Genomic DNA, 55,735 nt, shown 5'->3' on the forward strand with positions numbered 1-55,735 from the left:
AACCTGCAGAGGATCTCGCAAACCACCTGATTGACGCGGCTCCCGGAAGCCTCGACCGGGTATATTTCGTCTCTGGCGGATCTGAAGCGATGGAAGCCGCCTTGAAGTTAGCGCGGCAGTACTTTCTGGAAAAAGGCGAAACCTCCAGGCACCGCGTCATCGCACGTCGTCAAAGCTATCACGGCAACACTCTGGGCGCGCTCGCAACAGGAGGCAATCAGTGGCGGAGAGAGCCGTTTGCACTGCTGATGATCGAAACATCTCATATTTCGGCCTGTTACGAATACCGGGGGCGCCGCGACGACGAGACAGCATTTGACTATGGACAGCGCGTTGCCAATGAGCTGGAAACGGAGATCGAACGCCTTGGTCCAGAAAATGTCATGGCATTCGTTGCAGAACCGGTTGTTGGAGCGACTGCCGGTGCCGTGCCGCCCGTCGACGGATATTTCAAACGCATCCGCGAGATCTGTGACCAACACGGCGTTCTTCTGATCCTGGACGAAGTCATGTGCGGTATGGGCCGAACCGGAACGCTTTTCGCCTGCGAACAAGATGACGTGGCCCCTGACATTTTGTGCATAGCCAAGGGCCTTGGAGCCGGTTACCAGCCAATTGGAGCCATGCTCTGCACGCGTGCAATCTACGAAGCCATCCAGGACGGCACTGGGTTCTTTCAGCACGGACACACCTATATCGGTCATCCAACAGCTTGCGCGGCGGCACTAGCCGTATTCAAGAAACTGCAAGGAGGTGTCGCCGATCGTGTCATGCCAATGGGCAGGAAGCTGGATGCCGCGCTCAAAGACGCCTTCGGCCAGCATCCCAACGTGGGTGATATTCGCGGCCGAGGTCTTTTCCGCGGATTGGAAATCGTCGAGGATCGCGGCACCAAGGCCCCCTTTGCCCCGGCGCGAGGCATTAACAAGGCACTGAAAAAGGCCGCTTTCGAAGCCGGTCTCATTTGCTATCCAATGGGTGGAACCATTGACGGGGTTCAGGGCGATCACGTGCTTCTGGCGCCTCCTTTCATCATGGATGATGCTCAGGTGGACGAAGTCACCGGCAAACTGAATCAGGCGTTCAAAGCGGTCTTCTGAAAAATGGTCATGGAAGGTTCTCACACTGCGCTGCCGATGATCATGGCGGCGCCAAATGGTGCTCGCCGTACAAAAAGGGATCATCCGGCTTTGCCGGTAACAATTGCGGAAACCGTTGCAGCAGCCAAAAGCTGCTTTGAGGAAGGTGCCGGTGCAATTCACGCCCATGTCCGCGGACCGGACGGGACCCATGTTCTGGATGCCGGGCTCTACCGCGAGCTCTTCGCTGAAATGCGCATCGCTGTCCCAAAGATGCAGGTGCAAGTCACGACAGAGGCGGCAGGGATCTATGACAACAAGGCCCAGCGCCAACTTGTTGATGACCTCAGGCCAAACTGGGTTTCGATCGCAGTGACGGAAATGGTCCCGCAAGAAGCCGATGCAGAGGTGCGTGCCTTCTATGAGCGAGCGCGTGGTAACGGCATAACCATCCAGCACATCCTTTACCGCACCGAAGACATGGTGCGGTTTTTCGAACTCGTAACTGACGGCGTCATTCCGGGTGAACAGCACCAGTTGCTGTTTGTTCTTGGCCGATATGCCGGCAATCAGGAAAGTGACCCATCAGATTTGGAACCTTACCTGAAAACGTTTGAAACGCACCCGGAGGGTCTGGAACTCGATTGGGCCGTATGTGCCTTTGGCCATAAGGAAACCGATTGTCTGGTCTCGGCAATCAGGAATGGTGGTAAGGCACGTATCGGACTTGAGAACGGACTTTGGAACCGCGACGGCCGCCTAGCTGCTGACAATGCGGATCGGGTTCGCGATCTCTTAAACGCTCTTGAGAATGAGCGCTGGTTCGAGCCGGAAAAACTCCGGCCCGAACTGACGAGACCTGAAGCTATCAGGTGACGTTGAACGCGGCGATCGCAGCCATGTTGACGATGTCGCTGTCTTTTGCGCCAATCGGCAAGATCTGGATTGGCTTGTCGAAACCAACCAGAAGAGGACCGATAACCGTGGCGCCGCCAAGCTCCTGAAGCATCTTTGTTGAAATCGAAGCGGAGTGGAACGCCGGCATGACCAGCACATTGGCCGGACCCGACAAGCGGCAGAATGGATAGGCCGCCATGCGTTCCATGTTGAGTGCGACATCCGCTGCCATGTCGCCGTCATATTCAAAATCGACACGGCGGCGGTCGAGGATCTTCACAGCCTCGATCACCTTTTCAGAGCGTTCGCCCCGCGGGTGACCGAAAGTCGAATAAGCGAGCATTGCCACTTTTGGCTCATATCCGAGCTTGCGGGCGACATGTGCCGCTTCTTCAGCGATATCGGCCAGTTCTTCGGAGTTTGGCATGTCGATCACCGCCGTATCGGCGATCAAAACCGTACGGCCGCGGACAAGCGCAAGCGACACACCGATCACCCGGTGACCCGGCTTCGGGTCAATTGTTGCCTTTACCGTATCGAGAGCAACGGAGTAATTCCGGGTGAGGCCGGTCACCATGGCATCCGCGTCGCCACGTGCCACCATAATTGCTCCCCAGTAGTTGCGGTCGTTATTGACCATGCGTTGGCAGTCGCGCAGCAAATAGCCTTTGCGCTGCAAGCGCCCGTAAAGATACTGGGCATAATCCGCATTCCGGTCGGAAAGACGGGCGTTCTGGATCGAAACGCCGGACTTGTTAAGGTCAATTCCGGCTTGTTCCGCGACGCTTTTGATCTCATCTTCGCGGCCGATAAGGATCGCTTCTCCAAGGCCCTGTGACACGAAACTGGCGGCCGCACGGATCACCGGCTCCTCTTCGCCTTCCGCAAATACAACACGTTTGGGCTGCTGGCGAACCTTCGTAAAGATGCGTTGCAACGTCCCGGCAACAGGATCGCGACGGGCGGAAAGCTGATGCTTGTAGGCCTCCATGTCGACGATCGGGCGTCTGGCGACACCCGAATCCATCGCTGCCTGCGCCACAGCGGGCGGAATCGCATGAATGAGACGTGGATCGAAGGGGACGGGAATGATGTATTCGGGACCGAATTTCGGTCGGTTGCCGCGGTAGGCTGCTGCCACCTCGTCCGGCACTTCCTCGCGGGCAAGATCCGCCAACGCATTGGCGCAGGCTACCTTCATCTGATCGTTGATGGTCGTAGCGTGAACATCGAGCGCACCCCTGAAGATGTAGGGAAATCCGAGCACATTGTTGACCTGGTTCGGATAGTCGGAGCGGCCGGTCGCAACGATGGCATCGTCCCTGACAGCAGCAGCTTCTTCAGGCGTGATTTCCGGGTCCGGGTTGGCCATGGCGAAGATCACCGGATTGGGTGCCATGACCCTGAGCATGTCCGGGGTCAGCGCGCCCTTGACGGAAACACCGAAGAACACGTCGGCACCTTTCAGGGCATCGTAGAGCGAGCGTGCGTCCGTCTCGATGGCATGCGCCGATTTCCATTGGTTCATGCCTTCAGGGCGTCCCTTGTAGATGACACCTTTGGTGTCGCACAGGGTTACATTTTCATGTGGAATGCCCATTGCCTTGACGAGTTCTATGCAGGCGATGCCTGCGGCACCGGCGCCATTACAGACCACCTTGGTGTCCTTCATGTCGCGGCCCGTCAGATGCAGCGCATTGATGAGGCCCGCGGCGGCAATGATGGCCGTTCCATGCTGGTCATCATGGAATACCGGGATGTCCATCAATTCTCGCAGCCGCTGCTCGATGATGAAGCAGTCCGGCGCTTTGATGTCCTCAAGGTTGATGCCGCCAAAAGACGGACCGAGATAGCGGACTGAGTTGATGAACTCCTCGACTTCACCCGTATCCACTTCGAGATCGATGGAATCGACATCAGCGAAGCGCTTGAAGAGCACAGATTTGCCCTCCATCACGGGCTTTGAGGCCAGCGCGCCCAAATTGCCAAGCCCCAGAATGGCTGAACCATTTGAGATGACTGCGACCAGATTGCCCTTGGTGGTGTAGTCATAGGCCCGGCTCGGATCATCCGCGATAGCGAGCACCGGTACGGCCACGCCGGGGGAATAGGCCAGGGAAAGGTCACGTTGGGTTGCCATGGGCTTGGTCGGCGTGATTTCCAGTTTTCCAGGCCGGCCTTCCTGATGGAATTGCAGCGCTTCCTGATCGGTGAAGCTGATGTTTGTTTTGGGCGACTTTTTTTCAGCTGACATGACGCGGGCGGTTCCTCTCCGTGATGCGCGGGCACGCGTTTGCGGGTCGAAACTGACCCTTGGGCGGGTCTTGGACCTTATCCCCTGGAAAATGAAGCCTCAAGCCAAGATGCCTTACGCCCTTGGTGGAATGGGAGGCGAGGTTTGCTAGGTATCGGACATGAGTGGGATGAGCGTACAAAAACCGGTTCAGGCTGACGGCAAAGTCACGCCAATGATGGCCCAGTTCCTGGAAATCAAGGCAGCCAATCCAGACAGCCTGCTGTTCTACCGGATGGGTGATTTCTACGAGCTTTTTTTCGAAGACGCCGAGATTGCTTCGGCCGCATTGGGCATCACGCTGACCAAACGCGGCAAGCACCAGGGCGACGACATTCCAATGTGCGGTGTCCCCGTACACGCCGCCGACGACTACCTGCAGAAGCTTATCGCCAAGGGATTCCGCGTCTCCGTATGCGAACAGACCGAGGACCCGGCCGAGGCCAAGAAACGAGGATCCAAATCCGTTGTCCGGCGCGACGTGGTTCGGCTGGTTACCCCGGGTACGCTGACCGAAGAACGGCTTCTTGATGCAGGTTCGAACAATTTCCTGATGGCCCTGACCCGGCTGAAGGGAGGATCACTGGAAGGGACCGCGGTCTATGGCCTTGCCTGGATCGATATGTCGACCGGTTCGTTCCAGGTATCGGAGACAGATCAGCTGCGTCTTGCCGCCGACTTGGCTCAAGTTTCGCCTCGCGAACTGATCCTGGCAGACAATCTGCTGCAGGAAACCGAGTTGCGTCTTCTGGCTGAACAGGCTGGTGGTGCGCTGTCACCCGTGCCACGCGCCTTTTTCGACAGCTCGACCGCTGTGGATCGCCTCGCACACTATTTCGGGGTCAAGACGCTCGACGGATTTGGGACATTCACCCGCGCCGAGCTGTCGGCTGCTGCCGGGATCCTGTCCTATATTGAAAAGACCCAGTTGGGTGAACGGCCTCCGCTGGACCCTCCAATGCGCGAAGCAGGCGCTGGCCGCATGCTGATCGATCCGGCAACACGCGCCAATCTCGAATTGTCTCGCACGCTTTCAGGCGAAAAACAGGGCTCTCTGCTTGCGACTATCGACCGGACGGTTACGGGTAGCGGTTCCCGACTGCTTGCCAGCCGCCTGGCAGGTCCGCTGGTCAATGTCGATGCGATCCACCAACGCCACGACGCGGTCGAGCACTTTCTCGAAAACGAAATCATGCGAGAGGGACTGCGCCAGACGTTGAAAGGCGCCCCGGATATGGCAAGGGCGCTCTCACGCATTGCGCTCAACCGGGGCGGTCCCCGCGATATTCTTTCGGTGGCGCAAGGCTTGGCATCCGCACGTGCCGTTCTGGACCAAACCGCGCATTCGACGGACGACATTCCGGCCGAAATAGCTGCCGCCCGTACAAGTCTTGAAAATGCGCCGCATGAACTAGGTGCCGAGTTGGTTCGGGCGATCAAGGAAGATCCGCCCTTGTTGAAGCGGGACGGCGGCTTCATCGCGGCCGGTTACAATGCCGATCTTGACGAATTAAGGTCGCTGCGCGACGAAAGCCGCAAGGTGATCGCAAAGCTGCAGGCCGATTATTCAGAAGAACTCGGCCTTCGATCCCTCAAGATCAAACATAACAACGTGCTTGGCTGGTTCATCGAAGCACCTACGGCGCAAACCGAAAAGCTGACGGCAGACCCGGGCCGTTTCATTCACCGCCAAACCATGGCAGGTGCAATGCGCTTCACGACCACCGAGCTGGCGGACCTGGAATCCAAGATTGCCAGCGCTGGCGAACGTTCACTTGCCATTGAGTTCGACATCTTCGAACGGCTGGCGGCTGCAATTATCAATGCAGGTGAGGCGATCAAGGCGGCTGCGCACGGCCTTGGCATACTGGATGTCACGGCAGCGCTCGCAAAACTGGCCCAGGAAGAAAACTACGTTCGCCCATCGGTCGACGAGAGTCGGGCTTTCGATATCAGGGGCGGCCGACATCCGGTCGTTGAATTGGCCCTGAAAAAGTCCTCAGGTGACAGCTTTGTCGCCAACGATTCCAATCTTGGACCGGATCAGGACGAAGATATCGGCCATATCTGGCTGATCACTGGTCCGAACATGGCTGGTAAGTCAACCTACCTGCGCCAGAATGCGCTGATCGCCGTTCTTGCCCAAATGGGCGCCTTTGTGCCGGCAACCGCCGCGCATATCGGTGTCGTCGACCGCCTGTTTTCGCGGGTTGGAGCCGCCGATGATCTTGCCAGAGGCAGATCGACCTTCATGGTGGAAATGGTTGAAACCGCAGCCATTCTCAATCAGGCCGGTGATCGCTCGCTGGTAATCCTGGACGAAATCGGGCGCGGCACAGCAACATTCGACGGATTGTCGATCGCGTGGGCGACAATTGAACACCTTCACGAGGTCAACAGGTCCCGTGCCCTATTTGCTACCCATTATCATGAGTTGACGGCGCTGTCGGCCAAACTCGAACGCCTGTCCAACTCAACGGTTTCGGTGAAGGAATGGAAGGGCGACGTCATATTCCTGCACGAAATCGTGCCTGGCGCAGCTGACAGGTCTTACGGGATTCAGGTCGCCAAACTTGCAGGACTGCCGGGGAAGGTGGTTGAAAGATCCAGGCAGGTGCTCAGCCAGCTGGAAGAGCAGGACAGGCGCTCACCTGCCGAAAGCCTGATCGATGAATTGCCGCTCTTTGCCAGTATCACCACGCCCGCGCCGACCTTAGCCGGGGGCTTTGCAGAAGAAGACCCGCTTGACGATGCCTTAAAGGAAATCGATCCGGACGACATGACACCGCGTGAAGCTCTTGAAGCTCTTTATCGCCTGAAGGCCTTGCGGGCGAACAAAGCGGCCGATTGAAGGCCGGTGCGGAAACAGGTGACGGGTCAAGCGAACTGAACTAATCTGTACAACCTTCGCAAGAACACCGTTCGTCCGGCCCTATTTCATGATTTCATTTCCACAGCTGCCCCGTCAGGTGGTGCTGATTCTACTGCTGCAGTTCACCAACAGCCTTGGTGTCTCATCCCTCATTCCCTTGATGAGCTTCTTTATTGTCGAGGGGCTCGGGTCGGAGCCTTGGCAAGTAGGGCTTTATACCGGCCTGCTCATGCCCATGACGCTTGCCGCCAACCGATGGGCTGGAGAACGACTCGACCAGGGCTATCGGGTTAAACAGCTGTTGCTGATTTCCGTATGCGCCTTTGTTCTAGTAACGGCTCTCTTAACGCAAGTCACCAGCCTCATGATGCTGATCCTTCTCATCGCACCGCTCATGAGCCTGACCAATATGGGTGGCGGCACCATCTTCACATTTTGCCGCGTCTATTCGGAACGCGAAGGCCTCGACATCACGCGCATCAATTCGTGGCTTCGCATGACAGTTTCGCTCGCATGGATGATTGGCCCTGCTGTTTCATTCACGCTTGTCTCCCTGTTCGGGTTTTCGTCCGCGTTCATGGCCGCGTTTGTCGTATCACTTTTCTACCTGCTGCTTTGGGCAACCGTCGTGCCAAAGTCCTTCAGGTCGAAGCGAAAACCGAAATCCGAAGATCAGAATGATCCGATCAACTGGAAATTACTGGTCGCAGGGCTGATCTGTCTTGGATTTGTCATCACCAATTCGCTTTTCGTCTCTGCCATGCCATTGTTTTTTGTGCAGGAGACCGGCCTTCCGGGTGCGACCCCTGGCCTTTCCTTGTCGATCAAGTGCGTGGTCGAGATCTTTGTCATTTTCGGCTCCGTGCGCTTGGCCGAGCGGATTGGCACCAGACAGGTCCTGCTCCTGGCAGCCTGCCTGGCGGCAACCAGCATGGTCCTGTTCGCACAGGTCACAGAGATCTGGCACGTCATCATAGTTTCAGTGCTTGAAGGCACGTACTATGGCTTGTTTGCCGGTATTTCGATCACCTTCGTCCAGAGCTTCGCACCGGATCGACCAGGCCGCGCGACAGCTGTCTACATGAACAGCCTGTTCCTGGGCGGCATGATTGGCAGCGTTTCCATGGGGTTCATCGCGAGCGCAGGAGATTTCAGGACCGTGCTCTATGTTGCTGCCGGAAGCGCTATGCTCGCGCTATTGGTGCTGATCGCAACGCTCAAGGTTCAGCCCGCTCCTGTCGAAGAACACAACTGAAAAAGTCGTCAGACACCACCTGATCTGGCGACGCTCAATGCATTGGCCATCGCACCGGCAAAACTGGTTCGGTCATCCGGATTGAGAAAATTTCCGAGGTCGACTGTCTCTCCGCGGCTGTTCAACTGGATTTTGACCACACCCTCGTCTTCAATCCTGTCAACACTCAGCCGCACCCAAAACGGATTGAAACGATATTCCTGGTAGCGGCTGCCCGGACCAACTTTACGGATCGCAATTTCGTTGCGCGAAACAACAACCTCTTCAAAAGCGCGTGCCGAGCGGTAGTTCATGCGGAACGCAAACCAGAGAATGGCAATATCAAGACCGAAAAATCCGAATACAGGCCAGGCACCTATCCGCCAGAACAAAACACCCGCCACGAAGCAGACAAGGCCAAAGACGATCATCAAGATCATGAAGCCTTTGGGGCCCAGTGACCGATGAGGGGTAAGCACGGCGGTGAAAAACGGCCGATCCATCTCCTCAAAATCCGCGTCGCCGTCGGTTTTCGGATTGTTCTCGCTCATAGTGCGAGATTATAGAGAGGTTATGACGCAAGCAAAGAGTTCAAGCGCCCGAAAAAGTGGCAGCAAGGCAGCCAAGACGGCGAAGCAAAGCAAAAAGTCGCCTTCGGTTGACAACCCAGGCAAGGTCTTGAAGCGTTCCCGCTATACCAAAGCGGAGACCTTCGCGATCTTCAAGCGGTTCCACACCGACAATCCTGAACCCCAGGGAGAACTGGATTACGTCAATGCCTATACGCTGCTTGTCGCCGTCGTGCTGTCTGCACAGGCGACGGATGTCGGCGTCAATCGGGCAACGAAGAACCTGTTTCAGATCGCCGATACGCCTGAAAAGATGGTCGCGCTTGGAGAGGACAAAGTTCGCGAAGAGATCCGAACAATCGGTCTTTACAAAAACAAGGCGAAAAACGTCATACTTCTGTCGCAGCAATTGATCCGTGACCATAGCGGCAACGTTCCTGAAGATCGCGAAGCTCTGGAAATGCTTCCAGGTGTTGGACGTAAAACCGCGAATGTCGTTTTGAACATCTTCTTTGGGCATCCTACCATTGCGGTCGATACGCATCTGTTTCGCTTAGGCAACCGGATCGGGCTGGCACCCGGCAAGACCCCTCTTGATGTTGAAAAGGCCATGGAAAAGGCGGTGCCGGAGGAGTTCGCGCTGCACGCACATCATTGGCTGATCCTGCATGGTCGATACATCTGCAAGGCACGCAAACCCGAATGCCGACGATGCGTCATCTACGATCTGTGCAAGAGCCCGGAGAAGGAAGAATTCGATTCCATACCGGAAATTGCCGTACGCACCCGTGCCTTGGCCGAAAAGGATGGTCGCTCTTGAAATTTCCCGTTGGTTCCCTGCCAAAATGTGACCGGCTGAATTTCAGATTGCCGTCGCTGGACGATGCCGTCTTTTATCTGCAGCTAATGAAAGATCCTGATTACATCCGCTTCATTGCTGACAACGGTATCACTTCTGAAGAAAAAGCCAGGGAGTACATCAAAGACAAACCTCTGGCACGATTTGCGCAATTCAATGTGGGGCTCTGGGTTGTCGAACTGAAAGAAACCGGTCAAGCGGCCGGCGTCTGCGGGTTGGTAGTGCGCGACGAATTGGAATACCCGGATCTCGGGTACGCCTTTCTGGAAGAATTCAGAGGAAGAGGGATTGCACGGGAAGCGGCAAGGGCCGTTCTTGAACACTCGTACCTGGACCTGAAGCTCGAGAAGCTCTGTGCGATCACGGCACCAGACAACAAGAGGTCCGCCGATCTCTTGAAAAAGATCGGCTTCAAGGCTCAAGGCCAACGCTTGTTGAATGAAATTGGCGAGACGTCCGACTATTTTATCTGTGAGCTTGGAAGCGTCCCGACGAACGTTTCCTAATCAGCGCTTTTCGCGCACGCGCACCACGACTTCGACGCGCACAACTTCCATGCCTTCCGGGGCAATCGGCAGCTTGTCGATACCGACGCCTTCTCCTGGAATATCGATCACCCGATTTTCGCCTTCAATAAAGAAGTGATGATGGTCGGAGGTGTTGGTGTCGAAGTAAGTCTTGTTGCCGTCAATCGCGACTTCTCGCAGGAGCCCGGCTTCAGTGAACTGGTGCAGCGTGTTGTAAACCGTCGCCAACGACACCGGAACATCCGCGGCAACAGCTTCTTCATGAAGCAACTCCGCAGAAATGTGCCTGTCTCCTCGGGAGTAGAGAAGTTCCGCGAGGGAGACACGTTGACGCGTTGGCCGCAATCCGGCACTTCGCAGCATGTCGGTGACATTTTTACCGGCAGTTACGCTTGCGATATGTGTCGTCATTCCCATCCGGTCCAAGTCTAAATCTTTGTTTTCAAACGACTATCAGGTATTCTTTCGACGAGATACCAACAGCCGTTTCCCTCAGTATTGGCCTATATCTGCCATTTCTTGTACCTAATATGCAAGTTTTAAACGCCAAGGCACCTTATCCCGAGATCGATTTATCTGTTTGTGACAGCACGAAATCATGCCAACCCGCTAGAAAAAACAAAGTCATTTGGCTCAACTGACATCTTTCAGTCATGGTTCCCCTGTGTTAGGAAGGCGCCTCAAATAAACGAAAAATGACTCAATCCCGCCTCAGGGAGCCCGGGGCAGGAAACAAAAAGACGGATCTTGAATGACCGAGCGCCGCTCCAGCTACGACTATGAAGCTCTTCTCGCCTGCGGCCGCGGCGAGCTGTTTGGCCCGGGCAATGCCCAACTACCTCTTCCGCCAATGCTGATGTTCGACCGGATCACGGAAATTTCCGAAACCGGCGGCGAGTTCGACAAGGGTTTTGCCCGCGCCGAATTCGATATCAAGCCTGATCTGTGGTTCTTTCCCTGTCACTTCCAGGGCAACCCGGTAATGCCGGGCTGCCTCGGGCTTGATGCCCTTTGGCAGCTGACCGGTTTCTGCCTCGGCTGGCTCGGCCTGGAAGGCAAGGGCATGGCGCTTTCTACCGGCGAAATCAAATTCAAAGGCATGGTCACTCCGGACGTGAAGCTGGTTGAATACGGCATCGATTTCAAACGCATCATGAAAGGCCGCCTGGTTCTTGGTATTGCCGATGGCTGGCTCAAGGCCGACGGGCAGCAGATCTACAAGGCCACCGATCTACGTGTGGGTCTGGCAAAGACCTAACGCCAGTCCACATGGACTTCATTTGTAGCCGGTGCTTCTTTGTTGTTGGGGGCGCCGGTTTCCGCATTATGTATAGGCATAAGACCCGGTCTCATTCGACTTAGTACCGGCAGTGTCAAAGGAAAGTAGGAGACCGCAATGAGACGCGTTGTCGTCACCGGCATCGGTATCGTGTCATCCATCGGATCGAACGCACAAGAAGTGCTGGCAAGTCTGCGGGAAGGCAAATCCGGTATCAGTTTTGCTCCAGATTATGCGGAGCATGGCTTCCGGAGCCAGGTTCACGGCATGCCCGATGTCGATATTCCGTCCCTCATCGACAAGCGCCAGCTTCGTTTTATGGGCGACGGTGCGGCCTACAACTACATTTCCATGGTACAGGCGATTGCCGACAGCGGACTTGAGGAAAAGGACGTTTCCAACAACCGCACAGGTCTGATCATGGGCTCCGGTGGTCCGTCCACCAAGAACCTGTTTCAGGCTCATCAGATCGTTCTGGAAAAAGGTGCCCCCAAACGCATGGGTCCTTTCATGGTGACCCGTGGCATGAGTTCGACGAACTCGGCGTGTCTGGCGACGCCTTTCAAGATCAAGGGCATCAACTATTCCATCACGTCGGCCTGTTCGACCTCAGCACACTGTATCGGTGCTGCCACCGAACAGATCCAGTTCGGCAAACAGGATGTGATGTTTGCAGGCGGCGGCGAAGAACTCGACTGGACCCTTTCCTGTCTGTTCGACGCCATGGGCGCCATGTCTTCAAAATATAACGATACTCCGCAAACCGCAGCGCGGGCATACGACTCGACCCGCGACGGTTTCGTTATCGCTGGTGGCGGCGGTGTCGTGGTGCTTGAAGAGCTCGAGCACGCGAAAGCGCGCGGCGCGAAAATCTACGCCGAAGTCACCGGATATGCGGCCAACTCTGATGGCTATGACATGGTGGCACCGTCCGGTGAAGGCGGTGAGCGCTGCATGCGCCTTGCCATTGAAACCCTCGGTGACCGCAAGGTGGACTACGTCAACACGCACGGCACATCAACGCCGGTAGGTGATGTGGGCGAAATCGAAGCGATTCGCCGGGTCTTCGGAGAAAACCAGCCACCGGCTTCGTCCACAAAGTCGCTGACGGGCCACAGCCTTGGCGCAACCGGCGTTCAAGAGGCCATCTACTGTCTGCTCATGCTGCAGAATGATTTCATGACGGCATCTGCGAACATCACAGAACTCGACCCTGCCATTAAACCCGAAGAAATTGTCACCGAGCGGGTCGACAATGCCGGCCTTGATACCGTGCTTTCCAACAGCTTCGGTTTCGGCGGAACCAACGCGTCGCTTGCCCTGTCGCGCTATCACGGCTGAGGAGAATTGAATGTCTGAATTGATGAAGGGCAAGCGCGGCCTTGTGATGGGCGTTGCCAACGATCACTCAATTGCCTGGGGGATCGCCAAAGCACTCGCCGATCACGGTGCGGAACTTGCCTTTACCTATCAAGGCGAGGCGTTCGGGCGACGGACGAAGCCTCTTGCTGAATCGGTCGGCTCCAACATTCTGCTGCCTTGCGACGTTGAAGACATCGATTCCGTCGATTCCGTCTTCAACACCTTGAAGGAAGAATGGGGCAGCATCGATTTTCTGGTCCATGCCATTGCCTTTTCCGACAAGACGGAGTTGCGCGGAAAATACGCCGATACGACGCGGGACAATTTTACCCGCACCATGTTGATTTCCTGCTTCTCTTTCACGGAGATCGCCAAACGCGCGGCCGCCCTCATGACGGACGGGGGATCCATGATCACCCTGACTTATGGCGGTTCGACCAAGGTCATGCCGAACTACAACGTCATGGGCGTTGCCAAAGCTGCTCTGGAATCTTCGGTGCGCTATCTGGCGGTTGACTATGGCGAACAGGACATTCGCGTCAACGCCATTTCGGCCGGCCCGGTCCGGACACTGGCCGGCTCCGGCGTGTCCGATGCCCGTTTGATGTTCAATTTCCAGAAACGAAACTCGCCGCTGTGCCGGACGGTTTCTCTGGATGAGATCGGTGGCACGGGTCTCTACTTACTGTCGGACCTTTCCGGCGGTGTGACCGGTGAAGTTCATTTTGTCGACAGCGGCTACAACATCATGTCCATGCCGCGTCTTGACGAATTGAAAGCTCAGGAAACCAAGACTGACTGAGTTTCGCTGACATCTAAAGAAAAGGCGGCCGAATGGCCGCCTTTTTTATTTGTTCTATGACGTTTTCGGCTCGATTGCTCAACACATGCTGGAGCGATCAATCCTCGATCAGCTCATCCGGATAGACACCAAACAGCCGGGTCTGGTCGAGCCAGCCTTCATAGTTCGTGCCATTCACCTTGCACCATCCGCCAGCACATTGGTCAACGGATGTCAGCACAAAGGGCTCGAGCTCAGCGACAATCACGGCATCCGATCGCGACCGGTTGCGAAGCGGCGTGCGGTCATTTTTCTCCCATGGCGTGACCAGGGCTGTGCGACGGCCGGAGAGCAGGGACTTGAACACCCAGCCCTGCTTACCTTCCCAGTCGCGGATCCGGCGCCAGTTTTCAAATTCCTGAATGATCTCGACGGGCAAGCCCGATTGCACAAAAGTCCAGGCAACAGCGTGTTCACGCGACGGACCAAGCCGTACATTCACCCTGTCTGACTTCAAGCTTACAAAGCGTGGAAGCGGCAATCCCGTCGCCCCGTTGCTCGTGTCCTGGGCCTTTGCGGGCACGGTCGCGACCGACAACCCGGTAAAAAGGATCATCAAGCACACAAGGAGGCGGGTACCTTTAGTCAAACGAGCCATATCGTCCGGTTGTCCAATTGTTTTAGATCATTGCTTTGAGGCAAATCTGTACCGAAATTCGCATGCGAAAACCAGCGGGTCAGATTTGGCCCTTGGGCAATACATGTCGATTGAAACCGATCCCTTGTTTCTGCCGGACCATCTGGTATGGAAAAGGGAGTGGTCTCCTCCGCGTGCGCGCTGCGCAGCGTCAAGGTGAAACCGTTGTGGTTAACAAAGCCTCAACGAAGCGCGAAAGGCAGTTGGTATGGCGAAAAAGAAGCCTGTCGTTGTTGTGACCCGGAAGCTCCCGGACGTCGTTGAAACGCGGATGCGGGAGCTTTTTGAAACCCGACTTAACGAAAATGACAGGCCTTTTAGTCAGGCAGAGCTCGTGGAAGCCGTCAGAACTGCGGATGTTCTTGTTCCGACGGTGACGGACCGAATCGATTCGTCGGTTTTGTCACAGGCAGGCGAGAACCTGAAACTGATCGCCAACTTCGGCAACGGTGTCGACAATATCGATGTCGTCACCGCAAACAATCGCGGCATCAATGTTACCAACACGCCGGGTGTTCTGACGGAAGACACCGCTGACATGACCATGGCACTGATTTTGTCGGTGCCGCGGCGTCTTGCCACAGGCATCAAGGCGATCGAAGGCAGCGACTGGGCTGGATGGTCACCCACGTGGATGCTGGGACACCGGATTTGGGGTAAACGGCTTGGAATCATCGGCATGGGCCGCATCGGTCAGGCCGTTGCGCGCCGCGCCAAGGCATTCGGGATGTCCATACATTATCACAACCGCCGCCGCGTTGCCGAAGACATCGAGGAAGAGCTGGAAGCGACTTACTGGGAAAGCCTGGACCAGATGCTGGCGCGTATGGATGTGGTCTCCATCCACTGTCCACATACGCCGGGCACCTTCCACCTGCTGTCAGCACGCCGCCTGAAACTGCTGAAAAACGATGCTTATGTCGTCAACACAGCGCGCGGCGAGGTCATTGACGAAAATGCTCTTATCCGGTTGCTGGAGGCAGGTGAACTTGCCGGAGCCGGCCTGGATGTGTTCGAGCACGAACCCGCGGTCAATCCAAAGCTGGTCAAACTCGAAAACGTTGTCCTATTGCCGCATATGGGTTCAGCAACCATTGAAGGCCGGATTGAGATGGGCGAAAAAGTCATCATCAACATCAAGACCTTCATGGATGGTCATCGGCCGCCGGACCGGGTTCTGCCCTCCATGCTTTGAACCAAAAACAAAGGCTGGATCTTGCCGCAATCAGGGCCCGAGTTTCAGATCCCCAATGCGCTACTTTGGTTGAACCGTCGTGAAGACGGTAGCAATTGGCTGCGTTCGCTTCCGGATCTTTTGTCGGCGGCACAAAGCAGCTTCGATCTGGAGTTGAGCGAGCCGCCGTTTTCCGGTGGCAACGTTTCCTATGTGCTGCCCGCGAAAAAGGACAACAATGATGTTGTCCTGAAAATCGCCTTTATCGACCGAGAGTCCCGCCATGAAGCCGACGCGCTGAAGCTTTGGAACGGCAATGGAGCGGTGAAGTTGCTGGCGCACAACGCAGAGCTCGGTGCCTTGGTGCTGGAGCGATGCAGTCCCGGTGCCCTTCTTGCCGGCACACCTGGCGTCGACCAGATAGGTGTGCTTTCTGGGTTGCTGCAAAAACTTCTCGTTCCGGCAGATACCCCTTTCACACCACTTGCCCGGGAAGCGGAAATCTGGGCAGATGCGATGCATTCGGACTGGCTCAAAGCGGGAAAACCATGCGAAAAGCGCCTCGTCGATGTTGCGGTCGATGCGCTAAAATCGCTCTCTCAGGACGACACCGAAACAGTCCTGCTTCATCAGGACCTGCACGGACACAACATTCTCTCCGCAGACCGAGAAGCCTGGCTGGCAATCGATCCGAAACCTCTGAGCGGCGACCCCGCCTTTTGCCTTAGCCCGATCGTGCGCAGCTTTGAATTCGGCCACACGAAAGAGGCGGCGCTTCATCGTCTGGACCGGCTATCTGCAGATCTCGGCCTGGACCGCGAACGCGCCCGTTTCTGGACCATCGGCCAGACCATGGCCTGGGCCTTTAGCAGCGACCACGCCTACAGGCACTTCGATACGACGAGATGGCTGTTGGGGTCTTGATCCCGAAGCTATCAAGCATTTCTTTTTGCACCTCAATCAGGCTTTTGAGGCGGTGGGGGAACAATCAGAACTTGGGATCATATCGCAGATCCGGCTTATGAAGCTGGCAGCGTATCAGGTGACGGAGTTGCAGTTGAAAGATCCGTTCTGCCCGGTTCAGACTAACCGTTGTATTTCCGCCAAATCGCATCGTCGCCCATACCTTGCACGAAATTCTTGTGAGCCTCGTGTTCGCTGTTGGCCAGAAAGGAACCGAGCGGCGCTGGCCGTGGCCTGGCGTTGAAGCTTCCGAGTTCGCCGATTTCAAGCGAGGGTCCACTTGAGGCGCTTGCCTCTTCCTCCGGCATCAGACCGAGAGCCGTCTGCCGTCCACCGATCAACTCAAGATAGACTTCAGCGAGAATTTCCGCATCGAGCAGCGCGCCGTGCTTCACGCGTTTGGAGTTATCTATGCCATAGCGTGAGCAGAGCGCATCGAGAGAGTTTGGTCCTGTCGGGTGTTTGCGCCTTGCTATTTCAAGCGTATCGATCACCTGCGCATTTGGGATCGGCTTTCTGCCGATCTGCGCCAGCTCATGGTTGATGAAGCCCATATCAAAAGCGGCGTTGTGAATGACGAGTGTCGCATCGCCGACAAATTCCAGAAACGCATCAGCAACCTGCTTGAACAGCGGCTTATCTGAAAGAAATTCTTCGGACAGGCCATGAACTCGAAAGGCCTCTTCCGGCATGTCCCGTTCAGGATTGATGTAAACGTGGTAGGAATTTCCTGTCGGGATGTGGTTGATGAGTTCAACCCCGCCAATTTCCACCAGGCGGTCGCCACCGCGGGGGTTAAGACCCGTCGTTTCCGTATCAAAAGAAATTTCGCGCATTTGTTAAGCCTTTGCCTCTTTGATTCACTGTGCAGGTTGGCGTTCTAGAGGCAAGGCGAAGGTGATGTTTTCCACGTTGTTCAATCTCTGGAACATCCAAACGCCCGAATTCACGCAGAAAGTGGCGACTGAAAGGAAATCAAAAATGCCGGTTGGCCGTTCAATTGCTGGTTTTTTTGTGCTCGAGTTTTAGGATTGTACTAACGCTGTTTACTGGCAGGCCGCCAGTGCCCTCAAAATTGCTCTGACCTGTCGTCGGGCCGGTTCCATGCCTAGCCCGGTATCAACCAGAAAATGTGCCCGTCTGCGTTTATCGCCATCCGGCATTTGGCGTTCGAGAATTGCATGAAACCGATCTTCGGTCATATCGGCGCGAGCCAGAACACGCTGTTTCTGAATCTCGGGGTCTGCGGTAACCACAACAGCCAAATCCACGCGGTTTTCGCCTACCGTTTCAAAAAGGAGGGGAATATCCATCACGACAATGCGGCGCCGAGCAAGACGAGCCGCTGTAAGAAAGGCCTCTTCTTCCTCTCGAACAAGTGGATGCACGATCGCTTCAAGTCGTTTCATTACCTCCGGTTTGCCCAGAACGTGCGGCGAGAGCCGTTTCCGGTCGACCCGCCCGTCAACAACAGTTCCGGGAAACGCAGCTTCGATAAGCGGAGCGGCCCGCCCCGCATAGAGCGCATGAACAGTGGAGTCAGCATCGTGAACCGGAACACCGGCAGCTGCGAACATGTTCGCAGTCGTTGATTTTCCCATGCCAATGGAGCCGGTCAATCCGATCTTGATCACCCGGCCACTCCGAGATCTTCAAGTATGATGGCACGTAATGTGTCGTCGACTTCCGGCCGAACCCCAAACCAACGTTCGAAACCCGGAACAGCCTGATGCAACAGCATCCCCAGACCGTCGACGGTCGGATTGCCGCGCTCCGCGGCTCTTTTCAGCAGGCTGGTTTGCAAAGGAACATAGACAATGTCAGTCACAAGCGCTGACCTCGGCAATGTGTTTAAGTCGATTTTAAGCGGCGGCTTACCTGCCATGCCCAAAGACGTCGTGTTGACCAGAAGATCTGTTTTTCCAAGCAATGTCCCCAGGCTGTTCCAGTCATGCGCTGTTGTTTTGGAACCAAATTCACCCGCAATTACCTTGGCTTTTTCCAGAGTTCTGTTGACGATATGCACACGTGTGAAATTTCGAGACAGAAGTGCCCATACAATGGCTCTGGCGGCTCCGCCTGCACCCAATACAACGGCCGATTCACGTGAAACGTCCCAGCCAGGCGCCAATTGGTCCAAATTTCCGAGGAACCCCAATCCATCGGTGTTCGCTCCACAAAGCCGCCCGTTCGCATCAAGCCACAATGTGTTTGCGGCTCCCATCGATTGAGCTGCCTCATCCAACCAGTCGCAAGCTCTTGCTGCAACTTCCTTGTGCGGCACAGTTACGTTTGCGCCAACCAGACCGGAAGCGGCAAAATCACCGAAGAAGGCTTCCGCGGATTCTGGCGCAACATCGATCCGGTCATAAGAACCGGCAAGCCCGTGCTTCTTCAACCAGTATCCATGCACAAGGGGAGATCGTGAATGGGCTACAGGATGTCCTGTCACCGCCGACTTTCTGACTTTTTCATTCATTTTTCAATAACTTGCAATTCTCTCAGTTGCTCAAGAAGCGGCAACAACGGCAATCCGAGAATGGTAAAGTAGTCACCTTCGATCTTCTCAAACAATTGCACGCCAAGTCCTTCGAGCTGGTAAGCCCCAACACTGGACAGAACTGTATCGCCAGCATTTGCAAGATAGTGCCCCACAAATGCCGGACTGAGCTGGCGCATCGTCAGACGCGCCGTAGATACGCTTCGCCAGATCGCCTCGCCGTTTTTGGACAGCACGACTGCCGAATGAAGTTTATGGGTTTTGCCCGAGAATTCCAGAAGCTGACGCCGAGCCGCTTCCATATCTTCCGGTTTGGTTCGACGCTGGCCTTCAAAGGCCAGGATCTGATCAGCGCCGATTACGAGGTCGCCGGAACGGCGAGAGCTGACATTTTCCGCTTTGGCCTCGGCAAGCACGGCTGCCAGGTCTTCAGGCGGAAAATCAGCTTTCAGCAGGGGTGCTTCGACTGCCCGCTCATCGACATCGGACGGATCGACTTCGATCGTCAGTCCTGCATTTTCCAGAAGCTGCGCGCGGATGCTGCTTCCGCTTGCCAAAACAAGTCTCATCAGTCCCTCTTGAGTGTTTTTTTGATTTATGCATTTTGTGCATCGGTCTGATCTGCTTTGAAGTCTCTGAAAAGACTCAGGATTTCAGCAGCCGTCTCTTCAACGGACCGGCGGGTGACATCGATCAGAGGCCAGCTCTGCTCCGAACAGAGCCGCCGCGTCATCGTGATTTCCTGCGAGATTTCCTTCCGGTCGACGTAGGTATCATTATAACCCTCTGAATTTAATGATAAAACTCGATTTCGTCGGATCTGCTGGATACGTTCAGCAGATGCGATCAATCCTACGATCATCGGTTTTTCCAGTTTTTTGACATGGTCCGGCAACGGAATTCCTGGAACCAGCGGCACATTGGCGGCCTTGATACCCCGGTTCGCAAGGTAAATGCATGTCGGGGTTTTGGAGGTGCGGGAAATTCCGAGCAAAACGATATCGGCAGATTCCAGATCATCCCAAATCTGCCCATCGTCATGCATCATCGTATAATTGATAGCTTCCATACGCTTGAAATATTCTGCATCCAGTTCGTGTTGACCGCCGATCCGGTGTGTCTGCGTGACGTTCAGATAAGACTGAAACACCGCGAAAACGGGATCGAGGATATTCACGAACGGTGCGCCGAGTTCGCGGCACTTCTGTTCAAGCCGATTGGCAATCTCTTCATCCACCAATGTGTAAAGAACGATACCCGGGGCCTTTTCGATTTCGCTGATAACGCGATCCAGTTGTTTTTGCGACCTTACCAGAGGGTAGACATGCTCTATTTCCTGGACGTTTTCGTATTGAACCGTTGCGGCACGCGCTACGGTCATCAGCGTTTCGCCGGTGGAGTCGGACACAAGATGCAGATGGAAGTAGTGTCTCGACTTATTCACGGTGTCATCCCCAGGGCTGTTGATCGATTGGGAGTCATTCATGCTTCCCAGTGCCTAGCATGAAGTTTATGCCCGCTCAGCATGATTTATTAACAATGCTTGAACGCGCGGGAACTGAAACCGAAACGGTTATTGATGGAAGTGGATTCACACAGGTGCTGTGACATATCGACAGATTGTCCACCAGTGCCCAATTTCTTAACGAAAGGTAAACAAACTGACAAGTGACTGTAATTGTGCAGGTAATCCTGTTATCGACTCCTGGGGAGAGATTCAGCTGCACAGGCGATCTGATTTTTCCCGGATAGAATTTGGTGCGCAAGGATTGTGGATAGAAAATGATCCCGGTAATCCACGCACAAATAAAAAAAACAGATTCAAAATAAGAATCTTATTTGATTTGAAATGTGGGAAAGGCCAAGCGTATGAAATCCCAAGACAGAGCCGTGATGCGGGTTCTTGCAGGAGAAAAAATCTGGCCGCCTCCCGTCTGGATGATGAGACAGGCAGGACGTTACCTTCCCGAGTACAGGAAAGTCAGAGCCCAGGCCAAAAACTTCCTCGATTTCTGCTACTCTCCGGATCTTGCAACTGAAGTCACTCTTCAACCGATACGCCGGTATGGTTTTGATGCAAGCATTCTATTTTCGGACATCTTCGTCGTACCGGATGCGATCGGGTATCCAGTCCGTTTTGAGGAAGGAAGAGGTCCCGTACTCGAACCTCTCTCATCGGATCTTCTTGATCGCCTGGAGCAGGAAAAGGCTGAGGATCACCTTAAACCGGTCATAGAGACGGTTTCCCGCCTCAGGGCGGAGCTGCCCGACGAAACCACCCTGCTGGGCTTCTGTGGCGCTCCCTGGACGGTAGCGTGCTATTCCGTTGCGGGTCACACCACTCAGGATCAGGTTGCTGCCCGTGTCGGGGCCTATAGAGATCCAGATTTGATGCAGCGTTTCATCGATCAGTTGGTCGAAGCTTCAATCAGTTATCTTATTCGTCAACTCGATGCGGGCGCGGATGCCGTTCAAATATTCGATACATGGGCTGGCGTGCTGGACGAAGCAGGTTTCAAGCGTTGGTCGATTGAACCGACAAAACAGATTGTCGACGGCGTGCGTGCGGTTCGGCCGAGTGCGAAGATCATAGGGTTCCCGAAAGCTTCATCGGCACGGATGATGGCTTACATCGATGGTACAGGTGTCGATGCTGTTGGATTTGACTGGACCGCGCCGGACCAGGTGGCACTTGACGTTCAAAGACGTGTTCCGATCCAGGGAAATCTCGATCCCATGCGTTTGGTTGCGGGCGGAAAGGCCCTCGAGGAAGGTGTTGCGCATGTCTTGTCGACTTTTGACAAGGGCCCTCTGATCTTCAATCTCGGGCATGGCGTGACCCCAGATGCGGATCCGGAAAATGTGGCGTGGATGGTCGAGCTGGTGCGCAAGGGTTAGTCAATGGATATTTTTCTCTGGGTTAAATCCTTACATGTCATTTCGATCATCGCTTGGATGGCCGGCATGCTCTATCTGCCACGGCTTTTTGTCTATCATGTCGATGCGGAGATCGGTTCTGTTCAGTCAGAGACGTTCAAGGTCATGGAACGCAGGCTTTACAAGGCGATTATCGGCCCAGCTATGGGTGCGTCCTGGGTATTCGGCCTCTGGGCGGCGTATGAAATACAGGCCTGGCAGGACGGCTGGTTTCACGCGAAACTGACACTTGTTATCGCGATGTCCGCGATGCACGGTTATCTTGGTGGCTGTGTGAGGAAATTCGCAGATGACGAGAATACAAAATCGGCCCGTTTCTATCGACTTCTCAATGAAGTCCCTACGGTTTTGATGATCGGGATTGTCATTCTTGTGATTGTGAAACCATTCTGATGGTTGTCGAATTCTAGTAGCGAACGGCGGCTCGGAAACGGTCCGCCGTTTTGCTTTGTGGCAGTGCGACATCGGCGCATTTGTTCGGCAGATTTGCGGGCTTGCGATTCACTTGAAAACAACGTATCTTCCGCCAACTTCAAAACGGTGATGGTTCGTTCTTATCGCACCTCAGACACCGTACAATCTGGACACATCTAAACGTCTCTCAGATATCTTCTGGCCAACTCATCTTTTCTGGCACAGAACGACCTTCCAAATAAATATCCATAACAACAAGAAGTAACCCCAATTCGATGCGGGAAATGAAACTTAAAGACCTAAAAGAAAAAACACCGACAGAGCTGCTGCAATTTGCTGAAGAGCTTGAGGTCGAAAACGCCAGCACCATGCGTAAGCAGGAGCTGATGTTCGCAATCCTGAAAAATCTTGCTGCACAGGATGTGGAGATTATCGGCGAAGGTGTCGTCGAAGTATTGCAGGACGGCTTTGGCTTCCTTCGATCTCCAGACGCGAACTACCTCCCGGGCCCCGACGACATCTATGTTTCGCCTTCGCAAATACGCCGCTTTTCATTGCGTACGGGCGATACGGTTGAAGGGCAGATTCGTAGCCCCAAGGAAGGCGAACGTTATTTTGCCCTTTTGAAGGTCAACACGATCAACTTCGAAGATCCTGAAAAAGCGCGGCACAAAGTCCACTTCGACAATCTGACGCCGCTTTATCCGGATGAACGATTCCGGATGGAAATCGAAGATCCGACCATCAAGGACCTTTCGTCCAGAGTGATCGATCTTGTGGCACCCCTCGGCAAGGGGCAACGCGCTCTGATCACCGCGCCGCCACGTACCGGTAAAACAGTGTTTCTTCAGAACATTGCCAAGTCGATCACAAACAATCATCCCGAGTGCTATCTGATCGTTCTTTTGATCGATGAGCGCCCTGAAGAAGTCACGGACATGCAACGCACGGTGAACGGCGAAGTGGTTTCTTCCACGTTCGACGAACCGGCTTCCCGTCACGTACAAGTGGCGGAAATGGTTATCGAAAAAGCGAAGCGCCTGACGGAACACGGCCGGGATGTCGTTATCCTGCTCGATTCTATCACGCGTTTGGGTCGCGCCTACAACACTGTTGTACCCTCGTCGGGCAAGGTGTTGACAGGTGGTGTCGATGCCAACGCGCTACAACGTCCGAAGCGTTTCTTCGGCGCAGCTCGTAATATCGAAGAGGGTGGTTCCCTGACGATCATCGCGACAGCTCTGATCGACACGGGCAGCCGCATGGACGAAGTTATCTTCGAAGAATTCAAGGGAACGGGTAACTCCGAAATTATCCTTGATCGGAAGATTTCCGATAAACGTGTTTATCCGTCTATCGACATTCAGCGTTCCGGTACGCGCAAGGAAGAGCTTCTTGTTCCGCATGAGCGTCTGAAGAAGACATTTGTTCTTCGTCGTATCCTCAACCCGATGGGTACTGTTGATGCAATTGAGTTCCTGCTCGACAAGCTGAAGCAGACCAAATCCAACGATGAGTTCTTCGATAGCATGAACACTTGATCCCAGACGGATCGAATTTTATTGAAGGGCGCGGTTCCGGGAGGGGCCGCGCCTTTAACGTCTTGTTAAGAATTGTTTCACGTGAATCCACCTGACTTTGATTCGGATCCGTTTCATGACCTCGGATATTTATCTGGAAACTGAAAGACTTTTGCTCCGTGCCTGGCGGGACGACGATCTTGATCCCTTTGCGGCCCTTTGCGCTGACCCTGAAGTCATGCGTTACTTCCCTGATGTCATGTCGAGGGAAAGATCTGAACTTTTGATTTCGAAGTGCCGGGACAAGCAGGAAACAGATGGGTTCTGCATGGCGCCGATCGAGGTGAAAGCGACGGGTGAATTCTTGGGTTTCGTTGGTCTCAACCGCCCCACATATGCTGCGCCACTGCCTTTTGAGCCGTGCGTTGAAATTGGCTGGCGCTTGAAACAATCGTCCTGGGGCTATGGATATGCCAGCGAAGCTGCACGGGAGTGGCTTCGATTCGGCTTTGAAACAATTGGCCTTGATGAGATCGTTGCCTTTACGATCCCTGACAACAAGCCTTCTCAAAAAGTCATGGAGCGAATTGGAATTAGCCGCGATGTTGACGGGGACTTTCTGCACCCGAACCTGCCGGAAGATCACCCGGTTGCACTCCATGTTCTTTACCGCTTGAGTAAAGCGGTCTGGGCAGAGCAGGTGCAGTAGATCAGCGGTGGGGTTTTTGGGATTCACGTGAAACGGTCTCAAACTACCGCGCGGCATATCCAGCTTGTTTCACGTGAATCCTATCAATCGAATCGGCGCCGATTTGATTCTGACTACGGCACTGATGTTCTGTCAGTAGCTCTGCGCAGGGTGAACATTTCCAGCTATGGGAATGTGTAGAGACGCTCCAAGTCAAAATTCTATATTCGAACAGGCTCACTCAAGTGTCCTGGAGGAGAGCTGTTTGGTTGATTGACGTCTTGAGCTAGAAGAAATTGATTCACGTGAAACAGCCAAATGACAGCGACGGCGGCCTGTGACCTTTCGATTCGCCGGCGGAACATATGACGACCTATCTTCCGCAGGAACACCGGACTTGATAAAGAAGCTTTTTGGCTCAATGACTGCTTGAAGGAACGCACATGGCTGACACGATCTTCGCGCTCTCCAGCGGCGCAGTTCCGTCTGGAGTTGCTGTTATTCGTGTCTCTGGGGCCGGCACGGAGGAGATCGTCAGAAGCCTTTGCGGCTCAGTCCCTGAGCCACGTGTTGCTTCCTTGCTCAAGCTGAGAGACCCTCTGTCCGGAAACCTCCTGGACGAGGCATTGGTGCTTTTCTTCAAGGGTCCGAGGAGCTTTACCGGAGAAGATGTCGCCGAGCTGCATTGCCACGGGGGAAGGGCAGTGGTCTCCGGTGTCCTTTCTGTACTTGGCCAATTTGAAAATAGCCGTCCTGCTGAAGCTGGAGAGTTCACACGGAGAGCCTTCGACGCTGGACGTATGGACCTGACTGAAGTGGAGGGTTTGGCAGACCTGATTGCAGCGGAAACGGAGAGCCAACGGAAACAGGCAATCCGGCAAATGGGGGGCGCGCTCGGTCAACTCTATGAGGATTGGCGCAGACGGCTCATACACATGCGGGCAATGATAGAAGCCGATTTCGATTTCGCGGATGAGGAAGATGTGCCGGGCAGTGTATCTGATCAGGTCTGGGGCCAGGCTTCAGATCTCCACGACGAGATTGCCGATCACTTGATAAGATCAAGGAGCGGCGAGCGTTTGCGATCCGGATTGCAAGTCGTGCTCATGGGCGCTCCTAACGCCGGCAAATCCAGTTTGTTGAATGCCATTGCGGGCCGGGACGTCGCGATCGTGACCGAGGAAGCGGGAACCACGAGAGATGTTATTGAAGTGCATCTGGATCTTGCAGGGTATCCGGTCACGCTGGTTGACACTGCCGGATTGCGCGAGACTGACGGGATTGTTGAACGGGAAGGCATTCGCCGGGCCGAAGCAAAGGGACGCGAGGCGGACCTGATCCTGTGGGCGGTTGAACCGAACGGCGTGTCATTGAAGGAAGCGTCGAGCGCGCTGGCCGCCCATCTTCCGAATGGTGTTCCTGTTTGGACGGTCAATACCAAGCAGGATTTTGAGACTCTTCCGAAACAAGACTCTTCCGGAACAATCGTTGAAGTCTCTTGTTCGACCAGATCTCAAGGCGGAATGGCACCGCTTCTGGGCCATCTTACACGTTTTGCAGAGGAAACAATTTCGGTCAGCGAGTCTCCCTTGGCGACACGTGAGAGGCACCGGCATTATCTCACGGACTGCCTGGCCGGGCTCCGCACAGCCGTTGATTCAGACCATCTCCCAGGTGAATTAAGAGCAGAGGATCTCCGCCGTGCAGCGGATGCACTTGGCAGGATCACCGGACGTATTGACGTCGAAGATCTTCTGGATGTGATTTTCAGAGATTTTTGTATTGGGAAGTGAATTGTTTCACGTGAATCCGCGGCAGACTTTCTGGATTGATTCAGAACCGGAACATGTTTCACGTGAATCACGAAACGTTTCCAATTTATCGTAGGTGCTGATTCTTGCGAGTGTCTCCCGGTCAATTCCACTTTGACCTAAGGATCGGCCCGCTTTATACAAGCAGCGGACATGTGCCGTTCGTTCGGCCGTGTGATAATCTGATGCAGGGCGTCGGATACGGATCCCAAAAATTGAAGATGATGGATTGGCGGGCGCTTGAACAACGCAGTGGCCCCGGTCAAGACGGTGAGACTTTATGAGCGACAAGGGCCTGACATTTGATGTGGTCGTAATAGGTGGCGGTCATGCCGGGTGCGAGGCAGCCGCAGCTGCAGCGCGTGCCGGTGCCAACACGGCTCTCGTGACACATCGGTTCGACACCATTGGAGTAATGTCCTGTAATCCGGCGATTGGTGGATTGGGCAAAGGTCACCTGGTCAGGGAGATTGATGCCCTCGACGGATTGATGGGGCGTGTCGCCGATAAGGGCGGTATCCAGTTTCGCATGCTCAACAGGCGAAAGGGTCCTGCGGTTCGAGGGCCGCGTGCTCAGGCCGATCGAAAGCTTTATCGTGAAGCAATGCAGAAAGAGATTGCTGCAATTGATGGGTTGACGGTCGTCGAAGGAGAGGCTTTCAAGATCCTCTTCAGCGACGAAGCTCAGGGCCATGTCGTTTCAGGACTTGACCTGGCAGACGGGCGCAGCGTTTCGTGTCGCAGGATCGTCCTGACGAGCGGAACTTTCCTGCGTGGTCTGATCCACATTGGCGACCGTAAGATTCCTGCCGGCAGGTCGGGTGAAGCTCCAGCCCTTGGTCTGTCTGAATCGCTTGAGCAAATTGGTTTTGAGCTCGGGCGGCTAAAAACCGGAACGCCCGCGAGGCTTGATGGACGGACAATCCATTGGGATCGGCTGGAAGTTCAGCCAGGTGATGAAGAGCCGGTTCCGTTTTCGACGATGACCGAAACGATCACAACGCCTCAAGTGCCCTGCCATATCACGCGGACGACGCCCGAGACTCATAAGATCATTCAAGACAATCTTTCCAGGTCGGCTATGTATTCTGGAGAGATCAGAGGTCGCGGGCCACGATATTGTCCTTCTATTGAGGACAAGATTGTTCGCTTTGGCGAGCGTGATGGCCATCAGATTTTTCTAGAGCCGGAAGGCATTGATGACCACACGGTCTACCCGAACGGTATCTCCACTTCCTTGCCGGAAGACGTGCAGATCGCTTTTTTGAGAACCATCCCCGGCCTGGAAGATGTTGAATACTTCCAGCCGGGATATGCAATTGAATATGACCACGTCGATCCGCGGGAGCTCAGGCCGACACTGGAGGCAAAGCGATGTCAGGGTCTTTATCTGGCAGGTCAGATCAACGGTACGACCGGATATGAGGAAGCCGGGGCTCAAGGACTGGTGGCCGGTTTGAATGCGGCTCTGGCAGAAGCTGGAAAGCCGCCGTTCATTGTCGATCGCTCTCAGGGCTATATTGGTGTGATGATCGACGATCTAATCACCCGAGGTATTTCCGAGCCATATCGCATGTTTACCTCGCGTGCCGAGTATCGCTTGTCTTTGCGTGCCGACAATGCCGATCAGAGACTGACGCCTCTTGGTCTGGAGGTGGGCTGCGTTTCAGAAGAACGACGCCTGGCGTTTGAGAAAAAGATGGCGACCATTGGCGAAGCACGTACGCTTTTGAATCAGCTGTCTGTAACACCGTCAGAAGCACAGAAGAAGGGCCTGCCCATCAACCAGGACGGAGTGCGCCGGTCTGCCTTCGATCTCCTTTCCTATCCGAATGTAACCTACGAGTTGCTGACAGGCATTTGGCCGGAGCTCGCAGAGATTGATCCTGTCATCACAGAGCAGGTGGCAACAGACGCGCTTTATGCGGTTTATCTCGACCGGCAGATGGCGGATATCGAAGCACTGAAACGGGATGAAGCTTTGGCGATCCCGGATGGTTTCGACTACGAAGCAATCGTGGGTCTGTCGAATGAAGTGAAGCAGAAACTGACCGACATTCGTCCGGCGACACTGGGTCAGGCCTCTCGTATGGATGGCATAACACCCGCGGCCCTGACGCTGATCTTGTCTCATCTCAAGCGCGGTAGTCAGAAGATTGGAGCGGCCTGATGGGTCGTTCAATCGTGTTGAACAGCTCTGGAAAGGCTGTGCAAAACTATGGGGATGTTTCACGTGAAACGTTGGAACGACTCCAGATCTATGTCGACCTTGTTCTCAAGTGGCAACCCGCACAAAACCTTATTGCTCCCTCGACAATTCCAGAGATCTGGACGCGTCATGTCGCCGATAGCCTCCAGACCCAGTGGAGTTATCCAGAGGCTAAAACCTGGGTCGATGTCGGCAGCGGTGGCGGGTTTCCCGGTGTGGTGACAGCCATTCTGCTTGCTGAAGATCCCGACGCTCATGTGCACATGATCGAGAGCAACCAACGCAAGGCGGCTTTCCTTCGAACAGCTCTTAGAGAGACGGGTTCCAGCGGAACGGTTCACGCCGGGAGGATCGAATCGGTTGCGAAAGAGTGGCGGCATGGTTCCGTCGATGCCGTTTCTGCACGTGCTTTGGCTTCCCTGGACCTTCTTTTTCAGCTTTCCGAGCCATTCACGGTGATGGGTGCAAAGGCTGTTTTCCACAAAGGTCAGGATTTTCAACGAGAAGTTAACGAAGCCTCTGCCCGTTGGCACTTCGACATGATAGAAAAGATCAGTGTTGTTGATCCTGAGAGCCGGATGCTTCTTTTCTCAAATATTTCTAACCGGCCGGAGTAGCCCAGGAAGGTGTTGTGGCAATGAGCATGCTTCCCGAAATGCCGCGTGTGCTTTCGTTGGCGAACCAAAAAGGTGGGGTGGGGAAAACCACCACCGCAATCAATCTCGGCACGGCGCTTGCTGCGATCGGCGAGAAGGTACTCGTGATTGATCTCGATCCTCAGGGCAATGCCTCGACGGGTCTTGGGATTGAACATCGTGATCGTGGTTTGTCGACTTATGAAATTCTGAGCGGCGACTGTTCTCTGGCTGAGGCGGTGCGTGAAACTGCGGTGCAACGGCTTTGGGTCGCTCCGTCCACCATGGATCTCCTGGGTCTGGAGCTCGAAATCGCATCGACCAGCGACCGGGCCTTCCGGTTGCGGGCTGCAATTGAAAGTCTGACCAGATCTAGGCTGTTTCAGGAAATCGGCTTCACTTATGTGCTGGTCGATTGTCCGCCTTCGCTGAACCTTCTGACGATCAACGCGCTCTCGGCATCTCATTCCATATTGGTGCCGCTGCAATGTGAATTCTTTGCGCTTGAAGGACTTAGCCAATTGCTCAGCACTGTGGAGCAGGTCAAGAGCGCATTGAATGCTGAACTCAGTATTCATGGCATTGTTCTCACCATGTATGACAGCCGCAACAATCTTTCCAATCAGGTTGTGGCGGATGTTCGAGAAACGATGGGCGACGCGGTTTACGAAACCATCATTCCGCGCAATGTTCGGATTTCCGAGGCACCGTCCTATGGCAAGCCGGCGTTGTTGTATGATCTGAAGTGTGCTGGCAGTCAGGCCTATCTGCGGCTCGCGTCAGAAATCATCCAGCGAGAGCGGCGGTTGCGCAAAGTGGCTGCCTGATAAGATTCGGATCCGATCCGATGGGTTCGTTGCGCAGTGCTTTCACTAGTGCTGGAGAACTAAGCTATTGAATTTTAAGATGAAAAAGGTGCGGCATGGCGGAAAGAGACGGCAAAAACAAACGTTTGGGCCGAGGATTGGCAGCATTGATCGGCGATTCAGCGCCGGAAGCGACCGCAGCACCTGAGAAGATCGTCAGAGATACACGCAAGGTGCCGATTGAGCATCTTGTTCCGAACCCGCGCAATCCCCGCAAGACTTTCACCGAGAAAGACCTTGCCGATCTAGCCGAATCTTTGAAAGCCAAAGGTATTGTGCAGCCCATCCTGGTACGCCCGGAAGCCGGCAAATCCGATAGGTTTGAGATTATCGCCGGTGAACGTCGGTGGCGGGCTGCGCAAAGGGCGGGTCTTCATGAAGCTCCTATCATCGTGCGGGATGTTACAGACCAGGAAGCTCTGGAACTTGCAATCATTGAGAATGTTCAGCGGGCCGATCTCAACCCCATTGAAGAGGCGATGGGTTATGAGCAGCTGACGGCGGAATTCAGTTATAGCCAGGGTGAGCTTGCCAAGGTAATCGGCAAAAGCCGCAGCCATGTTGCCAATACGATGCGGCTGCTGAAATTGCCTAATTCCGTGAAAGATTATCTCGCGGAGGGGCTGCTTACGGCCGGTCATGCACGCGCATTGATTACAGTTGAGGATCCAGCTGCCCTTGCCGAATTGATTGTCGAAAGGGGCTTGACTGTTCGGGATGCGGAAAAGATTTCCCAGGATCCGGATGCTCTAGCACGATTGAAGGGCAACAAGGCGTCGGCCGTGAAGGCTGAAAAGGATGCCGACACGAAAGCGCTGGAAAAACGCCTGGCCGATACGCTGGGGCTCAAAGTAACCGTCGGTTATAAATCCGGCAAGGAATCCGGCGACCTGAAAATCAAGTACACGTCGCTTGAGCAGTTGGACGAGCTGTGCAGGAAACTTGGAGTCGAAACCAGATAAGTCTCTGTTTTTGTTTGCTTAAGAAGAAGACCGGAGCAATTGAAACAGCTCTGGTCTTTTTTAATAAGCATCTGCGATAGGCCAATCGATCGCCAAATGACCGAGATCAAGGGCATGGTGGTAAACTGATGCCATTCATTGCGCTCTTGCCAATGGCCTTCACTGCACACTAACAAGGCATGTCCTCTTCAAGAACGCCGGAGTATCTCCTGAAACTTATTGCGGAAAACCTGACCATAGACCGTGGCGGACGCCGTGTGTTTCAGGACCTCTCCTTCACGCTTGAAAGTGGCACCGCGCTCGTCGTCACGGGCGCGAACGGTATTGGCAAATCTTCGCTTCTTCGCACGCTTGCTGGTCTGGTCTTTTTGAGCAAAGGATCAATTCGCCTGGAAGGTGGGCAGGATGACAGACAGCCACAGGAACAGGCGCACTATTTTGGCCATCAAGATGCAGTTAAACCTGCGTTGTCAGTGCTTGAAAACCTTGTCTTCTGGCAGAGTTTTTCTGCGCCTGTATCAGTTTCGTCCTTTGCCGGTCAAAAAATGGAGCCGCTTGAAGCGCTACAGGTTCTGGGTATCGGTCATACCGCGTATTTGCCGGCAGGTTATCTTTCCGCCGGCCAAAGGCGCAGGTTGTCATTGTGTCGATTGCTTGTGACACCGCGCCCTGTCTGGCTGATGGACGAACCAACATCAGCACTCGACAAGGCGTCGGAAGGCCAGTTACTCGAGCTTATGAACGGGCATATTGCGCACGGGGGGCTTATCGTTACTGCGACCCATACCGACCTGGCGCTCGACAGGGTTCAGATCCTGCACCTGAAAGCGGAAATCGTTGAGGCACTGCTGGCAGAGGAGGATTTCTGATGTCATCTTGGGCCATGGTGCTGTTTCAGCGCGATTTGCGCCTGTCCGTAAGGATCGGCGGCAGTGCGATGGTTGGCGTGCTGTTTTTTCTTGCTGTTGTAACCGTCATTCCCTTTGGGGTCGGGCCGGACCTCAATCTTTTGGCCCGAATAGGCCCCGCGATCCTATGGATTGGAGCGCTGCTTGCAACGCTTCTCGGTCTTGATCGCCTGTTCCAGGCGGATCGGGAGGACGGAACGCTTGATCTGATGCTGATGGCAGGACGGCCACTGGAGCTGGTCGTCCTGATCAAGTGCCTTGCCCATTGGGTGGCGACAGGCCTTCCTTTGGTCGTCGCGGCACCTCTTTTGTCGATCTTTCTCAACATCGACCCTGTTGCGATGGGTGCCATTACCTTGACACTTCTTGTCGGCACACCGGCGCTCACGTTGATCGGAGCGATCGGAGCATCCTTGACCGTGTCGTTGCGCCGGGGTGGCCTGTTGCTGGCCGTGCTTGTCGTGCCACTCGCGATACCGGTCTTGATTTTCGGTGTCAGCGCAGCAGATGCCGCCATCCATGATCCTGTGCCGTTTATGACGCCGTTCCTGATCCTTTGTTCGCTTTCGCTAATCGCCGCTGTGATCGGGCCGATTGCCGCAGCTCTTGCGCTGCGTTTTGCGGGTGACTGAACTGGATTTCTGCCTTAAATTTTTAGAATTGATCGAAAGCAAGGCGCGATTGTTGTTCTTCGGTGCATTGAAGGACGGCGGAGAGGGAATTAGATAGAGCTTCGATGTCTATTTGGGACTATGCAAATCCGACGCGGTTTTTGAGGCTGGTGCAGATTGTTCTGCCCTGGCTGATCGGTTTGTGTGTGCTGGCCTTCGCTGCCGGTCTCTACATGAGTTTCTTCGTTGCACCTGAGGATTATCAGCAAGGCGACACGGTGCGGATCATGTTCATTCATGTACCGGCCGCCTGGTTGGCGATGATGTGCTATTCGATCATGGCCATGTCTTCGCTTGGGACGCTGGTTTGGAAACACCCGCTGGCGGATGTGTCGGCCAAAAGCGCGGCACCAATCGGTGCGGCTTTCACCTTTATGTCCTTGGTGACCGGGTCTCTTTGGGGAAAACCCATGTGGGGAACCTATTGGGTGTGGGATGCACGTCTTACGTCCGTTCTTGTTCTCCTGATCATGTATCTCGGACTGATGACGCTTTGGCGGACTATGGATGATCCGATCAAGGCAGGAAAGGCGGCGGCGGTTCTCACGTTGGTCGGTGCTCTCAACCTGCCGGTTATCAAATTTTCCGTTGATTGGTGGAACACCTTGCACCAGCCGGCAAGTGTGGTGCGGATGGATGGCCCAACCATTCACCCGGACATTCTGTGGCCTCTTGTGATCATGGCCATTGCCTTCACCTTGCTGTTTTTTGTTCTGCATCTTATGGCCATGCGCAATGAAATTATGCGCCGCAGAGTAAGGGCACTGCGTCAACGGGCAGCCAGCGTTTCTTTTCCGAGCACTGCCACAGCTTCCACACAGGCCGCGGAGTAGACCGATGGATCTTGGACCACATGCAGGTTTCATTCTTTCTTCCTATGGCCTTTGTCTTTTGACCGTGCTTGTGCTGATCGCCTGGGTCAGGATCGACCGTTCCAATCAGGAGAAGGCTCTGAAAGAACTGGCGGACCAGGGAATTGCGCGCGCGCGACCGCAGGATGGGAGCAGATAGTTTCATGAGCGCATCCGACACAGAAGCCGACACGAAACAGCCAAAGCGCGGGATTCCTATCCTTGTTCTGTTGCCTCTGGTGGTTTTTGCGGCCCTGGCGGGACTTTTCCTGTTTCAGCTGACGCTCGGTGGGGATCCTCAGAAGATCCCGTCTGCGCTGATCAACAAACCTGCGCCTGAGTTTGTGCTTGAACCTGTCGAGGGACTGGAGAAAGCCGGCAACGCAGTTGCCGGTTTTTCCAGTGATGACCTTCAAGGCAAGGTCTCTGTCGTCAATGTGTTTGCATCCTGGTGCGGACCTTGCCGACAGGAGCATCCGCTTCTGGAAGAACTTGCCAAAGTAGATGGTATCGAAATGGTCGGTATCAACTACAAGGACAAACCTGAAAACGCCCGGCGCTTCCTTGGCAGCCTTGGAAACCCATATGACCGGGTTGGCGCGGATGCTTCCGGCCGGGCAGCGATTGACTGGGGCGTTTACGGCGTGCCGGAAACCTTCATTGTCGATGAAAAAGGTATGATCCGCTACAAGTTCATCGGCCCGCTTGGTCCACAGTCTTACGCTGAGACTTTCCTTCCGGAACTTGAAAAAATACTGGCCGGTGGTTGAGTACGGCACTGTTTTTGAATTGCAATTACCTCCGGTGGGTGCGGTCACTGTAAATTTGGTGAAAGTCACGTTTCTGCGAAACCTATGAATCGCAGGCAAAGTCACTGGCTCGTGACTCGCGATTGAAGGTCTGTTTGCCTATCTTGTCATCAAGCAAATAAGGGAAACGAGCCAAATGGTGGGTCATATTCGCTGGAAAGCCGGGCAGGCGTTCCGGTCCGGGCTGGTCGCGGTTGCTGCGTTAATAGTGACGACAGCCTGGAACACTGCAGAAGCACAGCCGAAAAAAGTCGTTGAACTGTTCACAAGCCAGGGGTGTTCGTCCTGTCCGCCGGCAGACCGGTTGGCAGAGGACCTGGTGAAGAACAACAGCGAAGATACCCTGACGGTTTTGATGCCGGTGGACTATTGGGACTATCTGGGTTGGAAGGACACACTTGCCAGCCCGGTCTATTCGCAGCGTCAGCGCGCTTATGCCAATCAGCGCGGAGATCGATCCGTCTACACGCCCCAAATGGTCATTAATGGCGAAGAACACGTGGTTGGTAGCCGGGAAGGGGAAGTCCGCGCAGCGCTTGCACGCGCCCAACCGTTTACTTCTAAGGTGGATCTGAAAATTACCGACATGGTTGTCGAGGCCAAAGTCGATGGGCTCCTGCCTGAAGGCGCAGAGATGGCGACTGTCTATTTTCTCAACATCCAGGATGAGGCAATGGTGGATATCGGCCGGGGTGAAAATGCCGGTCGAAAGATCAAGTATGTCAACGTGGTGCGTAACCTACAGCCTCTGGGTATGTGGTCGGGAGGTGCTGAAACCTTTCGGATGCCAAAATCCAAACTGATGCTGAAAGGCGACGCGCGGTGCGCAATTCTGGTGCAGGTCGAGGGACCCGATGGACCAGGGGAAATTATCGGAGCTGCGGTGATGGATTGGAACGGCGGTTCTTGAACCGATAGGGCGATGGTTTCAGCCTGTCTGAAACTTTCCCGCGCTGGATTTAATTTCCTGAACCGGGTTGTCACCGACGAAAAAACTGCTACCCCTTGCCAGGTCAACAGTGCTGCCTGACCTGACTGTCTTGCAGCTTGTGCCGGGGGACTGGAGTGGACCTGAAACCAAGGCTCAGGATTGCCTTTGCAAGCATTGCCATCGGTATTCTGGTTCTGTGCCTAAAGGTTGGCGCCTACCTGCTGACTGGCTCTGTTGCTCTCTATTCAGACGCGCTTGAAACCATCGTCAATATTGCGTCCTCCATTGCCGCATTGGCGGCGATCTGGTTTGCCGCGAAACCGGCCGACAGCAACCATCCCTATGGTCACGACAAGGCGGAGTATTTTGCCGCTGTTCTCGTCGGCGTCATGATTGTGTTGGCCTCCATCATGATTTTTCGGGCTGCGTGGCTGGGTTTCATTCAAGGCGACAACCCCGAATATTCCCTTGAAGGTATCGCAATGAACCTGGCAGCGGCGCTGATAAACGGCGCATGGGCCAGATACCTGATGCATTTTGGCAGGCAAACCAGGTCTCCGGCTCTGGTTGCTGATGGCAAGCACCTCATGACCGATGTCATCAGTTCGGCCGGTGTTCTTGCCGGTGTTGTTCTTGTATTGATGACCGGCTGGAAAATCCTTGATCCTATGTTGGCCGTCGTTGTCGGCTTGACGGTACTTTGGACCGGTTGGGAGCTGGTCAAGGAATCCGTTGGCGGTTTGATGGACGAGGCGGCATCCGGTGATGTTCTTGAAAAAATAAGACTTTTAATCTCAGAACACGGCGAAGGCGCCCTTGAGGCTCATGATCTCAGGACGCGAATTGCAGGCAGATCAACGTTCGTGGATTTTCATCTGGTTGTGCCCGGAACAATGTCCGTTGAGGAGGCGCACGAAATCTGTGACAGGATCGAAGTTGCCATTGCAGAAGATGTACCGGGTGCGCGAATTACCATTCATGTGGAACCTGAACACAAGGCGAAGCAATCCGGTATTGTCGTTCTTTGATGGGGTTGGCGCAGGTCGCGTGAGCGGAGGCTGGAAGAGACACTGATGCATTCATTTCGCCGGTGGCAGGCCTGCATACTAGATCACGCCATACTCATTGCGGGCGCATTGTTCATGTGTTTGCCGGTCTATTCAATTTTTGCGGCAACAACGCATGCACCGGGTGTTCCGGTGGTGCCGCGCCTGGACCCTGGCTCTGCAGTTCTGGAGAATTATGGGACATTGATATCAGCGAATGCCGGATTTACGGGCGATGTCACCGTGCTGACCATGGTTTGGAACTCGTTTCTGCTCGGTGCGGGGTTTGCGGCCTTGAAGGTCGCAGTGTCCTTGTTAGCGGCCTATTCGTTGATTTATTTCCGCGTGAAGTACGCTTCCGTCATTTTCTGGCTGCTGCTGCTCAGCCTTATGTTTCCGCTGGAATCGCGGTTTTTGCCAACTTATGCGGTTGTTGCCGATCTGGGGTTGGTCAACACGCGTGCAGGGTTGATCGTGCCGCTTGTGGCGTCCGGATTGGGAACCTTGTTTTTCAGGCAGTTTTTCATGACGGTTCCCGATACGCTGATGGAATCCGCGCGCCTTGATGGCGCCGGTGCGATCAAGTTTTTCAGGGATATTTTGTTGCCCCTGTCTGTGCCGACCGCGGCGGCTCTTTTCCTGGTCCTCTTTGTGACCGGTTGGAACCAGTACTTGTGGCCAGTCATCGTCACGTCCGAAGAAAGTACTTATACGCTCGTTCGCGGCATGCAGTTTTTCGGTCGTGCGAGCCTGGTCGGCCTTTCACTGGCTATCTTGGCAATTCTGCCTCCGGCGCTACTTGTCATCTTGTTTCAAAGACAGGTGGTTAAGGGTCTGTTCGACGGTTCACATTGAGAACGACATAGGGAAGAGAGTTCAATGGCTTTTGAGGCAATCCTGTTTGATTGCGACGGTGTTCTGGTCGATTCGGAGACGATTTATGTTCAGGTGGAACGCGAGCATCTCGCACGGATTGGTCTTCAATACGATCTGGATGAGTACATGGACCGATTTCAGGGCCTTGGAAGTGAGGACTTCTGGGCGGCGCTTGACCGGGATCATCGTGAACTTGGCAAAGGTTCATTGCCTGAAAATTTCTTCGAAGAGCTCGATGTTGCAACGATGCGGCGGATGGAAACGGAGCTGTTGGAAATCTCGGGTATCAAACAGCTTTTGAACGGACACGAGGGCCTTCGGGCAGTCGCTTCCTCATCAAGATTACAGCGGTTGATCCAAAAGCTTCGGCACACAGGGCTTTTTTCCTATTTCGATCCGCATATCTATTCGGGCGAACAGGTGAAAAACGGGAAACCGGCCCCCGACCTGTTTTTGTTCGCGGCGCAAAAACTCGGTGTTTCACCCGCAAGAACGTTGGTGATTGAAGACAGTTCAAACGGTGTGAAAGCCGGGCTTGCAGCGGGAATGACCGTCTGGGGATTTGTTGGCGGTGGTCATAGTCATGATACGCATGCTGCTCAGCTTGAAGAAGCCGGTGCGCATCAGGTGGTCGATACTCACCAGAACCTGGCGGCATTGTTGAAAAACGGCGGTCCGGTGGGCCGCCGATCCAATCCCTAATTTGTCAGTTCAGTCAACGGCCAAGGTCATGCTCCGGATTTGCGCTGATCTTGTGAATCGCGAGATCAGCGCCGAGGTGCTCTTCCTCTTGCGACAACCTCAGGCCCATGGTGCTTTTCAATATGCCGTAGACCACAAACCCGGCAGCTAGTGCATAGGTCGCCCCGACCACGGTGCCGATGATCTGAGACATCAAGGAAACGCCACCAAGGCCTCCCAGCGATTCGAGACCGAAGATCCCGGCAGCAATACCGCCCCATGCACCGCAGATACCATGAAGTGGCCAGACGCCCAGAACGTCATCGACTTTCAATTTGTTCTGGCACATCTCAAATCCGACGACAAAGATAGCGCCGGCACCTGCTCCAACGATCAGGCTGCCGATCGGATGCATGATGTCGGACCCAGCACAAACGGCGACCAGACCGGCCAGTGCGCCGTTGTGAACGAAACCCGGATCGTTTTTACCCACGACCAGAGCAGCCAGAATGCCACCAACCATTGCCATCAGCGAGTTGATTGCAACGAGGCCTGACGCTGCTCCCAGGGAACCAGCGGTCATAACGTTAAAACCGAACCAGCCGACACAAAGCATCCAGGATCCCATGGCAAGCCAGGGCAAGGAAGATGGTGGGATGCCGATCGGACGTCCTTTGGAATCGTAACGGCCCATGCGTGCACCAAGCAGGAGCACGGCTCCAAGTGCAATCCAGCCGCCAACCCCATGAACGACGACAGAACCGGCAAAGTCGTGGAATTGTGCTCCGAATGTTGCTTCTAACCAGGCTTGAAAACCGAAGTTTCCATTCCACACTATTCCCTCATAGAGCGGATAGACGATACCGACCAAGGCTACTGTCGCGATGCATTGCGGCCAGAATTTCATTCGCTCCGCAATCCCGCCGGAGATAATCGCAGGGATGGCTGCCGCGAAGGTGGTTAGGAAGAAGAATTTCACCAGTGTCAGGCCTTGGAGTTCAAATCCTCCACCACCACCGGACAGTGTTGCGGCGTCGACGAGGAATGTCGTGCCATAGGCGAATGCGTAACCAACAAAGAAGTAAGTGACGGTCGATAGCGCGAAATCGACCAGGATCTTCACCAGTGCATTGACTTGATTTTTATGCCGAACGGTTCCGACCTCAAGAAAAGCGAACCCGCCATGCATCGCGAAGACGAGGATTGCTCCGACCAGCACAAAAAAGACGTCTCCGCCCACTCCAGTTGAATTCATGATTGACCCCCAGTTAGGCAAATTGCCAATTCGTTATGCGTTTTGGGGAGACTTGCATTCAAGTTGCATGCCAAACGGGCAGAAGGTGAAAGATAAGGCAGAAAGCTGCCAATCTATTGGTCGGTCAACGCTACGGGTTTGCGTGAATAGCCGTATCGGTGAGACTAAAAAAGCGGCATCAGCTTAATTTATAGTCAGTTCGAAGTCTGTTTGCGGACGGCCATTTCTTCAGTGTTAACTATGTTGAGCGACGCTAGCAGGGTACTCACATTGAGAATTGGTTGAAATGTTCAAACGAGCTGTCATTACCGCACTTATTGTCGGATCAATCCTGACCGGCATCAATCAGATCGATGCCTTTCTGGGCCATGCGGAATTTGTCATTTGGCAGGCGCTGCTTTCGACAGCCGTGCCGTTCACTGTTTCGATCGTCAGCGCAAAGATGACATTGAGACAGGGGCCAACGGTTCTGCAGCCTCTGGACCAAACAGAGGAGAACACACGCCCGGAGGCTCTAGAGATTGGGGAAACTGACCCCAGCCAGGTCGTAGATAGTGACCGCGACGCATGCGATCAGATTGAAAAACTGGCGAAAGCCGGCGCTGATGTTTCACAGATTGGCCAGAATGCGAAGGCGGTGAATGCCGCGAGCAAGGAACGGGCGGAATTCCTCGCCGATCTGATTTCAACCGCAGAGCAAATTCAGGAAGATCTTCAATCCGTCGGCCTGCAAGCCAAGGACTGCACGGACGATTTGGTGAATGCTGGCGGCCGCATGACCAAGGCGCGTGAAAGTATTCGGGGTGTTGTCGAAACCTGCCTTTCAGCGGCAGACCTGATAGGTGAATTGAGTGCAGCCACGGAGGAGCTCGCTGGCCGGTTTGGCGATGTCGAGGCTCTGGCACAGGAAATTTCCTCAATTTCGGCTCAGACCAACCTGCTTGCCTTGAATGCAACCATCGAAGCTGCACGTGCGGGAGATGCCGGCAAGGGCTTTTCGGTCGTGGCAGGAGAAGTGAAGGTGCTGGCCGGGTCGACCGAAAATGCTGTTGATTCCATTTCCGGTATTCTTTCGGAAATGAACCGATCGATTGCGAGGTCACGTGATCTGATCGAGACAACAACCGACAAGCTCAAGCTTTCCGAATCCCAGAGCGCGGATGGTCTTGAACAGGTTTCATCCGTTGAGGAATACCTGAACGAGCTGACGGCTCGCAATGAGACGACTTTCCGGCAAATGACGGAACGCACCACGGCCTTGGACGAAGTGTCTTCCAACTTGCAAAAAGTTCGTCAGGACACCGAAAGTGCGATTACCGGATCTGCCCGGAACATCGAACTGGCCAAGCAAGCCTCCGAAGCGGTGCAGCTGGTCGCAAGCAGTCTGAAAGTGGCCAGCTGAAATGTTGACCTGTCAGGTAGGCAAAAAAAGAGCCCGGGGTTGCCCCCGGGCTTTCCAAGTTTGCGGTCTGAGCCAATAGACCGCCTGGGAGATTTTGTGTCAGCGCATCTTGTTAGAGGCGCTGAGAACCGGTGCCGAATTCCGGATAGGCCTCCACACCAACCTCGACCTTGTCGAGACCAAGTGCTTCTTCCTCTTCGGAAACCCGGATGCCCATGGCAGCTTTCAGGATGAACCAGAAGACAGCCGAGGCAATCAGGGTGAACGCGCCGTAGGCAACAATGCCGACGATCTGCGTGCCCCAGGAAGCATCGCCGTTGGAAAGCGGAACAATCAGCGTGCCCCAGATACCTGCAATCAGGTGAACAGGGATAGCGCCAACGACGTCATCGATTTTCAGCTTGTCGAGAAGCGGAACTGTGAAGACAACGATCGCACCACCGACACCACCGATGAAGACGGCCTGCCAGACACTCGGTGCCAGCGGCTCAGCGGTGATGGATACCAGACCGGCAAGAGCGCCGTTCAGGGCCATTGTGACGTCGACTTTCTTGTAAAGAACCTGGGTCAGGATCACCGCGACGACAACGCCGGCAGCTGCAGCCATATTGGTGTTGGCGAAGATGCGGGAGATGTCGGACACATCACCGATGGAACCCATTGCAAGCTGGGAAGCACCGTTGAAGCCGAACCAGCCGAGCCACAGGATGAAAGTACCCAGTGTTGCCAGCGGCATGGAAGAACCGGGAAGCGGGTGAACGCTTCCGTCTGCACCATACTTGCCCTTACGTGCACCAAGGATGATTGCGCCGGCAAGAGCAGCCCAGCCACCGACGGAGTGTACCAGCGTGGAACCAGCGAAGTCGGAGAAGCCCATTTCGGACAGCCAACCTGCGCCCCACTGCCAGGAGCCTGCGATCGGGTAGATGAAGCCAGTCAGAACAACAGTGAAAAGCAGGAACGGCCAAAGCTTGATGCGCTCTGCAAGCGTACCGGAAACGATCGATGCCGTAGTCGCACAGAACACCATCTGGAAGAACCAGTCGGATGCTGTGGAATAGCCGGTGTCGAGCGCGTCTCCGCCAACAGCGTCAAAGGAATAGGGGCCGAATGAACCCATGAAGCCACCGTCAACACCGGTGTACATAAGGTTGTAGCCTGTGATCCAGAACATGATGCCCGCGATGGAATAAAGCGAGATGTTCTTCAGGCACTGCATGGAGACGTTCTTGGAACGAACGAGCCCAGCTTCAAGCATGGCGAAGCCGGCTGCCATCCACATGACCAGGAAGCCACCGATCAGGAACAGCAGAGTGTTAAAGATGTAGGCGACTTCTGGCGATACGGCCGGAGCTGCCGCAGCGTCGGTATCCTGGGCGAGTGCCGGAAGAGCCATAAGGCTCAACACGGTCAGCGTCGTCGCGCCCTTAGCGACAAGATTTTTCATGTTACGTTTCCTTACCTAAATCACAGAGCTTCGGCGTCGGTTTCGCCGGTACGGATGCGCACGACCTGGTCGATCGAGTGGACAAAGATTTTGCCGTCACCGATCTGACCGGTCTTTGCTGCACCTGAAATCACTTCGACGACCTTGTCGACGGATCCGGAATCCACGGCGACCTCGATCTTCAGCTTCGGCAAGAAGCTGACGGCGTATTCGGTTCCGCGGTAGATTTCGGTGTGCCCCTTTTGGCGGCCATAGCCTTTCACTTCGGTCACCGTCAGCCCCTGGATGCCGATGCCGGTCAGGGCATCGCGCACTTCGTCGAGCTTGAACGGCTTGATGATGGCCATCACGATTTTCATTGCTCGTTCCATTCCCCTTATTAGTGCCTCTTCCCGTCGAAGAAGCTCGGCCGACCGTCCCCAACTTGCCGCCTGGTTGATGTCCCCTCTGGAAGGGTCTTTTCAGGTCTTTGGCCTGGCCACAGTGAATGGCGTCGGGTCGGTGTCGGCCTTTCTTAATCAAGGACCGTGCCAACTTGCCCAATTTACCTTGTTTTTCGCGGAGTTCTGCGGACTCTAAGGGAGCTAGGAAGGAAACAGGCGCCAGCGGAAAAATCCGGTGACGCCTTTAGAGGCAGTTTGTCTGCATATTTTTTGTGCAGCGATTTAATCGCTGATGAAAATTTGATCAGATTGAATCGGAGCCGGGCACTCGCTTAAAAAAACGGCAGCCCGCCCGGCAAATCATTTCCATAAATTCAGTAAGGTATCGACCAGCATCAATGCGATCAGGCCGAAAAGCCGCCATCGGCGAGATAGGCTTCTTCTTCCTGGGTGCTTTTTCGACCAAGAACCTTGTTTCGATGCGGAAACCGCCCGAACCTGCGTATGACATCCATATGTATCAGCGCATAGTGGTAAAGTTCTTTGTCGCCCAGCCTGCGACACAGATCGACTGATTTTTCCTGATGTCTCATATCTTCCGAGTGCTCAAAGGGAAGATAGAAAAAGCCTCTGGCCTCTATCGGAAACGCGCGATCGAAGCCGTGAGCAATGGCGTATTCGGCAATTGAGACGGCCTTTTCATCCGCTTCGAAGGCTTTGGGAGAGCCTCTGTAAACATTTCTGGACATCTGATCGAGCAGGAGAAGTAAAGCCAGAGTGCCGTCTGCGGTTTCTGCCCAATGATCAAGTTTGCCTTCCTTGGCGGCCTCAATGGCGGGTAGAAACCGGTCGTTACAGGACTTGTCAAACTTTTCGTCTATCGCGAACCATTTCGAAGGTCCGGCCCGCCACCAGAAATCGAGAATATCCAGTGCGGAAATTGCGCGGCTTGTCATCGTGTGTCCTGTTCTGAACGTGTTTGAATTCATTGTTCCGGCAGCATCTAATCTTCTGCGAACACTGTCAATTTCGCACTGACGTGACTATCTTATCGAGCTGTTGCCAAGTGCTGGTTCGAATTCGAAGACAAGGGATAGGATCAATCTGTGACGGAAACGCTGCTTGACCTCAAAGGATTGAAATGCCCGTTGCCGGTGCTGAAAACCAGAAAGGCGCTGATGCGTCTGAATTCCGGCGATCAGCTTACAGTGTTGACGACCGATCCAATGGCGGAAATCGACATACCGCATTTTTGCCGGGAAAACGGTCACGAGTTACTGGCGGCAGAGAAGCTTGAGGAAGGCCACAGGTTTCAGCTTGCAAAAGGTGGCTGATATTGGAGGCGCGAGGCTTGGCGCCTGGATGACTAGAAAGACCGGGAATTCAAGCTAGCGGCTGGCCTTCCTGCTTCATCGTCCAGACCGTACACCCCTAGCAACATCAGCGCGGCGACCAGATCGTCACCGCCGATTGGCCAATTCCTGCATCAAGTCACTTATTCCTATGACTCAGCGATAGGCTGCGACCCCAGACCTTCCTGAAATCGAACGCGCCAATTGAGGACTAGCTGTCGCCAGCGATCTTGTCGATGGCACCAGCCAATTTCAGATCGAGAACACTCAGGCCACCAACATCATGCGTTGCCAGCGTTATCTCGACAGTGCGATAGACATTGGACCATTCCGGATGATGATTCATCTTTTCAGCAATCAGCGCCACCTGCGTCATGAACCCGAAGGCTTCGGTGAAGTCCCGGAACCTGAATGTCTTGGTGATTGCCTCGCGGCCATCACAGAGGTGCCAGTCCGGCAGGTCTTGCAAACCGGCCGCCCGGTCCTCCGGCTTCAATCGCTCCACCATTTGCCTCTCCTGATCAGCCAACACTCTTTCCATATTCTACCCAAAGGAAGAAGCGAAGGCGAACTCAAACAGAACCGGCAAGCACGGCGGTCCTGAAGCGCCCGTTTGCAATTTGGCACACAAGTCCGCACGGTGGACAGATAGATATGGGAGCTGTGTGTTGGTCCAAAGTGTCCTTTTTGTTTGTCTAGGGAATATCTGCCGCTCGCCCCTTGCTGAGGGCGTGTTTCGAAGTCTTGTTTTCGAAGCCGGGCGAAGCGGCGAATTTGAAATTGATTCCGCCGGAACAGGAGCCTGGCACATTGGCGATCCCCCGGACCCGCGATCAATCGAGATCGCCGCAAAATACGGCGTCGACATTACTGGTCAAAAAGCCCGGCAGGTTTCAGATGACGACTTCGATCGATTTGACACGATTGTCGCCATGGATCGCAGCAACCTGACCAACCTAAACAGCCGGAGCAATGGTGGGACGGCGCATATCAGGTTACTGCTCGACGATCCGGTGCAGGAGGTTCCGGACCCATATTGCGGCGGGCCAGACAGTTTTGAAAATGTTTATCAAATGATCAGGGCGGGTGGACAACGGCTTTTGAGCACATTGACGGATCAGTACTCCTAATCGCAGGGGATTCAATTTCGCGGTTTCAGGGTTCATAAATCCGTCTCAGAAATTGCGCTATGGGTGATCGTCGAGATTGCGCTCCATGGTTGATTCATGAAATTCCTATGGTGGTCACTGGCCGCGATTTGCATTCTGATTGGTCTGGCAACCGTTTGGCTGCCGATACCGACCGGTGTTCCGCTGCTTGCACTGGGAATGATCGTGATTGTCGGTACTAGTCGGAGCGCTGCCCGCATGTTGCGCAATCGAAGGCGGAAAACTCCCCAGATAAACGAAGCAATAAGTTGGGTTGAGGACCGCTCACCTCTGCGCTTTGCCCGCATATTAAAGCGCACCAGGCCACGCAAGTAACGCACCTGATTTTTGCCGAAAAAGCGCTTACCGGTCGGAGAAAATTCGCACCGCGCCCCGAAAGGACCGACGCAGTCGTACCAGCAGTCGCTGAAAAAGGCGCTGGAGCTTGCGGCCCTTTACAGTGAACCACTCGTCTAGACCCCTGTCTGTGAGTAGGGGTGGCTCCTTAATGTAGAGCAAGTGGTAGACAATCAGGATCAGCAAGAACGTCAAGCCCCAGGAAATCAGGGTGTCAGAGAAAAAGTGACCCCCAAAAGCAACGCGGTTCGTCGACAGGATCAGGCAAAGCGGCAGGACAAATGCGAGGACCGCCTTGCGCCAGCTCGCAGGAACCAGAAAGACGACCGAGACCAGCCATATGCTCGCTGAAGCTTCTCCAGAGACAAAAGAACAATTTTTGTCGCAGTATTCCGTCATTTTCCAGACAGGCTGAAAGGGCAGATCACCGCCGAACTCTTCGACCGAGCGCGGGCGGGGCCGTCCCCAATTGTCCTTCAGGATTGTGTTGACCAGGATTCCCGGTCCGAGGATCAACGTCGTCAAAAGGAAAACCGGCTTGCGCAGGGGCAGGATAGGCGGACGTCCAGGTGCCATCAATTTGACCACGAGAATGAGCACGCAGACAACGGCAATGACTTTTACCAGAAAAGGTCCAAGATGCCTGACGTCTCTCAGGAAGGGCTCGTTCTGAGCCGCAAAACCTGCTTCGCCAAAATAGAAGAAATTGCTGACTTTTAGATCAATGTTTGGAAAGGCCAAAAAAAACAAAGAAACAGCGCCGACATAAACGCTCGCCACAGCTATCGGGTGGGTAACGCACCAGTCACCGGCTTTGCGCAGTCCAGACTTCTGACTATGGTTGGCGGGGTTGTGTCGTTCCATGGCTGCTCTTTAGCGCATCCTGCAAGCCTGTCCAATCCCTCCTTTCCGGCAGGGTTGGCGAAGGTGTTTTTGGAGTTGAATATTTTGCAAAGTGACGATCCGGCAGATCATCCATCAGGTTCGAATATCGTCTCATTGAGGCAGGATCGCGAACCGGTGGTCGAATTTTGGTACGAATTCGCCTCGACCTATAGCTATCTCACAGCCATGCGTATTGAAGCGCTCGCCGTTGATTTTGGTGTCAGAGTTGCCTGGAGGCCTTTTTTGCTTGGGCCCATTTTCAAAAAACAAGGCTGGAATACCTCCCCCTTCAACCTTCAGCCGGCAAAGGGTCGTTACATGTGGTGTGACATGGAGCGCCAATGTGAGCGATACGGTCTGCCATTCCAGATGCCCAGCCCCTTCCCGCAAAACGGGCTTTTGGCGGCAAGAATCGCATTTGCCGGCCGTGATCAGCCGTGGATCGGCGCATTTAGCCGGGCTGTCTATGTTGCAGAATTCGGCCAGGGCCTGGAGATTGAGGACGAAGCCCTGATGGCCGATCTTCTCATTGAGGTTGGCGCACCGGCCAAGCAGGCGCTGGCCGATGCGGTTTCGCCGGAAACGAAAATCGGGCTGCGTGCTGCTGTGACCGAGGCGGAAAAGCTCGGAATATTCGGTGCTCCTAGTCTGGTCGTTCCGAACGGCGGCCTGTTTTGGGGCAATGACCGCCTTGAACAGGCGTTGGAGACCGTCAGGGAGCGAGATTGAGCCGATTTGCGTGTTCAAGGGCTTTGTAAAGCAAGGCCGGGGACAGCGGTTTGGTCAAGACCTCCTGAAAACCGGCCTGTCGCAAGCGCTGATCGCCAATAGACTCAAGTGCGGCGGTGACCGCGATGAGCGGGGGCTCGCCGCCCGGCTCGAGGTTCCGAAGCTCTTCTGCTGTTTCGAGGCCGCTCATGCCCGGCATATGCAAATCCAGAAGCGCGGCGTCATATTTTTCTTTTTGAATCAGAACGATAGCTTGTTCGCCGGAATGCGCGATGTCACATGACATCCCGAAGGATTCAAGCAATGCGGCAAGCAGCCTGCAATTGGTTTCGTTGTCGTCGACCACCAGAATATGCATTGTCATGCCGGGACGGGATGCAACGGGTTCCATGTCGGATGACGGTGCCGGTTCAGGTCGTCTGTCGATTGTATCTTGTGTTTGCAACGGGATCTGTACTTCAAAGCAGCTTCCGCCGCTTTTGGGCTGCGCCAGCCTGAGCAGACCCTTCATTTCTCTTACAAGTTCTGCAGTGCCCCAAAGCCCGAGACCGGTGCCTGGAGCAGAAGCTTTGCCGTGGCGGCCTCGGACAAAGGGTCTGAAGAGACGTTCTCTTTCTTCGGGATCGATGCCTGGTCCGGTGTCCGTGATTGAAAGATTGACCCAATTATCGTCAATTGCGCGCGAAGAAGAAGGTTCATTTGACGCCACGGTCGACAATTCGACGATTATACCTCCGGTGTCCGTGTATTTTACGGCATTATCCAAGAGCGAGGTGAGCACCCGGCGCAGCGATCCGCCATCGCGGATCAGTTTCTCCCTTGTGTCTTCATCTAAAACAACGTCAAGCGTCAGATTTTTGGCCTCGGCGACCGGGCGAAAGAGATCGGTTACCTCAAGCATGATTTCGGAAATCCGATAGGTAGCCGAAGGGGCGTTTTCATCCTGCTCCCCGGCATTCAGGAGATCGCCGGTGAGTTGTGTCAGGGCGTCAATGGAGCGTATCAGAACCGACAGCTGTTCAGCCTGGGCAATGTCCAGAGATCCTTCACCGATCATTTCGGCGGTCAGCCGCATGGCCGCAAGCGGGGTTCTGAGATCATGGGCCAGAAGCGCAATCTTCGCGCCATCTTCATCATGATTTGCCATGAAGCCCATGTCCTTCGCCAGTTTCACGTCAAAAGGGCTTGCCGAACCATCTGGGAAAAGCCAATCTGACCACATTCGTGCTTACCTTGCGGGCACATCGCTGTCCATCCGGTCCTTCAGGGTCGGCTGTTTCGTCAACTGTTCTGCCTCCAAACCCGGTTGAAAAGCGCTCTTGCGGCGCAGTGTTTCATGCTTGCTCAAAACTTTGCCATTGTTGCTCCGGTTTTCCTGCTCATCGGGATTGGTTATGCGCTTGCCCGTTTCAAGATCCTTGGTCAGACGGTCAGCGAGGCACTCGGTCAGTTTGTCTACATTGTTGCCATTCCGGTCCTGATTTTTCGCACATTGACAAATGCAGACCTGTCTGCAGGATTTCCAGTTGAGCTTTGGGCCGCCTATTTCGTTGGCGTCGGTGTTGCCTGGGCGCTTGGAACCCTGGTCATTCGGAAAGGCTTCGGACGCGATGCCCGCGCCGGAGCAATCGGAGGAATTTCTGCCGCATTTGCCAATACCGTTCTTGTCGGGCTGCCTCTGGTCGCAGCTGTCTACGGCGACGAAGGCCTGGTACCTCTGCTTCTGGTGATTTCAGTTCACCTGGCAATCATGACGGTGGCAATGGCTATCGTCATGGAACGTGCCGCTGCGATCGACAGCGGTGAGCCTTTGCCTCCACTTGGCCGATTGCTTTCTGGCGCGCTGAAGAGCCTGATGAAAAATCCTATTGTTGTCACCATCGCACTCGCCTTTTTATGGCGTCTCACCGGGGTCGACCTGCCGGATATCGGGCAGGATGTTCTTAACAGGATCGCCGCTACGGCTTTGCCACTTGCCCTATTGTCACTCGGCATGAGCCTCGTGCAATACGGCATGCGCGGAAATGTGCTTCCGGGTGTTCTGCTCAGCGTGATCAAGATCCTGATCATGCCAGGTGTGGTCTTTGCTGTTAGCGCTTTTGTCTTTCAGTTGCCGCCGCTCTGGACCGCCGTTGCAACTTTGACCGCCGGATGCCCGACCGGTATCAACGCATATATTTTTGCAAACCGGTACGGAACCGGCCATGCCATGTCGGCCAACGCGATCACCATGACGACACTTTGCGCTATCGTAACGACCAGCCTCTGGATCGGTTTTTTGGAAATCTGGTTCAAATTGAACTAGAGCCCGAGGCGCCGTCGCAGGTCAGCGTGTGTCATGCCTGATGCACGCAAGGATCTGAGGCTCGTATCCTTGTTGGATTTTGACAATTTGCGTCCGTCGTCTCCCAGTATCAGACGATGATGGCGATATCGCGGTTCGGGCAGCTCTAGCAATTCCTGTAAGACCCGATGCACGCTGGTTGCGTGATAGAGGTCCTGTCCTCGCAAGATGTCAGTAATTCCCTGGCGCGCGTCGTCAACCACAACGGACAGATGATAACTCGTCGGCGTGTCCTTGCGAGCGAGGATCACATCTCCCCAATCTGCCGCATTGGCTTCGATCTTCTGATCGGACCGGAACAGCGCTTTGCCCTCTGAACCACCTTCCTGCCAGCTCAGTGACTTGCCAACTTTAGCAAGAGCCTTTGCCATATTCAGGCGCAACGCAAAGGGAGCGTCGCTTGAGGCCCTGGCCTTGCGTTCCTGTTCGGCCAAAACGGCATGATCCCCAGGATAGACCGGTGCGCCGTCCGGATCCCGCGGCCAGCTTCTGCCGACCGATTCGTAGTCGGCGACGAATGTCCGGATTTCGGCGCGCGTCAGGTAGGCAGCATAGACAAGACCTAGGTCCTGGAGGTGTTCAAGTGCCTTGCGGTAATGTTCGAACGCCTGCGATTGGCGAAGCAAGGGCTCTTCCAGCGGCACCCCCAACCAGTCGAGATCTTCAAGCATCTCCCGCTCCAGATCCGGTGTGCAACGCGCCAGATCAATATCTTCCAATCTCAGCAGAAATCGACCGTTCAATGCATTGGCTGCTCTGACATTCAAAAGCGCGGACAGGGCATGCCCGAGGTGCAGATGTCCGTTGGGGGAAGGTGCAAACCGGAAAACGGGTCTGGACATGAAGGTGGTGAGCCGGGTTGACGGATTGGAGTTGGTCGTTCAAGTCCTACCTATCACTCCCTGTCTCTCATGCAAATCTGCTGAAGCCTTCACGCCGACCATGAAACCGATTGCCGTACCAGATGATATCAAGAAAGGTCTGCGTGAGCTGGTAGCCCTTGATCCAAGACTTTCGCAAATAGCCTCGGCTGCGGGAGATCTTCCGTTGCGACGCAGAGCTGCCGACTTTGAGGGCCTTGCCCAGATCATCACTGGGCAGCAGGTTTCCGTTGCGAGCGCAGCTGCGATATTTGCGCGATTGCAAAAGCTTGTGGTGCCGCTGACGTCAGATCGCCTGATGGACTTTTCGGACGAGGATCTTGCCGGCGCTGGGCTGTCGAGGCCGAAGATTCGGACACTGCGCGCCGTTTCAGAGGCCTGCCAATCCGGTCTGGACCTCACTCAACTGGCCGAGGCACCTGCCGACGAAGCACATGCCCGGCTGTGTTCGATCAAGGGTATTGGCCGCTGGACGGCAGATATTTTCCTGCTTTTTTGTGCCGGTCACCCCGATATTTTTCCAAGCGGCGATCTTGCGCTTCAGATTGCGGTTCGTGATGCGCTTGAACTGAAAGAAAAGCCGGATCCCAAACAGCTCGACGAGATTGCGTCAGCCTGGTCGCCACACCGTGGTGTGGCCGCACGTCTATTCTGGGCCTGGTATCGTGTTCAAAAGCAGGGCCGGGAAACACTTCCTGTTTGAGGTTGTCTCAGTTGCCGGTCAATGTATCGACCGATCTCAGCAACAGCTCGATGTCTTGCGGTCTCGACAGACGATGATCTCCGTCCGGAACGACGGACAGGGTCACATCATCCTGCGGCAATGCATCGACAAGTCGTTCTGCGTGTTGTCTTGGAACGTCGGGATCCTGTGCACCCTGCAGAATTGTGATCGGGCACCCAAGATAGAGCGGTTTGCCGAAAAGCAGGTGCCGACGACCGTCTTCGATCAGTCTGCGCGTAATCACATAGGGGCTTTCGTCATAGGCCGATGGCTGGGACCAACGTCCGCTGGTCAGGATGGTTTCCCGGATCTCGTCGTTAAATCGCTGTTTCCACATCAGCTCCTCAGTGAAATCGACTGCAGGTGCAATCAGGACCAGTCCCTTGATCTTGCCGGTTTCCTTCCGTTTCAATGCAAGCAGAAGCGCAATCCAGCCTCCCATTGAAGATCCGACCAGGACTGTTTCCTTGTCCGCGAAGCGGTCGAATACGGTTGTCGCCTCCTCCAGCCAATCCGTAACGCATGCATCTTCAAACTTGCCACCGGATTGCCCGTGACCTGAATAGTCAAACCGTACCACCTGTTTGCCGAGACTTTCACCATGAGCAGCAAGCGCCTCGGCCTTCGTGCCGGACATGTGGGATTTGAATCCGGACAGCCAAAAAAGACCGGGGCCTTCTCCGGGGTCGTTCAAAACCGCGATCTTCCGCAAAGAGTCGTTTTTTCCGACCGAGATGAATTGCGGTTCTGGCGCACCCATATTAAGGCTCTCAACATAATTTGTTTCTTCTATCCTGCCTTTGGCACACACATCCCGTCTTGAAAAGCACTTTGGAGGCTACACTTGCCGCCCCTGCCCACGGCCACGACAGTTCTGCAAGTGATCCCGGACTTGAATTCGGGCGGGGCCGAACGCACGACGATCGATGTTGCGCGGGCAATCGTTGAAGCCGGCGCTCAGGCATTGGTCGTCAGCCAGGGGGGGCAGTTGGTGCCGGAATTGGAATCTTTCGGAGCCGAGCACATCGTGCTTCCGGTGAAGTCCAAGAACCCGGTGACTCTCTGGAAAAATACCAAAAGGCTCGCCTCTCTCATTTCAGAGCGTGGCGTAGACCTCATACATGCAAGAAGCAGAGCACCTGCCTGGTCGGCACTCAGGGCAGCGCGGCGCACGAATATCCCATTTGTGACCACCTACCATGGCACCTACAATCAATCGAATGCGCTCAAGGCATACTACAATTCCGTGATGGCGCGAGGCGATGCCGTGATCGCCAACTCTGAATTCATTGCCAAACTGATTGGCAAAAGACATCCCTTTGCCAAATCCCGCATCACCGTTATCCCGCGCGGGTCAGACCTGAAGAGCCTCGATCCGGATAATGTCAGTGCGTTGCGCCAGCAGGCACTCAAAGACAGCTGGGGCATTCCAAACGGCCATCCGATCATCATGAACATGGCTCGTCTGACGGCCTGGAAGGGACAAGCCGTTCTGATCGAGGCAATGGCGCTTCTGAAAGATGATGGCCTGAGAGAGCCGATTGCGATTTTGGCCGGTGATGCGCAAGGCCGAGATGGATATGTTGCCGAGTTGAAAAAACAGATCGCGGATCATGGCCTTCATGATCGGGTGCGGCTTGTAGGGCATTGCGCTGATGTCCCTGCAGCCATGGCACTGTCGGACATTGCTGTGGTTGCCTCTGTTGAGCCGGAAGCTTTTGGCCGTGCTGCCGTCGAGGCGCAGGCCGCGTCGGTACCGGTGATTGTTTCCAATCTGGGTGCTGTGCCAGAAACAGTGCTGGCGCCCCCGGACGTCCCGGGTTCTGAACGAACAGGCTGGCGGGTCACCGCAAGCGATCCGCAGGCTCTGTCTGATGCCATAAGGTCAGCGCTGCTTATGGATGACAAATCAAAAAAAGACCTGACAAGCCGTGCGCTTTTGCATGTGCAACAGAATTTTACTGTCGAAACGATGTGCGCCAGGACGCTTGCGGTCTATGAGGGTCTGTTGACCCGCCCTTCCAAGGCTGATTGAGATCAATTTGGTCTTTGCGCCGTGAAGTCCGGTCAGTCGTCGATCAAACCGCAGCGATCGGCTCAAGCCGCGAGCGGGTAAGCCTCTTCAACCAGATAGGGTCCGCCGCCTACGCTTGATTTGGCGGAAAACAGAACAAATCTGCCGGCAACAAAAGGCTGTGCCTGAAAGTTGCCGCGCTCGCTGAGCCATTTGGCCACATCTTCGTTGGTTGATGACCTGCAACGGGCGACCGTGACATGTGGAACGTATTTTCGACGTTCTGCGGGCAAGTGCAGCCGTTGAATGATCCGTTCTTGCTCGGCCTGCAATTCCGCGAGCTCTGCGTTCGGCTCGACACGGGCCCAGACTGCATGTGGCTTGCCATTGCCGAAAGAACCGAGCCCGTTCAGCCGAATTTCAATCGGATCCCGGCGGATCCGCTCGAGTGCAGCTGCAACTTCATCTGCTGTCCGGTCATCTATGTCACCGATGAACCGAAGTGTAATGTGAAAGTTCTCGGGATCGATCCAGCGAGCACCCCGAAGGCCTCCCCGGAGCATAGAAAGCATGAGTGCCGTCTCCGACGGAATCTCAAGGCCTGTAAATAGGCGCGGCATGGGTGTTCCCTCCGCTGTCGCTGATGAATCCCATGAGGAATCAACTTCATGAAAATCGCAAGACAAAAATCTAAATCTTTGACAACACGATGAAAATCCCAGCCCGAATGTGAAAATGCCGCGCCAGGCGGTCTCTGGTACGGCATCTGATGTCATTTGATTCTCAATGACCAGCAGTTGCAATCAAGGAGCAGGATTGCCGAATTCCTGATGGATCTCGTCGATTTTTTCCAGGACGTCATCGCTGAGAACGAGGTCGGCAGCACCAATGTCTGTTTCAAGCTGATCCATTCTCGTAGCGCCGATGATGACAGAAGTCATGAAGGACCGGGATTTGGCAAATGCGATTGCCAGCTGAGACGGGTCGAGACCTGCTTCGCCGGCAAGTGCGTGATAGGCGTCCACTGCCTGGAGCGTGCGTGGATGCTCATAGCGCTGCATGCGATTGAAAAGCGTTTTGCGCGCGCCGGCCGGCAAGGCACCATTGCGGTATTTCCCGGTCAAATAGCCTTGAGCCAGGGAAGAATAGGCTAAAAGCCCAACATCTTCCCGGCGGGCGATTTCCGCAATGCCCGTCTCAAAGGTGCGGTTGACGAAAGAATAGGCGTTCTGAATGGAGACCACTCGTGGCAGGTCGAACACATCAGCGGCCGCCAGATATCGCATTGTTCCCCAGGCGCTTTCGTTCGACAGGCCGATATGACGTACCTTTCCCGATTTAACCAGGTCGGACATAACTTCGAGTGTCGATTGGATGCTGTTTTCGTCCTCGGCCGGAACCGCATCCTTCCAGCGCGTCGGCATGGAGCCGAAGCCGGCCTGATTCCGGTCCGGCCAGTGGATCTGGTAGAGATCGATATAGTCTGTCTGAAGGTTCATCAGGCTGCGATCAACAGCCTGCTCGATCTGCTCACGGGTCAGTTTGCTCTTTTCACCGTTCTTGCGGAACCAGTTCATCTCGGAACGGCCAACAACCTTGGTGGCCATGACAACCTTGTCCCTGTTGCCGCTTTTCTTGAACCAGTTGCCAATGATCCTTTCCGTGCGGCCCTGGGTCTCCTTTTTCGGAGGGATCGGGTAGAGCTCGGCAGCGTCAAAGAAATTGATGCCCCTATCGAGTGCGTAGTCCATCTGGGCATGGCCTTCGTCTTCTGAGTTCTGCTCGCCATAGGTCATCGTTCCGAGGCAAAGGGCGCTCACATTGATGTCTGTGCGTCCAAGCCGGCGCTGTTCCATCTGGTCTTCCTTCAATTTTCAAGAAAAGGGCGTTTCTGGCTGCCGAGTGGCGCCGGCCCTTATGACGATTGTGCTTTGGCCAACAGGTCTTCGACCTTTGGCAGAATGTTTTCAACGATTACAGCGACACCATCCGCGTTCGGATGCATGCCGTCCGAGAGGTTCAAATCCGGATTCAGAGCGACGCCTTCCAGAAAAAATGGATAAAGCAGGGCTCCGTGGGCCTTGGCAACCTCCGAGTAGATCGGATCGAAGACATCGGCGTATTCCGGGCCAAGGTTTCGAGGTGCAAGCATACCGGCCAGCATCACTTCGATTCCACGCTCGCGCAGACGCGTGGTGATCTCCTCTATGTTCTTTCTCGTAATCTCCGGAGAAAAACCTCTGAGGGCGTCATTGGCACCAAGTTCAACAATCACAGCGTCGGTATCCGGCGCAACAGACCAGTCCAGCCTGGAGAGGCCGCCTGAAGTCGTATCGCCACTCACGCCGGCGTTGATGACTTCGACAGAATGTCCCCGTGAGTCCAGTGCTTTTTGCAGCTGAGTGGTGAACCCTGCGTCTGATGGAAGCTGATATCCAGCCGACAGGCTGTCGCCCAGAACCACTAGCTTCAGGTCAGCCGCCTGAGCGGAAACCGGATAAAAGGAAAAGAACAGTATAAAGACAACAGTGATAAGACGGTTCACGCTAACATTCTTTCAGGACTGGAATAGGCGCTACATCGGTCCCATATGGTCGCAATGCGACCAAATGTCGAGGGCATGCAGGCGTCGGAACGACGATCCAGTGTCCATTATAGAGGCCTGACGATGACAAATGCACCCGCGATTGCCCTAAAAAACGTTCATTTGACGCTCGGTGAAGGTGCCGGGCGTGTTCATATTCTAAAGGGCATCGATCTGGATATTGAAAAAGGAACATCCGTCGGACTTGTGGGTCCGTCCGGCTCCGGCAAATCCACCCTGCTCATGGTTATGGCCGGCCTTGAACGCGCTGATGACGGGTCCGTCAACGTGGCAGGCTCGGAACTCGGGCCCCTGAGCGAGGATCAGCT

The 55,735-nt window shown here is 54.7% G+C and carries 59 protein-coding genes (2 of these 59 cut by a window edge); 38 read left to right on the forward strand and 21 right to left on the reverse strand.

Features of this window, described 5'->3' with window-relative positions:
• Both Q0835_RS22170 and Q0835_RS22175 read left to right on the forward strand, forming a co-directional pair.
• Window positions 1-1,100: the 3' portion of an aspartate aminotransferase family protein gene (locus Q0835_RS22170; RefSeq protein ID WP_298964359.1), read on the forward strand. 217 nt of this gene lie to the left of the window's left edge; 1,100 of the gene's 1,317 nt are visible here — the last part of the coding sequence; its start codon lies off the left edge, out of view; it ends in the stop codon at window positions 1,098-1,100.
• A 9-nt stretch (window positions 1,101-1,109) separates the two neighbouring features.
• A complete protein-coding gene (locus Q0835_RS22175) occupies window positions 1,110-1,955 on the forward strand; it encodes a 3-keto-5-aminohexanoate cleavage protein (RefSeq protein ID WP_298964362.1) in 846 nt (281 codons plus the stop codon).
• Here Q0835_RS22175 and Q0835_RS22180 read toward each other — a convergent pair.
• Window positions 1,948-4,230, reverse strand: a complete 2,283-nt coding sequence (locus Q0835_RS22180) for an NADP-dependent malic enzyme (RefSeq protein WP_298816567.1) — start codon at window positions 4,228-4,230, stop codon at window positions 1,948-1,950. The genes Q0835_RS22175 and Q0835_RS22180 overlap by 8 nt on opposite strands.
• Window positions 4,231-4,390: 160 nt before the next feature.
• On the opposite strand from Q0835_RS22180, the gene mutS reads away from it, so the two are divergent.
• Both mutS and Q0835_RS22190 read left to right on the forward strand, forming a co-directional pair.
• Window positions 4,391-7,120: a DNA mismatch repair protein MutS gene (gene mutS / locus Q0835_RS22185; RefSeq protein WP_298816569.1), complete on the forward strand. Its 2,730-nt coding sequence runs from the start codon at window positions 4,391-4,393 to the stop codon at window positions 7,118-7,120.
• A gap of 88 nt (window positions 7,121-7,208) precedes the next feature.
• Window positions 7,209-8,396, forward strand: coding sequence for an MFS transporter (locus Q0835_RS22190; protein WP_298964365.1), 1,188 nt, complete (start codon window positions 7,209-7,211; stop codon window positions 8,394-8,396).
• Between the two features lie 8 nt (window positions 8,397-8,404).
• Here the strand turns inward: Q0835_RS22190 and Q0835_RS22195 are convergent, their stop codons facing one another.
• The gene (locus tag Q0835_RS22195) at window positions 8,405-8,926 is read right to left on the reverse strand and encodes a DUF2244 domain-containing protein (RefSeq protein ID WP_298816573.1); all 522 of its coding nucleotides are present in this window, start codon (window positions 8,924-8,926) and stop codon (window positions 8,405-8,407) included.
• A 22-nt stretch (window positions 8,927-8,948) separates the two neighbouring features.
• Here Q0835_RS22195 and nth point away from each other — a divergent pair, with 22 nt between their 5' ends.
• Together nth and Q0835_RS22205 are read left to right on the forward strand one after the other, a co-directional pair.
• Window positions 8,949-9,764, forward strand: coding sequence for an endonuclease III (nth, locus tag Q0835_RS22200; protein ID WP_298964367.1), 816 nt, complete (start codon window positions 8,949-8,951; stop codon window positions 9,762-9,764).
• Entirely contained in the window at window positions 9,761-10,309 is a 549-nt protein-coding gene (locus tag Q0835_RS22205) for a GNAT family N-acetyltransferase (RefSeq protein ID WP_298964368.1), read from the forward strand. The genes nth and Q0835_RS22205 overlap by 4 nt, the downstream gene beginning before the upstream one ends.
• Here the strand turns inward: Q0835_RS22205 and irrA are convergent, their stop codons facing one another.
• Window positions 10,310-10,741 (reverse strand): iron response transcriptional regulator IrrA, encoded by a 432-nt coding sequence (gene irrA / locus Q0835_RS22210; RefSeq protein ID WP_298816579.1) that lies wholly within the window; start codon window positions 10,739-10,741, stop codon window positions 10,310-10,312.
• A gap of 340 nt (window positions 10,742-11,081) precedes the next feature.
• Between irrA and fabA the strand changes: the two genes are divergently transcribed.
• From fabA to fabI, 3 genes are all read left to right on the forward strand, one after another.
• Window positions 11,082-11,588, forward strand: coding sequence for a 3-hydroxyacyl-[acyl-carrier-protein] dehydratase FabA (gene fabA, locus Q0835_RS22215; RefSeq protein ID WP_152499150.1), 507 nt, complete (start codon window positions 11,082-11,084; stop codon window positions 11,586-11,588).
• A gap of 138 nt (window positions 11,589-11,726) precedes the next feature.
• Window positions 11,727-12,950, forward strand: a complete 1,224-nt coding sequence (fabB, locus tag Q0835_RS22220) for a beta-ketoacyl-ACP synthase I (RefSeq protein WP_298964369.1) — start codon at window positions 11,727-11,729, stop codon at window positions 12,948-12,950.
• A gap of 10 nt (window positions 12,951-12,960) precedes the next feature.
• A complete protein-coding gene (gene fabI, locus Q0835_RS22225) occupies window positions 12,961-13,773 on the forward strand; it encodes an enoyl-ACP reductase FabI (protein ID WP_152499152.1) in 813 nt (270 codons plus the stop codon).
• A 97-nt stretch (window positions 13,774-13,870) separates the two neighbouring features.
• Here the strand turns inward: fabI and Q0835_RS22230 are convergent, their stop codons facing one another.
• On the reverse strand, window positions 13,871-14,368 hold the full coding sequence (locus Q0835_RS22230; protein ID WP_152499153.1) for an SH3 domain-containing protein: 498 nt from the start codon (window positions 14,366-14,368) through the stop codon (window positions 13,871-13,873).
• A gap of 289 nt (window positions 14,369-14,657) precedes the next feature.
• Here Q0835_RS22230 and Q0835_RS22235 point away from each other — a divergent pair, with 289 nt between their 5' ends.
• The gene (locus Q0835_RS22235) at window positions 14,658-15,644 is read left to right on the forward strand and encodes a D-glycerate dehydrogenase (protein ID WP_152499154.1); all 987 of its coding nucleotides are present in this window, start codon (window positions 14,658-14,660) and stop codon (window positions 15,642-15,644) included.
• A 69-nt stretch (window positions 15,645-15,713) separates the two neighbouring features.
• Window positions 15,714-16,547, forward strand: a complete 834-nt coding sequence (locus tag Q0835_RS22240) for an aminoglycoside phosphotransferase family protein (RefSeq protein ID WP_298964371.1) — start codon at window positions 15,714-15,716, stop codon at window positions 16,545-16,547.
• A 161-nt stretch (window positions 16,548-16,708) separates the two neighbouring features.
• Here the strand turns inward: Q0835_RS22240 and dnaQ are convergent, their stop codons facing one another.
• The 5 genes from dnaQ to Q0835_RS22265 form a co-directional block, all read right to left on the reverse strand.
• Entirely contained in the window at window positions 16,709-17,422 is a 714-nt protein-coding gene (gene dnaQ / locus Q0835_RS22245; RefSeq protein ID WP_298964373.1) for a DNA polymerase III subunit epsilon, read from the reverse strand.
• Window positions 17,423-17,632: 210 nt separating this feature from the next.
• Window positions 17,633-18,220 carry a dephospho-CoA kinase gene (gene coaE, locus Q0835_RS22250; protein WP_298964375.1) on the reverse strand — a complete coding sequence of 196 codons (588 nt, stop codon included), beginning with the start codon at window positions 18,218-18,220 and terminating at the stop codon, window positions 17,633-17,635.
• Window positions 18,217-19,065, reverse strand: coding sequence for a shikimate dehydrogenase (locus Q0835_RS22255; RefSeq protein WP_298964377.1), 849 nt, complete (start codon window positions 19,063-19,065; stop codon window positions 18,217-18,219). Before Q0835_RS22255 ends, coaE begins: the two co-directional genes overlap by 4 nt.
• Window positions 19,062-19,655, reverse strand: a complete 594-nt coding sequence (locus tag Q0835_RS22260; RefSeq protein WP_298964378.1) for a Maf-like protein — start codon at window positions 19,653-19,655, stop codon at window positions 19,062-19,064. The genes Q0835_RS22255 and Q0835_RS22260 overlap by 4 nt, the downstream gene beginning before the upstream one ends.
• Before the next feature lie 26 nt (window positions 19,656-19,681).
• Window positions 19,682-20,530, reverse strand: a complete 849-nt coding sequence (locus Q0835_RS22265; RefSeq protein WP_298964379.1) for a pyruvate, water dikinase regulatory protein — start codon at window positions 20,528-20,530, stop codon at window positions 19,682-19,684.
• A 425-nt stretch (window positions 20,531-20,955) separates the two neighbouring features.
• On the opposite strand from Q0835_RS22265, the gene hemE reads away from it, so the two are divergent.
• From hemE to Q0835_RS22355, 18 genes are all read left to right on the forward strand, one after another.
• Window positions 20,956-21,984: a uroporphyrinogen decarboxylase gene (gene hemE / locus Q0835_RS22270; RefSeq protein ID WP_298964380.1), complete on the forward strand. Its 1,029-nt coding sequence runs from the start codon at window positions 20,956-20,958 to the stop codon at window positions 21,982-21,984.
• A gap of 3 nt (window positions 21,985-21,987) precedes the next feature.
• A complete protein-coding gene (hemJ, locus tag Q0835_RS22275) occupies window positions 21,988-22,416 on the forward strand; it encodes a protoporphyrinogen oxidase HemJ (RefSeq protein WP_298964381.1) in 429 nt (142 codons plus the stop codon).
• Between the two features lie 296 nt (window positions 22,417-22,712).
• On the forward strand, window positions 22,713-23,978 hold the full coding sequence (rho, locus tag Q0835_RS22280; protein ID WP_152499163.1) for a transcription termination factor Rho: 1,266 nt from the start codon (window positions 22,713-22,715) through the stop codon (window positions 23,976-23,978).
• 115 nt (window positions 23,979-24,093) lie between these two features.
• Window positions 24,094-24,666 carry a GNAT family N-acetyltransferase gene (locus Q0835_RS22285; RefSeq protein ID WP_298964383.1) on the forward strand — a complete coding sequence of 191 codons (573 nt, stop codon included), beginning with the start codon at window positions 24,094-24,096 and terminating at the stop codon, window positions 24,664-24,666.
• A gap of 422 nt (window positions 24,667-25,088) precedes the next feature.
• Window positions 25,089-26,438, forward strand: a complete 1,350-nt coding sequence (mnmE, locus tag Q0835_RS22290) for a tRNA uridine-5-carboxymethylaminomethyl(34) synthesis GTPase MnmE (protein WP_298964385.1) — start codon at window positions 25,089-25,091, stop codon at window positions 26,436-26,438.
• 298 nt (window positions 26,439-26,736) lie between these two features.
• Window positions 26,737-28,626, forward strand: a complete 1,890-nt coding sequence (mnmG, locus tag Q0835_RS22295; protein WP_298964387.1) for a tRNA uridine-5-carboxymethylaminomethyl(34) synthesis enzyme MnmG — start codon at window positions 26,737-26,739, stop codon at window positions 28,624-28,626.
• Window positions 28,626-29,282, forward strand: a complete 657-nt coding sequence (rsmG, locus tag Q0835_RS22300) for a 16S rRNA (guanine(527)-N(7))-methyltransferase RsmG (protein WP_298964390.1) — start codon at window positions 28,626-28,628, stop codon at window positions 29,280-29,282. Before mnmG ends, rsmG begins: the two co-directional genes overlap by 1 nt.
• Window positions 29,283-29,302: 20 nt before the next feature.
• Window positions 29,303-30,127 (forward strand): ParA family protein, encoded by an 825-nt coding sequence (locus tag Q0835_RS22305; protein WP_298816617.1) that lies wholly within the window; start codon window positions 29,303-29,305, stop codon window positions 30,125-30,127.
• 95 nt (window positions 30,128-30,222) lie between these two features.
• Window positions 30,223-31,128, forward strand: coding sequence for a ParB/RepB/Spo0J family partition protein (locus Q0835_RS22310; protein ID WP_298964393.1), 906 nt, complete (start codon window positions 30,223-30,225; stop codon window positions 31,126-31,128).
• A gap of 179 nt (window positions 31,129-31,307) precedes the next feature.
• Window positions 31,308-31,997 carry a heme ABC exporter ATP-binding protein CcmA gene (ccmA, locus tag Q0835_RS22315; RefSeq protein ID WP_298964396.1) on the forward strand — a complete coding sequence of 230 codons (690 nt, stop codon included), beginning with the start codon at window positions 31,308-31,310 and terminating at the stop codon, window positions 31,995-31,997.
• Complete coding sequence (ccmB, locus tag Q0835_RS22320) at window positions 31,997-32,668, forward strand: heme exporter protein CcmB (protein ID WP_298964398.1); 672 nt, start codon at window positions 31,997-31,999, stop codon at window positions 32,666-32,668. The genes ccmA and ccmB overlap by 1 nt, the downstream gene beginning before the upstream one ends.
• Before the next feature lie 104 nt (window positions 32,669-32,772).
• Window positions 32,773-33,540, forward strand: coding sequence for a heme ABC transporter permease (locus Q0835_RS22325; protein WP_298964401.1), 768 nt, complete (start codon window positions 32,773-32,775; stop codon window positions 33,538-33,540).
• A gap of 4 nt (window positions 33,541-33,544) precedes the next feature.
• Window positions 33,545-33,718, forward strand: a complete 174-nt coding sequence (gene ccmD, locus Q0835_RS22330; protein ID WP_298816628.1) for a heme exporter protein CcmD — start codon at window positions 33,545-33,547, stop codon at window positions 33,716-33,718.
• 4 nt (window positions 33,719-33,722) lie between these two features.
• Window positions 33,723-34,328 carry a DsbE family thiol:disulfide interchange protein gene (locus Q0835_RS22335; RefSeq protein WP_298964404.1) on the forward strand — a complete coding sequence of 202 codons (606 nt, stop codon included), beginning with the start codon at window positions 33,723-33,725 and terminating at the stop codon, window positions 34,326-34,328.
• A 175-nt stretch (window positions 34,329-34,503) separates the two neighbouring features.
• The gene (locus Q0835_RS22340; protein ID WP_298816633.1) at window positions 34,504-35,277 is read left to right on the forward strand and encodes a thioredoxin family protein; all 774 of its coding nucleotides are present in this window, start codon (window positions 34,504-34,506) and stop codon (window positions 35,275-35,277) included.
• Between the two features lie 161 nt (window positions 35,278-35,438).
• Entirely contained in the window at window positions 35,439-36,326 is an 888-nt protein-coding gene (locus Q0835_RS22345) for a cation diffusion facilitator family transporter (RefSeq protein WP_298964486.1), read from the forward strand.
• Window positions 36,327-36,371: 45 nt separating this feature from the next.
• Window positions 36,372-37,199, forward strand: a complete 828-nt coding sequence (locus Q0835_RS22350) for an ABC transporter permease subunit (protein ID WP_298964407.1) — start codon at window positions 36,372-36,374, stop codon at window positions 37,197-37,199.
• Between the two features lie 24 nt (window positions 37,200-37,223).
• Window positions 37,224-37,922 (forward strand): HAD family phosphatase, encoded by a 699-nt coding sequence (locus Q0835_RS22355; protein ID WP_298964409.1) that lies wholly within the window; start codon window positions 37,224-37,226, stop codon window positions 37,920-37,922.
• A gap of 13 nt (window positions 37,923-37,935) precedes the next feature.
• Here Q0835_RS22355 and Q0835_RS22360 read toward each other — a convergent pair whose 3' ends face one another.
• Window positions 37,936-39,156: an ammonium transporter gene (locus tag Q0835_RS22360; RefSeq protein ID WP_298964412.1), complete on the reverse strand. Its 1,221-nt coding sequence runs from the start codon at window positions 39,154-39,156 to the stop codon at window positions 37,936-37,938.
• 286 nt (window positions 39,157-39,442) lie between these two features.
• On the opposite strand from Q0835_RS22360, the gene Q0835_RS22365 reads away from it, so the two are divergent.
• Window positions 39,443-40,558, forward strand: a complete 1,116-nt coding sequence (locus Q0835_RS22365) for a methyl-accepting chemotaxis protein (RefSeq protein ID WP_298964415.1) — start codon at window positions 39,443-39,445, stop codon at window positions 40,556-40,558.
• A gap of 112 nt (window positions 40,559-40,670) precedes the next feature.
• Here the strand turns inward: Q0835_RS22365 and Q0835_RS22370 are convergent, their stop codons facing one another.
• The 3 genes from Q0835_RS22370 to Q0835_RS22380 all read right to left on the reverse strand — a co-directional run bounded on the left by Q0835_RS22370 (window position 40,671) and on the right by Q0835_RS22380 (window position 43,344).
• Window positions 40,671-42,005: an ammonium transporter gene (locus tag Q0835_RS22370; protein WP_298816642.1), complete on the reverse strand. Its 1,335-nt coding sequence runs from the start codon at window positions 42,003-42,005 to the stop codon at window positions 40,671-40,673.
• A gap of 20 nt (window positions 42,006-42,025) precedes the next feature.
• A complete protein-coding gene (locus Q0835_RS22375; protein WP_173005836.1) occupies window positions 42,026-42,364 on the reverse strand; it encodes a P-II family nitrogen regulator in 339 nt (112 codons plus the stop codon).
• A 428-nt stretch (window positions 42,365-42,792) separates the two neighbouring features.
• Window positions 42,793-43,344, reverse strand: coding sequence for a DUF924 family protein (locus Q0835_RS22380; protein WP_298964417.1), 552 nt, complete (start codon window positions 43,342-43,344; stop codon window positions 42,793-42,795).
• 150 nt (window positions 43,345-43,494) lie between these two features.
• Here Q0835_RS22380 and Q0835_RS22385 point away from each other — a divergent pair, with 150 nt between their 5' ends.
• Window positions 43,495-43,722: a sulfurtransferase TusA family protein gene (locus Q0835_RS22385; protein WP_298964420.1), complete on the forward strand. Its 228-nt coding sequence runs from the start codon at window positions 43,495-43,497 to the stop codon at window positions 43,720-43,722.
• 229 nt (window positions 43,723-43,951) lie between these two features.
• On the opposite strand, the gene Q0835_RS22390 is transcribed toward Q0835_RS22385, so the two are convergent.
• The gene (locus Q0835_RS22390; protein ID WP_298816649.1) at window positions 43,952-44,248 is read right to left on the reverse strand and encodes a 4a-hydroxytetrahydrobiopterin dehydratase; all 297 of its coding nucleotides are present in this window, start codon (window positions 44,246-44,248) and stop codon (window positions 43,952-43,954) included.
• Between the two features lie 157 nt (window positions 44,249-44,405).
• Here Q0835_RS22390 and Q0835_RS22395 point away from each other — a divergent pair, with 157 nt between their 5' ends.
• On the forward strand, window positions 44,406-44,870 hold the full coding sequence (locus Q0835_RS22395; RefSeq protein WP_366142395.1) for a low molecular weight protein-tyrosine-phosphatase: 465 nt from the start codon (window positions 44,406-44,408) through the stop codon (window positions 44,868-44,870).
• Between the two features lie 96 nt (window positions 44,871-44,966).
• The gene (locus Q0835_RS22400; protein WP_298816657.1) at window positions 44,967-45,224 is read left to right on the forward strand and encodes a hypothetical protein; all 258 of its coding nucleotides are present in this window, start codon (window positions 44,967-44,969) and stop codon (window positions 45,222-45,224) included.
• 27 nt (window positions 45,225-45,251) lie between these two features.
• Here the strand turns inward: Q0835_RS22400 and Q0835_RS22405 are convergent, their stop codons facing one another.
• A complete protein-coding gene (locus Q0835_RS22405; protein WP_298964426.1) occupies window positions 45,252-46,109 on the reverse strand; it encodes a phosphatase PAP2 family protein in 858 nt (285 codons plus the stop codon).
• Window positions 46,110-46,244: 135 nt separating this feature from the next.
• On the opposite strand from Q0835_RS22405, the gene Q0835_RS22410 reads away from it, so the two are divergent.
• Window positions 46,245-46,859 (forward strand): 2-hydroxychromene-2-carboxylate isomerase, encoded by a 615-nt coding sequence (locus Q0835_RS22410; RefSeq protein ID WP_298817068.1) that lies wholly within the window; start codon window positions 46,245-46,247, stop codon window positions 46,857-46,859.
• Here Q0835_RS22410 and Q0835_RS22415 read toward each other — a convergent pair.
• Window positions 46,843-48,006, reverse strand: a complete 1,164-nt coding sequence (locus tag Q0835_RS22415; protein ID WP_298816661.1) for a response regulator — start codon at window positions 48,004-48,006, stop codon at window positions 46,843-46,845. The two genes, Q0835_RS22410 and Q0835_RS22415, sit on opposite strands and share 17 nt — an antisense overlap.
• A 189-nt stretch (window positions 48,007-48,195) precedes the next feature.
• Here Q0835_RS22415 and Q0835_RS22420 point away from each other — a divergent pair, with 189 nt between their 5' ends.
• The gene (locus tag Q0835_RS22420) at window positions 48,196-49,164 is read left to right on the forward strand and encodes an AEC family transporter (protein WP_298964429.1); all 969 of its coding nucleotides are present in this window, start codon (window positions 48,196-48,198) and stop codon (window positions 49,162-49,164) included.
• On the opposite strand, the gene gluQRS is transcribed toward Q0835_RS22420, so the two are convergent.
• A complete protein-coding gene (gluQRS, locus tag Q0835_RS22425) occupies window positions 49,161-50,045 on the reverse strand; it encodes a tRNA glutamyl-Q(34) synthetase GluQRS (protein WP_298964432.1) in 885 nt (294 codons plus the stop codon). The genes Q0835_RS22420 and gluQRS overlap by 4 nt on opposite strands.
• Here gluQRS and Q0835_RS22430 point away from each other — a divergent pair.
• Entirely contained in the window at window positions 50,044-50,787 is a 744-nt protein-coding gene (locus Q0835_RS22430; RefSeq protein WP_366142397.1) for a DNA-3-methyladenine glycosylase, read from the forward strand. The genes gluQRS and Q0835_RS22430 overlap by 2 nt on opposite strands.
• Before the next feature lie 7 nt (window positions 50,788-50,794).
• Here the strand turns inward: Q0835_RS22430 and Q0835_RS22435 are convergent, their stop codons facing one another.
• Window positions 50,795-51,568, reverse strand: a complete 774-nt coding sequence (locus tag Q0835_RS22435) for an alpha/beta hydrolase (protein WP_298964435.1) — start codon at window positions 51,566-51,568, stop codon at window positions 50,795-50,797.
• 84 nt (window positions 51,569-51,652) lie between these two features.
• On the opposite strand from Q0835_RS22435, the gene Q0835_RS22440 reads away from it, so the two are divergent.
• Window positions 51,653-52,843, forward strand: a complete 1,191-nt coding sequence (locus Q0835_RS22440; RefSeq protein ID WP_298964438.1) for a glycosyltransferase family 4 protein — start codon at window positions 51,653-51,655, stop codon at window positions 52,841-52,843.
• A gap of 62 nt (window positions 52,844-52,905) precedes the next feature.
• Here Q0835_RS22440 and thpR read toward each other — a convergent pair whose 3' ends face one another.
• From thpR to Q0835_RS22455, 3 genes are all read right to left on the reverse strand, one after another.
• Window positions 52,906-53,442, reverse strand: coding sequence for an RNA 2',3'-cyclic phosphodiesterase (gene thpR / locus Q0835_RS22445; protein WP_298964441.1), 537 nt, complete (start codon window positions 53,440-53,442; stop codon window positions 52,906-52,908).
• Window positions 53,443-53,625: 183 nt separating this feature from the next.
• Window positions 53,626-54,678, reverse strand: a complete 1,053-nt coding sequence (locus Q0835_RS22450; RefSeq protein WP_298964443.1) for an NADP(H)-dependent aldo-keto reductase — start codon at window positions 54,676-54,678, stop codon at window positions 53,626-53,628.
• Window positions 54,679-54,737: 59 nt separating this feature from the next.
• Window positions 54,738-55,367 (reverse strand): arylesterase, encoded by a 630-nt coding sequence (locus Q0835_RS22455; protein WP_298964445.1) that lies wholly within the window; start codon window positions 55,365-55,367, stop codon window positions 54,738-54,740.
• A 123-nt stretch (window positions 55,368-55,490) separates the two neighbouring features.
• Between Q0835_RS22455 and Q0835_RS22460 the strand changes: the two genes are divergently transcribed.
• Window positions 55,491-55,735: the beginning of an ABC transporter ATP-binding protein gene (locus Q0835_RS22460; RefSeq protein ID WP_298964448.1), read on the forward strand. It continues 469 nt past the right edge of the window; only the first 245 of its 714 coding nucleotides appear in the window; the start codon lies at window positions 55,491-55,493; the stop codon falls past the right edge of the window.

Origin of the sequence: uncultured Roseibium sp., assembly GCF_947499295.1 — a bacterium.
Classification (GTDB): Bacteria; Pseudomonadota; Alphaproteobacteria; order Rhizobiales; family Stappiaceae; genus Roseibium.

Coding starts and splice junctions, on each gene's coding strand:
- Q0835_RS22175 (WP_298964362.1), top strand. CDS start 1,110: ATGGAAGGTTCTCACACTGCGCTGCCGATGATCATGGCGGCGCCAAAT.
- Q0835_RS22180 (WP_298816567.1), bottom strand. CDS start 4,230: ATGTCAGCTGAAAAAAAGTCGCCCAAAACAAACATCAGCTTCACCGAT.
- mutS (WP_298816569.1), top strand. CDS start 4,391: ATGAGTGGGATGAGCGTACAAAAACCGGTTCAGGCTGACGGCAAAGTC.
- Q0835_RS22190 (WP_298964365.1), top strand. CDS start 7,209: ATGATTTCATTTCCACAGCTGCCCCGTCAGGTGGTGCTGATTCTACTG.
- Q0835_RS22195 (WP_298816573.1), bottom strand. CDS start 8,926: ATGAGCGAGAACAATCCGAAAACCGACGGCGACGCGGATTTTGAGGAG.
- nth (WP_298964367.1), top strand. CDS start 8,949: ATGACGCAAGCAAAGAGTTCAAGCGCCCGAAAAAGTGGCAGCAAGGCA.
- irrA (WP_298816579.1), bottom strand. CDS start 10,741: ATGACGACACATATCGCAAGCGTAACTGCCGGTAAAAATGTCACCGAC.
- fabA (WP_152499150.1), top strand. CDS start 11,082: ATGACCGAGCGCCGCTCCAGCTACGACTATGAAGCTCTTCTCGCCTGC.
- fabB (WP_298964369.1), top strand. CDS start 11,727: ATGAGACGCGTTGTCGTCACCGGCATCGGTATCGTGTCATCCATCGGA.
- fabI (WP_152499152.1), top strand. CDS start 12,961: ATGTCTGAATTGATGAAGGGCAAGCGCGGCCTTGTGATGGGCGTTGCC.
- Q0835_RS22230 (WP_152499153.1), bottom strand. CDS start 14,368: ATGATCCTTTTTACCGGGTTGTCGGTCGCGACCGTGCCCGCAAAGGCC.
- Q0835_RS22235 (WP_152499154.1), top strand. CDS start 14,658: ATGGCGAAAAAGAAGCCTGTCGTTGTTGTGACCCGGAAGCTCCCGGAC.
- dnaQ (WP_298964373.1), bottom strand. CDS start 17,422: ATGCGCGAAATTTCTTTTGATACGGAAACGACGGGTCTTAACCCCCGC.
- Q0835_RS22255 (WP_298964377.1), bottom strand. CDS start 19,065: ATGAATGAAAAAGTCAGAAAGTCGGCGGTGACAGGACATCCTGTAGCC.
- Q0835_RS22260 (WP_298964378.1), bottom strand. CDS start 19,655: ATGAGACTTGTTTTGGCAAGCGGAAGCAGCATCCGCGCGCAGCTTCTG.
- hemE (WP_298964380.1), top strand. CDS start 20,956: ATGAAATCCCAAGACAGAGCCGTGATGCGGGTTCTTGCAGGAGAAAAA.
- hemJ (WP_298964381.1), top strand. CDS start 21,988: ATGGATATTTTTCTCTGGGTTAAATCCTTACATGTCATTTCGATCATC.
- rho (WP_152499163.1), top strand. CDS start 22,713: ATGCGGGAAATGAAACTTAAAGACCTAAAAGAAAAAACACCGACAGAG.
- Q0835_RS22285 (WP_298964383.1), top strand. CDS start 24,094: ATGACCTCGGATATTTATCTGGAAACTGAAAGACTTTTGCTCCGTGCC.
- mnmE (WP_298964385.1), top strand. CDS start 25,089: ATGGCTGACACGATCTTCGCGCTCTCCAGCGGCGCAGTTCCGTCTGGA.
- mnmG (WP_298964387.1), top strand. CDS start 26,737: ATGAGCGACAAGGGCCTGACATTTGATGTGGTCGTAATAGGTGGCGGT.
- rsmG (WP_298964390.1), top strand. CDS start 28,626: ATGGGTCGTTCAATCGTGTTGAACAGCTCTGGAAAGGCTGTGCAAAAC.
- Q0835_RS22305 (WP_298816617.1), top strand. CDS start 29,303: ATGAGCATGCTTCCCGAAATGCCGCGTGTGCTTTCGTTGGCGAACCAA.
- Q0835_RS22310 (WP_298964393.1), top strand. CDS start 30,223: ATGGCGGAAAGAGACGGCAAAAACAAACGTTTGGGCCGAGGATTGGCA.
- ccmA (WP_298964396.1), top strand. CDS start 31,308: ATGTCCTCTTCAAGAACGCCGGAGTATCTCCTGAAACTTATTGCGGAA.
- ccmB (WP_298964398.1), top strand. CDS start 31,997: ATGTCATCTTGGGCCATGGTGCTGTTTCAGCGCGATTTGCGCCTGTCC.
- Q0835_RS22325 (WP_298964401.1), top strand. CDS start 32,773: ATGTCTATTTGGGACTATGCAAATCCGACGCGGTTTTTGAGGCTGGTG.
- ccmD (WP_298816628.1), top strand. CDS start 33,545: ATGGATCTTGGACCACATGCAGGTTTCATTCTTTCTTCCTATGGCCTT.
- Q0835_RS22335 (WP_298964404.1), top strand. CDS start 33,723: ATGAGCGCATCCGACACAGAAGCCGACACGAAACAGCCAAAGCGCGGG.
- Q0835_RS22340 (WP_298816633.1), top strand. CDS start 34,504: ATGGTGGGTCATATTCGCTGGAAAGCCGGGCAGGCGTTCCGGTCCGGG.
- Q0835_RS22350 (WP_298964407.1), top strand. CDS start 36,372: ATGCATTCATTTCGCCGGTGGCAGGCCTGCATACTAGATCACGCCATA.
- Q0835_RS22355 (WP_298964409.1), top strand. CDS start 37,224: ATGGCTTTTGAGGCAATCCTGTTTGATTGCGACGGTGTTCTGGTCGAT.
- Q0835_RS22360 (WP_298964412.1), bottom strand. CDS start 39,156: ATGAATTCAACTGGAGTGGGCGGAGACGTCTTTTTTGTGCTGGTCGGA.
- Q0835_RS22365 (WP_298964415.1), top strand. CDS start 39,443: ATGTTCAAACGAGCTGTCATTACCGCACTTATTGTCGGATCAATCCTG.
- Q0835_RS22370 (WP_298816642.1), bottom strand. CDS start 42,005: ATGAAAAATCTTGTCGCTAAGGGCGCGACGACGCTGACCGTGTTGAGC.
- Q0835_RS22375 (WP_173005836.1), bottom strand. CDS start 42,364: ATGAAAATCGTGATGGCCATCATCAAGCCGTTCAAGCTCGACGAAGTG.
- Q0835_RS22380 (WP_298964417.1), bottom strand. CDS start 43,344: ATGACAAGCCGCGCAATTTCCGCACTGGATATTCTCGATTTCTGGTGG.
- Q0835_RS22390 (WP_298816649.1), bottom strand. CDS start 44,248: ATGGTGGAGCGATTGAAGCCGGAGGACCGGGCGGCCGGTTTGCAAGAC.
- Q0835_RS22400 (WP_298816657.1), top strand. CDS start 44,967: ATGAAATTCCTATGGTGGTCACTGGCCGCGATTTGCATTCTGATTGGT.
- Q0835_RS22405 (WP_298964426.1), bottom strand. CDS start 46,109: ATGGAACGACACAACCCCGCCAACCATAGTCAGAAGTCTGGACTGCGC.
- Q0835_RS22415 (WP_298816661.1), bottom strand. CDS start 48,006: ATGGCAAATCATGATGAAGATGGCGCGAAGATTGCGCTTCTGGCCCAT.
- Q0835_RS22420 (WP_298964429.1), top strand. CDS start 48,196: ATGCTTGCTCAAAACTTTGCCATTGTTGCTCCGGTTTTCCTGCTCATC.
- Q0835_RS22430 (WP_366142397.1), top strand. CDS start 50,044: ATGAAGGTGGTGAGCCGGGTTGACGGATTGGAGTTGGTCGTTCAAGTC.
- gluQRS (WP_298964432.1), bottom strand. CDS start 50,045: ATGTCCAGACCCGTTTTCCGGTTTGCACCTTCCCCCAACGGACATCTG.
- Q0835_RS22435 (WP_298964435.1), bottom strand. CDS start 51,568: ATGGGTGCGCCAGAACCGCAATTCATCTCGGTCGGAAAAAACGACTCT.
- thpR (WP_298964441.1), bottom strand. CDS start 53,442: ATGCCGCGCCTATTTACAGGCCTTGAGATTCCGTCGGAGACGGCACTC.
- Q0835_RS22450 (WP_298964443.1), bottom strand. CDS start 54,678: ATGGAACAGCGCCGGCTTGGACGCACAGACATCAATGTGAGCGCCCTT.